At 66.7% G+C, this 57,369-nt stretch carries 49 protein-coding genes, 2 tRNA genes and 2 pseudogenes (1 of these 53 only partly in view); 25 read left to right on the top strand and 28 right to left on the bottom strand.

Annotated features, from left to right (window positions below; translation table 11 throughout):
- On the bottom strand, positions 1-482 hold the 5' end (the start) of the coding sequence (mltG, locus tag WT97_RS06040) for an endolytic transglycosylase MltG (RefSeq protein WP_034207506.1). Its footprint begins 538 nt before the window's first position; the window shows 482 of its 1,020 coding nt (coding positions 1-482); it begins with the start codon at positions 480-482; the stop codon falls past the left edge of the window.
- 77 nt (positions 483-559) lie between these two features.
- Here mltG and WT97_RS06035 point away from each other — a divergent pair, with 77 nt between their 5' ends.
- Together WT97_RS06035 and WT97_RS06030 are read left to right on the top strand one after the other, a co-directional pair.
- A complete protein-coding gene (locus WT97_RS06035) occupies positions 560-1,594 on the top strand; it encodes a folate-binding protein YgfZ (protein ID WP_059790691.1) in 1,035 nt (344 codons plus the stop codon).
- A 76-nt stretch (positions 1,595-1,670) separates the two neighbouring features.
- Positions 1,671-2,513 (top strand): NRDE family protein, encoded by an 843-nt coding sequence (locus tag WT97_RS06030; protein WP_059790689.1) that lies wholly within the window; start codon positions 1,671-1,673, stop codon positions 2,511-2,513.
- A 16-nt stretch (positions 2,514-2,529) separates the two neighbouring features.
- Here WT97_RS06030 and WT97_RS06025 read toward each other — a convergent pair whose 3' ends face one another.
- The 4 genes from WT97_RS06025 to WT97_RS06010 all read right to left on the bottom strand — a co-directional run bounded on the left by WT97_RS06025 (position 2,530) and on the right by WT97_RS06010 (position 4,927).
- The gene (locus WT97_RS06025; RefSeq protein WP_059506060.1) at positions 2,530-2,976 is read right to left on the bottom strand and encodes a GNAT family N-acetyltransferase; all 447 of its coding nucleotides are present in this window, start codon (positions 2,974-2,976) and stop codon (positions 2,530-2,532) included.
- A 41-nt stretch (positions 2,977-3,017) separates the two neighbouring features.
- On the bottom strand, positions 3,018-3,977 hold the full coding sequence (locus tag WT97_RS06020) for an alpha/beta hydrolase (RefSeq protein WP_059790794.1): 960 nt from the start codon (positions 3,975-3,977) through the stop codon (positions 3,018-3,020).
- A 159-nt stretch (positions 3,978-4,136) separates the two neighbouring features.
- Complete coding sequence (locus WT97_RS06015) at positions 4,137-4,616, bottom strand: PaaI family thioesterase (protein WP_006483907.1); 480 nt, start codon at positions 4,614-4,616, stop codon at positions 4,137-4,139.
- Positions 4,613-4,927: a Dabb family protein gene (locus WT97_RS06010; RefSeq protein WP_006483902.1), complete on the bottom strand. Its 315-nt coding sequence runs from the start codon at positions 4,925-4,927 to the stop codon at positions 4,613-4,615. Before WT97_RS06010 ends, WT97_RS06015 begins: the two co-directional genes overlap by 4 nt.
- Here WT97_RS06010 and WT97_RS35165 point away from each other — a divergent pair.
- Both WT97_RS35165 and WT97_RS06005 read left to right on the top strand, forming a co-directional pair.
- Positions 4,908-5,294: pseudogene (locus WT97_RS35165) on the top strand (Arm DNA-binding domain-containing protein); the annotation flags it as partial. The gene WT97_RS06010 and the pseudogene WT97_RS35165 sit on opposite strands and share 20 nt — an antisense overlap.
- Positions 5,295-5,353: 59 nt before the next feature.
- Entirely contained in the window at positions 5,354-6,325 is a 972-nt protein-coding gene (locus WT97_RS06005) for a site-specific integrase (protein WP_060353144.1), read from the top strand.
- 265 nt (positions 6,326-6,590) lie between these two features.
- Here the strand turns inward: WT97_RS06005 and WT97_RS06000 are convergent, their stop codons facing one another.
- A complete protein-coding gene (locus WT97_RS06000) occupies positions 6,591-7,439 on the bottom strand; it encodes a hypothetical protein (RefSeq protein WP_060353143.1) in 849 nt (282 codons plus the stop codon).
- 176 nt (positions 7,440-7,615) lie between these two features.
- On the opposite strand from WT97_RS06000, the gene WT97_RS32275 reads away from it, so the two are divergent.
- The 3 genes and pseudogenes from WT97_RS32275 to WT97_RS05990 all read left to right on the top strand — a co-directional run.
- Positions 7,616-8,071 (top strand): DUF4189 domain-containing protein, encoded by a 456-nt coding sequence (locus WT97_RS32275; protein ID WP_082751346.1) that lies wholly within the window; start codon positions 7,616-7,618, stop codon positions 8,069-8,071.
- Positions 8,072-8,524: 453 nt separating this feature from the next.
- The gene (locus tag WT97_RS33985) at positions 8,525-8,707 is read left to right on the top strand and encodes a hypothetical protein (RefSeq protein ID WP_156440213.1); all 183 of its coding nucleotides are present in this window, start codon (positions 8,525-8,527) and stop codon (positions 8,705-8,707) included.
- Positions 8,707-9,099, top strand: a pseudogene (locus WT97_RS05990) (chromosome partitioning protein ParB); the annotation flags it as partial. The gene WT97_RS33985 and the pseudogene WT97_RS05990, both read left to right, overlap by 1 nt.
- 88 nt (positions 9,100-9,187) lie before the next feature.
- On the opposite strand, the gene arsN2 reads toward WT97_RS05990, so the two are convergent.
- From arsN2 to WT97_RS05965, 5 genes are all read right to left on the bottom strand, one after another.
- A complete protein-coding gene (gene arsN2 / locus WT97_RS05985; protein WP_060353141.1) occupies positions 9,188-9,616 on the bottom strand; it encodes an arsenic resistance N-acetyltransferase ArsN2 in 429 nt (142 codons plus the stop codon).
- 21 nt (positions 9,617-9,637) lie between these two features.
- Positions 9,638-10,360, bottom strand: coding sequence for an arsenical resistance protein ArsH (gene arsH / locus WT97_RS05980; RefSeq protein WP_060353140.1), 723 nt, complete (start codon positions 10,358-10,360; stop codon positions 9,638-9,640).
- A 20-nt stretch (positions 10,361-10,380) separates the two neighbouring features.
- Entirely contained in the window at positions 10,381-11,454 is a 1,074-nt protein-coding gene (arsB, locus tag WT97_RS05975; RefSeq protein ID WP_060353139.1) for an ACR3 family arsenite efflux transporter, read from the bottom strand.
- A gap of 64 nt (positions 11,455-11,518) precedes the next feature.
- Positions 11,519-12,013, bottom strand: a complete 495-nt coding sequence (locus WT97_RS05970) for an arsenate reductase ArsC (protein WP_060033872.1) — start codon at positions 12,011-12,013, stop codon at positions 11,519-11,521.
- 30 nt (positions 12,014-12,043) lie between these two features.
- The gene (locus tag WT97_RS05965) at positions 12,044-12,379 is read right to left on the bottom strand and encodes a helix-turn-helix transcriptional regulator (protein WP_059506051.1); all 336 of its coding nucleotides are present in this window, start codon (positions 12,377-12,379) and stop codon (positions 12,044-12,046) included.
- A 703-nt stretch (positions 12,380-13,082) separates the two neighbouring features.
- Here WT97_RS05965 and WT97_RS05960 point away from each other — a divergent pair.
- The gene (locus tag WT97_RS05960) at positions 13,083-15,224 is read left to right on the top strand and encodes a hypothetical protein (protein ID WP_060353138.1); all 2,142 of its coding nucleotides are present in this window, start codon (positions 13,083-13,085) and stop codon (positions 15,222-15,224) included.
- Between the two features lie 100 nt (positions 15,225-15,324).
- Here WT97_RS05960 and WT97_RS05955 read toward each other — a convergent pair whose 3' ends face one another.
- The 5 genes from WT97_RS05955 to WT97_RS05935 form a co-directional block, all read right to left on the bottom strand.
- Positions 15,325-16,725 carry a sensor domain-containing diguanylate cyclase gene (locus WT97_RS05955; protein ID WP_060033866.1) on the bottom strand — a complete coding sequence of 467 codons (1,401 nt, stop codon included), beginning with the start codon at positions 16,723-16,725 and terminating at the stop codon, positions 15,325-15,327.
- A gap of 259 nt (positions 16,726-16,984) precedes the next feature.
- Positions 16,985-18,163 carry an acetyl-CoA C-acyltransferase gene (locus WT97_RS05950; protein WP_060353137.1) on the bottom strand — a complete coding sequence of 393 codons (1,179 nt, stop codon included), beginning with the start codon at positions 18,161-18,163 and terminating at the stop codon, positions 16,985-16,987.
- A gap of 50 nt (positions 18,164-18,213) precedes the next feature.
- Positions 18,214-18,846, bottom strand: a complete 633-nt coding sequence (pncA, locus tag WT97_RS05945) for a bifunctional nicotinamidase/pyrazinamidase (protein ID WP_023475610.1) — start codon at positions 18,844-18,846, stop codon at positions 18,214-18,216.
- 44 nt (positions 18,847-18,890) lie between these two features.
- Positions 18,891-20,975 carry a 3-hydroxyacyl-CoA dehydrogenase NAD-binding domain-containing protein gene (locus tag WT97_RS05940; protein WP_059506044.1) on the bottom strand — a complete coding sequence of 695 codons (2,085 nt, stop codon included), beginning with the start codon at positions 20,973-20,975 and terminating at the stop codon, positions 18,891-18,893.
- A 189-nt stretch (positions 20,976-21,164) separates the two neighbouring features.
- On the bottom strand, positions 21,165-22,808 hold the full coding sequence (locus WT97_RS05935; RefSeq protein ID WP_059790669.1) for a 3-(methylthio)propionyl-CoA ligase: 1,644 nt from the start codon (positions 22,806-22,808) through the stop codon (positions 21,165-21,167).
- On the opposite strand from WT97_RS05935, the gene WT97_RS05930 reads away from it, so the two are divergent.
- From WT97_RS05930 to WT97_RS05910, 5 genes are all read left to right on the top strand, one after another.
- Positions 22,720-24,555 (top strand): YdiU family protein, encoded by a 1,836-nt coding sequence (locus WT97_RS05930; RefSeq protein WP_373558476.1) that lies wholly within the window; start codon positions 22,720-22,722, stop codon positions 24,553-24,555. The genes WT97_RS05935 and WT97_RS05930 overlap by 89 nt on opposite strands.
- Positions 24,556-24,601: 46 nt before the next feature.
- The gene (gene msrB / locus WT97_RS05925; RefSeq protein WP_060353135.1) at positions 24,602-25,033 is read left to right on the top strand and encodes a peptide-methionine (R)-S-oxide reductase MsrB; all 432 of its coding nucleotides are present in this window, start codon (positions 24,602-24,604) and stop codon (positions 25,031-25,033) included.
- 130 nt (positions 25,034-25,163) lie between these two features.
- Positions 25,164-25,694, top strand: a complete 531-nt coding sequence (locus tag WT97_RS05920; RefSeq protein WP_059790662.1) for a septation protein A — start codon at positions 25,164-25,166, stop codon at positions 25,692-25,694.
- Position 25,695: 1 nt separating this feature from the next.
- The gene (locus WT97_RS05915; protein ID WP_060353134.1) at positions 25,696-26,004 is read left to right on the top strand and encodes a BolA family transcriptional regulator; all 309 of its coding nucleotides are present in this window, start codon (positions 25,696-25,698) and stop codon (positions 26,002-26,004) included.
- 18 nt (positions 26,005-26,022) lie between these two features.
- Positions 26,023-26,805: a peptidylprolyl isomerase gene (locus tag WT97_RS05910; protein ID WP_059506034.1), complete on the top strand. Its 783-nt coding sequence runs from the start codon at positions 26,023-26,025 to the stop codon at positions 26,803-26,805.
- 172 nt (positions 26,806-26,977) lie between these two features.
- Here the strand turns inward: WT97_RS05910 and WT97_RS05905 are convergent, their stop codons facing one another.
- Together WT97_RS05905 and purL are read right to left on the bottom strand one after the other, a co-directional pair.
- Positions 26,978-27,523: a GNAT family N-acetyltransferase gene (locus WT97_RS05905; protein WP_060353133.1), complete on the bottom strand. Its 546-nt coding sequence runs from the start codon at positions 27,521-27,523 to the stop codon at positions 26,978-26,980.
- Positions 27,524-27,528: 5 nt separating this feature from the next.
- The gene (gene purL, locus WT97_RS05900; RefSeq protein WP_060353132.1) at positions 27,529-31,593 is read right to left on the bottom strand and encodes a phosphoribosylformylglycinamidine synthase; all 4,065 of its coding nucleotides are present in this window, start codon (positions 31,591-31,593) and stop codon (positions 27,529-27,531) included.
- A gap of 315 nt (positions 31,594-31,908) precedes the next feature.
- On the opposite strand from purL, the gene WT97_RS05895 reads away from it, so the two are divergent.
- From WT97_RS05895 to pgi, 3 genes are all read left to right on the top strand, one after another.
- Positions 31,909-33,210, top strand: a complete 1,302-nt coding sequence (locus WT97_RS05895) for an FAD-dependent oxidoreductase (protein WP_060353131.1) — start codon at positions 31,909-31,911, stop codon at positions 33,208-33,210.
- Positions 33,211-33,265: 55 nt separating this feature from the next.
- The gene (locus tag WT97_RS05890; RefSeq protein ID WP_060353130.1) at positions 33,266-34,801 is read left to right on the top strand and encodes an NAD(P)H-hydrate dehydratase; all 1,536 of its coding nucleotides are present in this window, start codon (positions 33,266-33,268) and stop codon (positions 34,799-34,801) included.
- A 111-nt stretch (positions 34,802-34,912) separates the two neighbouring features.
- A complete protein-coding gene (gene pgi / locus WT97_RS05885) occupies positions 34,913-36,535 on the top strand; it encodes a glucose-6-phosphate isomerase (RefSeq protein WP_060353129.1) in 1,623 nt (540 codons plus the stop codon).
- 60 nt (positions 36,536-36,595) lie between these two features.
- On the opposite strand, the gene WT97_RS05880 is transcribed toward pgi, so the two are convergent.
- Positions 36,596-37,309 (bottom strand): ABC transporter ATP-binding protein, encoded by a 714-nt coding sequence (locus tag WT97_RS05880; protein ID WP_060353128.1) that lies wholly within the window; start codon positions 37,307-37,309, stop codon positions 36,596-36,598.
- On the opposite strand from WT97_RS05880, the gene WT97_RS05875 reads away from it, so the two are divergent.
- Complete coding sequence (locus WT97_RS05875) at positions 37,308-37,970, top strand: arylesterase (RefSeq protein WP_059506020.1); 663 nt, start codon at positions 37,308-37,310, stop codon at positions 37,968-37,970. The genes WT97_RS05880 and WT97_RS05875 overlap by 2 nt on opposite strands.
- Before the next feature lie 74 nt (positions 37,971-38,044).
- Here the strand turns inward: WT97_RS05875 and WT97_RS05870 are convergent, their stop codons facing one another.
- Positions 38,045-39,982 (bottom strand): SurA N-terminal domain-containing protein, encoded by a 1,938-nt coding sequence (locus WT97_RS05870; RefSeq protein ID WP_060353127.1) that lies wholly within the window; start codon positions 39,980-39,982, stop codon positions 38,045-38,047.
- Positions 39,983-40,476: 494 nt separating this feature from the next.
- On the opposite strand from WT97_RS05870, the gene WT97_RS05865 reads away from it, so the two are divergent.
- Complete coding sequence (locus WT97_RS05865) at positions 40,477-41,868, top strand: DUF1254 domain-containing protein (RefSeq protein ID WP_060353126.1); 1,392 nt, start codon at positions 40,477-40,479, stop codon at positions 41,866-41,868.
- Positions 41,869-42,094: 226 nt separating this feature from the next.
- Here WT97_RS05865 and WT97_RS05860 read toward each other — a convergent pair.
- The 6 genes from WT97_RS05860 to tig all read right to left on the bottom strand — a co-directional run bounded on the left by WT97_RS05860 (position 42,095) and on the right by tig (position 48,675).
- A tRNA-Asp gene (locus WT97_RS05860) sits at positions 42,095-42,171 on the bottom strand.
- 23 nt (positions 42,172-42,194) lie between these two features.
- A tRNA-Val gene (locus WT97_RS05855) sits at positions 42,195-42,270 on the bottom strand.
- Between the two features lie 207 nt (positions 42,271-42,477).
- A complete protein-coding gene (gene lon / locus WT97_RS05850) occupies positions 42,478-44,901 on the bottom strand; it encodes an endopeptidase La (RefSeq protein ID WP_050013282.1) in 2,424 nt (807 codons plus the stop codon).
- A gap of 197 nt (positions 44,902-45,098) precedes the next feature.
- Complete coding sequence (gene clpX, locus WT97_RS05845; protein WP_006489345.1) at positions 45,099-46,370, bottom strand: ATP-dependent Clp protease ATP-binding subunit ClpX; 1,272 nt, start codon at positions 46,368-46,370, stop codon at positions 45,099-45,101.
- A 164-nt stretch (positions 46,371-46,534) separates the two neighbouring features.
- Positions 46,535-47,188, bottom strand: coding sequence for an ATP-dependent Clp endopeptidase proteolytic subunit ClpP (gene clpP, locus WT97_RS05840; protein ID WP_006496351.1), 654 nt, complete (start codon positions 47,186-47,188; stop codon positions 46,535-46,537).
- A gap of 140 nt (positions 47,189-47,328) precedes the next feature.
- A complete protein-coding gene (tig, locus tag WT97_RS05835) occupies positions 47,329-48,675 on the bottom strand; it encodes a trigger factor (protein WP_059790645.1) in 1,347 nt (448 codons plus the stop codon).
- A 391-nt stretch (positions 48,676-49,066) separates the two neighbouring features.
- On the opposite strand from tig, the gene WT97_RS05830 reads away from it, so the two are divergent.
- Both WT97_RS05830 and WT97_RS05825 read left to right on the top strand, forming a co-directional pair.
- On the top strand, positions 49,067-50,212 hold the full coding sequence (locus WT97_RS05830; RefSeq protein ID WP_060353125.1) for a glycerate kinase: 1,146 nt from the start codon (positions 49,067-49,069) through the stop codon (positions 50,210-50,212).
- A gap of 62 nt (positions 50,213-50,274) precedes the next feature.
- Positions 50,275-50,724, top strand: a complete 450-nt coding sequence (locus tag WT97_RS05825) for a MarR family winged helix-turn-helix transcriptional regulator (RefSeq protein ID WP_059506008.1) — start codon at positions 50,275-50,277, stop codon at positions 50,722-50,724.
- Between the two features lie 264 nt (positions 50,725-50,988).
- Here WT97_RS05825 and WT97_RS05820 read toward each other — a convergent pair whose 3' ends face one another.
- Complete coding sequence (locus WT97_RS05820) at positions 50,989-51,987, bottom strand: 2-dehydropantoate 2-reductase (RefSeq protein WP_060033824.1); 999 nt, start codon at positions 51,985-51,987, stop codon at positions 50,989-50,991.
- A 105-nt stretch (positions 51,988-52,092) separates the two neighbouring features.
- Positions 52,093-53,244: a helix-turn-helix transcriptional regulator gene (locus tag WT97_RS05815; protein WP_060353124.1), complete on the bottom strand. Its 1,152-nt coding sequence runs from the start codon at positions 53,242-53,244 to the stop codon at positions 52,093-52,095.
- A 132-nt stretch (positions 53,245-53,376) separates the two neighbouring features.
- On the opposite strand from WT97_RS05815, the gene WT97_RS34495 reads away from it, so the two are divergent.
- From WT97_RS34495 to WT97_RS05795, 5 genes are all read left to right on the top strand, one after another.
- A complete protein-coding gene (locus tag WT97_RS34495) occupies positions 53,377-53,550 on the top strand; it encodes a hypothetical protein (protein WP_179949340.1) in 174 nt (57 codons plus the stop codon).
- Positions 53,547-54,593: a porin gene (locus WT97_RS05810; RefSeq protein ID WP_060353123.1), complete on the top strand. Its 1,047-nt coding sequence runs from the start codon at positions 53,547-53,549 to the stop codon at positions 54,591-54,593. Before WT97_RS34495 ends, WT97_RS05810 begins: the two co-directional genes overlap by 4 nt.
- A 21-nt stretch (positions 54,594-54,614) precedes the next feature.
- Positions 54,615-55,820: an MFS transporter gene (locus WT97_RS05805; RefSeq protein WP_060353122.1), complete on the top strand. Its 1,206-nt coding sequence runs from the start codon at positions 54,615-54,617 to the stop codon at positions 55,818-55,820.
- Between the two features lie 14 nt (positions 55,821-55,834).
- Complete coding sequence (locus tag WT97_RS05800) at positions 55,835-56,944, top strand: class II histone deacetylase (protein WP_060353121.1); 1,110 nt, start codon at positions 55,835-55,837, stop codon at positions 56,942-56,944.
- Positions 56,945-57,055: 111 nt separating this feature from the next.
- The gene (locus WT97_RS05795; protein WP_060353120.1) at positions 57,056-57,286 is read left to right on the top strand and encodes a hypothetical protein; all 231 of its coding nucleotides are present in this window, start codon (positions 57,056-57,058) and stop codon (positions 57,284-57,286) included.
- Positions 57,287-57,369: the final 83 nt, after the last annotated feature.

The following is a 57,369-nucleotide window of genomic DNA, read 5'->3' as shown; positions in this document are numbered from 1 at the left end:
CTGCCGCGCTGCACCGCGCTGTCCGATGCGCCGATCGCGCGCAACAGCTCGGCGTCGCTCATGCCGGCCGTCGAATGCGCCAGATCGGGGTTCGCGTCGAGCTCCGCGCGCATCCGCTTGAAGGTCCAGCCCTCGATGACCGTCGCGACGTACTCGTTCACGTCGCCGCGCGCGATCTTCTGCAGCACGTCGTACGGCGTGATGCCGGTCTTGAATTCGTAGTTGCCCGATTTGAGCCGGCTCGACAGCCCGAGCACGCGCGTCATCGCGACGAAGGCGAGCGGCTCGACCGGCACGCCGCCGCGCTTGAGCTGCGACGCGACGCTCTTCACGCTGCTGCGCGGCTTGATCGTGACGTCGAGCGATGCCGAACCCAGCGACAGCGGCCGGGTCGCCCAGTAATACCCGCCGCCCGCGCCGGCAGCGGCCACAACGACGGCCAGCGCCACGATCGTCGCGGCGCATTTCTTCAGTAGGGACATGGAAACGTGACTCAGGTAAGACCCATATAATACTTGCTCGCCTCCGTCAAAGTCAGGGTTGACTGTTCCCTCATTCCATGAGCACACCGTTCGCTTCACCGGCTGCCCAGGCCGCATCTGCCTCGCTCCCCGTTTTCCCCCGCCCGTCCGCCGCCGATTTCGACGCGCCGGGCGCCTGCATGCCGCTGCCGCAGTTCGGCGTGATCGACGTGGCCGGCGACGACGCCGCGACGTTCCTGCACAGCCAGCTCACCAACGACATCGAGCATCTCGATGCCGGCAGCGCGCGGCTGTCCGGGTACTGCTCGCCGAAGGGCCGCCTGCTCGCGTCGTTCCTCGCGTGGCGGGCCGGCCACGGCGTGCGCCTGCTCGTGTCGAAGGACGTGCAACCGGCCGTGCAGAAGCGGCTGTCGATGTTCGTGCTGCGTGCGAAGGCGAAGCTGACGGACGCGAGCGACACGCTCGCGGTGGCCGGCTTCGTCGGCGACGTGCGCGCCGCGCTGTCGGGCATCTTCGATGCGCTGCCCGACGGCGTGCACGTGAAGGTCGACGGCCCGGCCGGCGCGCTGATCCGCGTGCCCGATGCGGCCGGCCGCAAGCGCTATCTGTGGATCGGCCCGCGCGCCGAAGTCGACGCGCGCGTCGCCGCGCTGGCCGGCACGCTGCCCGTCGTGTCGCCCGCCGTGTGGGACTGGCTCGACGTTCGCGCGGGCGAGCCGCGCATCACGCAGCCGGCTGTCGAGCAGTTCGTCCCGCAGATGGTCAACTTCGACGTGATCGGTGCCGTTAACTTCAGGAAAGGGTGCTACCCGGGCCAGGAAGTGGTGGCGCGCAGCCAGTACCGCGGCACGATCAAGCGCCGCACCGCGCTCGCGCACGTCGCCGGCGAGACCGATACGGTGCATGCCGGCGTCGAGCTGTTCCACAGCGACGACCCGGGCCAGCCGTGCGGGATGATCGTCAATGCGGCGGCCGCGCCGGCGGGCGGCGTCGACGCGCTGGTCGAGATCAAGCTCGCCGCACTCGACAGCGGCACGGTGCACCTCGGTTCGGCCGGCGGCCCGGCGCTCGCGTTCGATGCGCTGCCGTACGCGTGGCCGACCGAAGCGTGATGCACTGACAACCCGTTCGCGGGCCGGCTCGCGAGTCGCAGCCGGCGCGCGACGTTTCCTGCGAGAGATTCGCCCGATGTGCCTGATTGCCTTCGACTGGCAGCCTGATGCCGCCGCCGGTCCCGTCTTTACCCTCGCCGCCAATCGCGACGAATTCTTTCGCCGGACCAGCGCGCCGCTCTCGTGGTGGGAGGACGTGCCGGGCGTACTGGCCGGTCGCGATCTCGAAGCGGGCGGCACGTGGCTCGGCGTATCGCGCGACGGCCGCTTCGCCGCGCTGACCAACTACCGTGCGCCGTTCGACATTCGCGCGGGCGCGCCGACCCGCGGCAAGCTGGTATCCGACTTTCTCGGCGGCTCGTCGGTCGCCCCGCTCGACTATCTCGAGCAACTTGCCGAACATGCGGCCGTGTACAACGGCTTCAACCTGCTGGTCGGCGACTGGCGCCGGCGCGAACTCGCATGGTTCTGCAACCGCGCGCCCGAGGGCGAAAGCCGTGTCGCCGCGCCCGTCGCGATCGCGCCGGGCGTGCATGCGCTGTCGAATGCGCGGCTCGACACGCCCTGGCCGAAAGTGGTGCGCAAGCGCGCGGAGCTCGGCACGCTGCTCACCGACAACCCGACCCCGTCGCTCGACGAGCTGATCGCGCTGATGCGCGACCCGCACGTCGCCGCCGACGACGCACTGCCGCACACGGGCATTCCGATCGAGCGCGAGCGCGCGCTGTCGGCCGCGTTCATCGAAACGCCCGAATACGGCACGCGCGGCACCACGGCGCTGCGCGTCACGATGAAGGAAGGCGTGCGGCTGACGGTCGAGGTCAAGGAGCGCAGCGACGACGACGGCTCGCACCGGACCGTCCGCCCGGGCGCGTTCGAGCGCGCGTTCACGTTCGATATCGACACGACGCGGCGCTGAACGCACGCGTTGCGCGCTACGGCGCGCGCGCCATCTCGACGTGCGGCACGCCGGCTTCGACGAACGGCTCGCCGACCGTCGCGAAACCGTGCCGCAGATAGAACGACACCGCCGAATCCTGGGCGTACAGCCGCACGACGGCTTCGCCGCGGCGCCGTGCGGCGTCCAGCAGCGCATTCAGCACGGCCGATCCGACACCCTGCCCGCGCATGTCGGCCAGCACCGCGACGCGGCCGATCGTGCCGGACGGCAGCAACCGCCCCGTCGCGATCGCCCGGCGCAGCCCGGTCGCCGCATCGGTCCGGTATGCGACCGCATGCAGCGACAGCGGATCGTCGTCGTCGAGTTCCCATTCCGGCGGAATCTGCTGCTCCCGCACGAACACCGCGTCTCGGATCCGCGCAGCGTCGCCGCCCAGCACCGTCCAGTCGCCCGTTTCCACCACGCCCGCGCCGTTCGTCATCGCAGCTCTCCCGCGGCCTGCACGCCGTCGCGCGCTCGCCGTCAAACTTCGTCGAATGCAGCCTTCAGCGCCGCGACCGCATCGGCATGCGCGGCCCGCACCTCCGGCACGTAGCCGCCCATCTTGAAGAATTCGTGGATCATCCCCGGATAGCGGACCAGCGTGACCGCGTTGCCGGCCGCGCGCAACTTGTCCGCGTACGCGGCGCCCTCGTCGCTCAACGGATCGAATTCAGCCGTCGCGATCCATGCCGGCGCGACACCCGCAAACGACGGCGCATCGCGCGTGCCGTCGAGCGGCGCGAAACGCCAGTCGTCGCGGTCCGCCCGATCGCGCACGTATTGCGTGAAGAACCACTGGATCGTGTCCTGCGTCAGCAGGTAGCCGTTCGCGAGCCGTGCATGCGATTCGGTGTCCTGGTAACCCGTCACGCCCGGGTAGATCAGCAGTTGCAGCGCAAGACGAATGCCCGCGTCGCGCGCGAGCACCGCGCAGACCGTCGCGAGCGTCCCGCCCGCACTGTCGCCGCCGACGGCCAGCCGCGCGGCGTCGATGCCGAACGCGGCGGCCTCGCGATGCAGCCACTGCAATGCGTCGTCCGCGTCGTTCACTGCGGTCGGAAACCGGTGTTCGGGCGCGAGCCGGTAGCCGACCGACAGCACCGCGCATTGCGCATCGTGCGCGAACATCCGGCACAGCGCATCGTGCGTGTCGACGCTGCCGACCGTGAAGCCGCCGCCGTGGTAGTACACGAGCGCGGGCAGCGGCTCCGCGAGGCTCGGCTCGACCGGCAGATACAGCCGCGCACCGATCGTGCGGCCGTCCCGCGTCGGCACGACGCATGCTTCCACCGAATGCATCGGCGCCGGCGCGACGTCGAGGATCGGCGCGCTCTTCTCGTATGCGGCGCGCGCCTGCTGCGGCGTCTGGTGGTGATACGACGGACGTTTCGCGCGCTCGATCATGTCGAGCACCTGGGCGATCTTGGGATTCAGCGGCATCGGTGTGGACGGCGCCCGCGTGGCGCCGTGAACGGACAAGCATGACATGATGCCACGCGCGCGCCCGGCGGGCGCGACGCGCGGTGCACCGGCCCGCCCGCGCGCCAAAACGAGACGGCCCTGCGTCATCGAAGAGACAGGGCCGTGCGTGATGGATGCTTACGCGTCGCTCGGGCCGGGTTGAGCGTCCGGCGCGGTGCGCGAACGTTGCCGCTTGATGTCGCGGCCGACCGCGAGCCGCCGCATGTACTTGAACGTACCGAGCGCCTTCGCGACGAAATTGCCATCGCTGTCGCGCACTTCGCCTTCGCAGTAGGCCATCGTCGTCGAACGGTGCATCACGCGCCCGTAAGCGCGCAATTCGCCGCGGCCCGGCTGCATGAAGTTCACCTTCATCTCGACCGTGACGACGCCGACGCCATCGTCGGTCAGGCTGCGCGCCGCCATCGCGAGCGCGATATCGGCGAGCGTCATCGTCACGCCGCCGTGCGCGATGCTCCACGTGTTCATGTGGCGCTCCTCGAGCGGCAGCACGATCTCGCTCGCGCCATCCTTCGCGGACACGAGCTGCACGCCGAGCAGATCGACGAACGGGCTTTCGATCGACGGGCCTTCCGTCGGGGTTGCCGCGTCGCTCATCGTGCGTTGTCGACGATGTAGTCGACGCACTCGCGCGATTCGGCCACCGCGACGACGAATTTCTTCACTTCCTGGTGAACCGGATGCACCTGGTACGCGTCGAGCGCGGCCTTGTCGGCGAAATCGGAGACGAGCACGATATCGGCGGTCGCGTCGAGGCCCGGCGTCGCCACGCCGACGTCGATCTGCAGGGTGCCCGGCACGAGGTCGCGGCAGCCTTCGAGCTTCTCCTTCAGCTTCAGCGCGTTCTGCGCACGCGTCGCGCCTTCCGCCGATTCCTTCAACTTCCACATGACGATATGTCTGATCACTTCGTTCGCTCCTGTTCGTGTTGGTTTGCGAATTTCCACAAACCCTTACCAGTTGGTCGATCTATGCCCTTCCGCTGTTCGCTTACGTTCGCCTGAAATCGTGTCCAGCCGAGGAAAAAGGGGGCATCATTTCGACCATCCAGAGGCGATACCCCCTTTTTTCACCATGCCACTCACCGACATCAAGATCCGACAAGCGAAGGCAGGCGACAAGCCTACCAAACTTACCGACGGCAATGGACTGTATCTGCTGGTGAAGCCGTCAGGCTCCAAGCTCTGGCGTTACAAGTACAAGATTGCCGGGAAGCAAAACCTATTCGCGATTGGCGAATATCCCACGGTCAGCCTTCAAGACGCGCGCGCGGCGCGTGACGCTGCGCGCAAACTCGTCAAGAAGGGACTGCACCCACCACATGCGCGGCAGGAGTGCTATCGGCGCGTATCAACGAAGGCAAAGCAACTTTTCGCGCAGTCAGCGACAAGTGGCTGGAAAAGAAGCGGAAGACTTGGACCGAGCGGCACTTTGGCGAGATTCTGCGCATGCTCGAAGTCGATGCGTATCCGTACATCGGGAACCGCCCCATGCGCTCTGTTACCGCCCATGACGTGCTTGCTTTGATGCGCCGGGTCGAAGAGCGTGACTCCCCTTCCGTAGCCATCAAACTTCGCCTGTACGTGTCCAATGTGTTCCAGTATGCGGTGATCACACTGCGAGCTGATACAGATCCCGCGTCGGTACTGCGTGGTTCGGTCCTGAAACCTCCGACAGAGAATGCTCGGGCGTTGAGCCGTGAAGAACTGAAGAGGCTCTTTCGCGAGCTTCCGACCTACAAGAGCAGACGAACCGCGATTGCGATTCGATTGCTGATGATGCTGTTTCCGCGAACGATCGAGCTTTGCCGGGCGCGATGGGAAGAAATCGACCTGGGTACCGCCGAATGGAGAGTACCCCCGGAAAAAATTAAATCGCGACGCCTGCACATCGTTCCCCTTCCGACGCAAGCGGTGAAACTGCTGCGCGAGCTGCAGGAGATGTACGGAAATCGCGGGTATATCCTGCCAATTCTGCATCGCAATCGATTGCGCCCACACATGAGTCGCGCAACAACCAATCGGGCAATCGACTACATGGTTCCGGACAATCCTGATCCGATAACAGATCATGACTTTCGGGCAGCCGCGTCGACCAACCTCCATGAAATGGGGTGGAGGGACGAAGTGGTCGAAATGCAGTTGTCGCACAAAGACAAGGACCGGACTCGCTCGACGTACAACCATGCGAAGTATTTACCGGAGCGCCGGGAGATGATGCAAACTTGGGCGAATTGGCTCGATGACGTCGAAGAAGAGGCATTCCAAGATGAGGGTACCGCGAGCATCCCCATCAGCAACCGATGATGCAGCAGTACCTGCGCCGCGCCCGACAAGGGTCGGCAAACCAAGCTACGCCAGAAGTTGCGCTCACATTTCCCGGACCAAGCGGCTACTCAGCCGATTCGCCTATCCATCGCTTCGTCAAATTCGCGTCTGCCGTGTCGCTTCCGGTCAACTACCAGTCTTAAAGATTCGGTGGCTCTGTCATTAAGAGCTCAGTGTAGGTGTCCGCGCGGACACCTAGCTGCTGGCCTTTATGAGAAAGGCGTCATGATTGATCGCGTACGTTTCAGCAAGGCACCCGGCCACCGCCCATCATGCACCATCGCTGCATCTCCTGTTGCGGAGGCGCATACGGTAGTCCGGTCCTCGGATCGATGTGGTCATACTGCCCCGTGGGGTGTCGAGCCCTCCACGCGGCTTGGTCGGCATACTGTTGCTCGATCGCGGCTTGCTCTCGTGCCAGATCAGCCTTCTGCGCATCGTCGAGTTTCTTCGTCATGGTCACGAGCCGCGCGAACTTTGGATCGCGAACATCCTGCAGGGGCGGTAACGGTGGCGCAGGCGGCATGATGAGCACAGGGCCGGTGTATTTCGGTATCGGCAACTTGGACGGTCGGCCAAACTTTGCCGCCATATTCATCTCCCACAAAGCAGCGTCCATTCCGAGCACATGTTCGTAGTCGCGATTGACGACCGCCAGCGTGACCGGCCCGGACGGCGTCGGCAATGGCTGCAGGGAAGGTGGAAGCGTCTGTCGAGCCTCGGGATAAATGGTGCGGGCATAAGCGATTGCTGCGACGGAGTACTGCTGCAGCACTGCCTCGTACGCTTCCAGTATCTGCGCTCGACCATAGCCGCCAGGATTCTCAAACATCGGCTTATATGCCAACACTTTCTGGCTATACAACGCATTCGCATTCCGCTGCTCTGCGGCAAACCGTTCTTGAGGATCCGTCGGCGCAGACGCCGATAGGGGCGCACACCCTGAAAACACGCTGGCGACAAGCAATATCCCGACTGTCGCGCGCGCAAGCAACGAGCGTTGACGCGACATATCCGCGATCACCTGGTTGACCAAGGCGAGCGGCGACGAGAGTCGTGGGTTTGACGGTGTAATCTTGTGGGCCCCTGCCATGTGCGTCCCTCGTTGTGAGATGTTAGTTCGCAGAGTTTAGCGGAAACCTAGTCAAACGAGACCGATCGGTATACATTCCCCAAAAAAATGCGCCGCTGCCTTCCCGTAGACGCGGCGCAAAGGATGGAGAAAACAAGAAACTAGTGCGTAGCCTCCTCTTTACGGCAAGCATTGGTATGGCTCCGATCAGCCACGCTCAGATCTCGTGTCCACCAGGCACGATCGCTTATGGCACCGATCAGTCGACGAGCGTCTGTGGCCCGGCTCCACGCCAAGCACGCGGCAATTCACAGCAGCAACAGGCACCTGTCCGGTGGGAATCCCGGTGGGGAGCCATTGCCACCGACGGCAAGGTCGGTGCGCTGGGGACGTCGATGGGACTCGAGACCCAGCAGGCGGCTGAACGTGCCGCGATGGCCGACTGCGCCGCCAAAGGCGGCCCGCATTGCGAGATTGAAGTGTCTTTCTCCAACGGCTGCGGAGCGATGGTCGTGGGCCAAACCACGCACAACTCCAATTACGGCACCACGTTAGACGAGGCAACAGCAAAGGCGCTGAAGACATGCAACGCAGCCGACAGAGGCTGTCGCGTGTTCTATTCCGGTTGCAGCCTGCCCAGGGCGATCCAGTAAGTACGCCCAGCGGCAGCCCGCGCGAGACGGTCTGAAGGCTTGCGCCTAGCTTCCGCCGCGCACTCCTTGGTTGAAAGCGCCAATTCCTGATGGCGGGTCGACCAATTCAATTGCGTCGATCGATGCGCGCGTCAATGTTCTGTGTTTTGTGAAAGTCGCGCTCCAGCGGATCGAGATTTCATCTTTCGTTGCCTTCTCGATCTCCTTCCACTCCCCCGCTTGAGCATGCACACCGAGCAAACCCGACAAGGTGCTGAGCGGTAGCTGGTCACTCAGTTTAGGCAATCCCTGCAAAGCCGGAGAGTTTCCGAGTGCGGCAGGCGTCGTAGCTGACGTATCCGTTCGAATGTTCGGCGTGGGTATCCACATTCGATATGCCGATCGAATCCACAAGGTTGTTTCGAAATAAACTCGCTGCGCCTCTTTTTTAGTAAGCCGTGCATTCGAAAGCTCTTGCCCCAAAAGAATGTACGTTACACCAGCCGGCGCGAACTTCAGCCGATCACCGTATTTATGCCAGACTTGCCAATGGATTTTTCCCTCAAGCGCGCAGCGGATGTCGAGGTGTCGAACGCAATCGATAAAGCGAAGAAGCGTGGCAAGCCGCGGGTGGCGATACCGCAGGAGGTTGCGTAATGGACGATCGCACGCAACAGCTCGACCTCACCGCGCCGATCCCGACCGGCAATATCAAAGCCGCCGCAGCGGCCGGCGCAACGTCAGCGGACCTGTGGATGGTCCCCTACGACCAGCTTCACTACGACCCGTCCGACAATATTCGACCGGTTGATCCCGAGTGAGTGAAGCACCTCACCGCACTGATTATGGAAAACAGGTACGACAAGGGTTCACCGCTCCATTGCTACGCGCGGAAGGTCGCGGGCAAGGATCTGCTGTTCGTATACAAGGGACAGCACCGCTACCTTGCGGCCGGCAAGGCAATCGAAGCAGGCAAGGACATCGGCAAGATCCCGGTCGTCGTTCGTGACGCCAAGACGGTCAGGAGCGCCGCGATACACGTGGACGGAGCGAAGCAAGAAGCACACGCCGGCGGCGATTTGGCGGCCTTCGAGCGTCGCGACGATGCAGTTGCGTACGCAACGACCGCCGTAACGCTCAAAGAACCCGCAGCATTGAAACGGCCGATCCCGGACACATGCCCTGGAACTGGTGCGACGCGAGCACCGAAGACGGCACGTCCCGTCGTGCAACGCACACGAAACCCAGACGGGCAAAATAGTCCTCCGCGGTCGTTGTGAGCAGCACCAACGACCGCACGTCGAGGGAACGGCATGCATCCACCAGCCGCGACACGATGGCCCGCCCGACGCCGGAACCGCGCATGTTGGCGGCGACCGCAACGGAACGCAGAAGCGCGGCGTCACCGTAATACTCGACACCGCCGCATCCGCATACCGTCGAATGCTCGATCGCAACGACGAAACGTTGCACATGACCTGCGACGCCGGCGACCGGCAGGCCGCTCTGGCGCAGCAATGCTTCAATCGACGGCAAGTCGTCGACCGTGGCGCAACGGATCTCCATCCTGGCTCCTTCCGTCGGCCGCTAGATGCTTCGCTGATTCACACGCCGTGAAAGCGCTTCGGCGCTCTCCTTCCGCTCGCTGTACCGATCGACCAGGTACGGGCCGATATCTCTCGTCAGCAACGTAAATTTCACCAATTCTTCCATCACGTCCACGACACGATCGAAATAAGCGGACGGCTTCATCCGTCCCGCTTCGTCGAATTCCATGAAAGCCTTCGCCACCGACGACTGGTTCGGGATGGTCAGCATGCGCATCCAGCGCCCGAGCACACGCATCTGGTTCACCGCGTTGAACGACTGCGACCCGCCGCTGACCTGCATCACCGCGAGCGTCTTGCCCTGCGTCGGTCGCACGGCGCCGACCGACAGCGGAATCCAGTCGACCTGCGACTTCATGATGCCCGTCATCGCGCCGTGCCGCTCCGGCGAGCACCACACCATCCCTTCCGACCACATCACGAGTTCGCGCAGCTCGACGACCTTCGGATGACTGTCGGGCGCGTCGTCCGGCAGAGGCAGTCCGCTCGGATTGAACACGCGGGCCTCGGCGCCCATCGCCGTGAGCAAGCGTGCCGCTTCCTCGACCAGCAGGCGGCTGAACGAGCGCTCGCGGAGCGAGCCATAGAGCAGCAGAATCCGGGGAGGATGCGTCGACGCCGCAGCCGGCCGCAATTGGGCGGCATCCGGCACGCGGAACAGCGCGGTGTCGAGTTGCGGTAGATCGTTCATATCGTCGGTCATCTGCGGATTCTCCGGTGTACTCAGGCCCGATGCTCATACCAGCCCTTCGACCGGTTGACGACACGCACGACCAGCAACATCGCCGGCACCTCGACCAGCACGCCGACGACGGTCGCCAGCGCGGCGCCCGAGTGAAATCCGAACAGGCTGATCGCCGCGGCGACGGCCAGCTCGAAGAAGTTGGATGCACCGATGAGCGCCGACGGACATGCAACGCTGTGCTTCTCGCCGACCGTGCGATTGAGCCAGTAGGCCAGCGCGGAATTGAAGAACACCTGAATCAGGATCGGTACCGCCAACAGCGCGATCACGAGCGGCTGCGCCAGAATCGCCTCGCCTTGAAAGGCGAACAGGAGGACGAGCGTCGCGAGAAGCGCGGCGATCGACCAGGGAGCAATCCTCGCCATCGCGGCATCGAATGCAGCCGCGCCCTTGGCGAGCAGGTGCTTGCGCCACAGCTGAGCGAAGATGACCGGAATGACGATGTACAGCACGACCGATGTGAGCAGCGTCGCCCACGGTACGGTGATCGCCGACATGCCGAGCAGCAGCCCGACCATCGGTGCGAACGCGATCACCATGATGCTGTCGTTCAGCGCGACCTGCGACAACGTGAACAGCGGGTCGCCCCCCGTGAGTCGACTCCACACGAACACCATCGCCGTACACGGCGCCGCGGCCAGCAGAATCAAGCCCGCGATGTAGCTGTCGAGCTGGTCCGTCGGCAACATCGGTGCGAACAGGTGGCGAATGAACAGCCAGCCCAGGCATGCCATCGAGAACGGCTTGACGAGCCAGTTCACGACCAGCGTGACGCCGATGCCTTTCACGTGTCGACGTACCTCGTGCAACGCGGCGAAGTCGACCTTGACGAGCATCGGAACGATCATCACCCAGATCAGCAACCCGACGGGCAGATTGACCTGCGCGTATTCGATCCGGCCGATCTGCCGGAACAAACCGGGCAGCGCCCGGCCGAGCGCGATACCCGCGACGATACACAGCGCAACCCAGAGCGTGAGGTAGCGTTCGAAGAAATTGATGGCCAGCTTGGTAGCGGCCTTGTGCGGCGGGGCGGTGTTGTACGCGGTCATTGCACGGGATTCGGTCTCGAAGGCGTCGCCCGCCGCTCACGCCGGCGGGCCATCGTACGGGCGATCAATGTCGCGCGATATCGGTCAACGCGCGTTGAAGCTCGGCATTGCTCATGCGCTCGAGCGGCAACGCCAGCAACTGCAGCATGCGATAGCCGATCGCTTGACGCGTCAGGTCGAACGCAAGTCGCCTGCCTTCGTCGCCACCGGCCGCATTCGACGGATCGGCGTAACCCCAATGGACCTTGACGGGGCTGCCGGGCCAGTACGGACACGTTTCGGCTGCCGCACTATCGCACACCGTGATGACGACACGCATCTCGGGCGCACCGTCGCCGGCGAATTCGTCCCAGCTTTTGCTGCGGTATCCGTCGACGTCGACGCCGGCGTTCCTCAACGCCTCCAGCGCGAACGGGTTGACGCGACCGCTCGGCGCGCTGCCGGCGCTGTACGCCCGGACGTCCTTGCCGAGCGTCGCGGCCCAGAAATTGAGCATGCCCTCCGCCAGCACGCTGCGGGCGGAGTTGTGGGTGCAGAGAATCAGTACGTTCGTGGTCATGGGCGATGCACGCGCATGCGCGTCAGGGCGTCAGGATTGGCAGCGATCGGGCGTCGGGCACGCCGGCACCGGCGAACATGGATTCCCGCCGCAGCAGTTCTCGGTGAGGTAGGCCAGCAAGCCGTTCATCGTCGCGAAATTTCCGCAATAGAACACGAAGCGGCCTTCTTGTCGGCTCGTCACGAGTTGCGCATACGCCAGCTCCTTCAAATGGAAGGACAGCGACGACGGCGGCACGTCCAGCAACGTGGCGATCTGCCCGGCGGACATGCCTTCCGGCCCGGCCTGGACGAGCGCGCGGAACACGGCGAGCCGGGACTCATGCGCGAGCGCTGCAAGTGCAGCGATGATCTGGTTTGCTTCCATATTTCTATAATAGTCGAAATATGGAACTTTGCGTAGCGATTCGCGTGAACCACGGTAGCCGCCATGCCTGCCCGACCTGCCGGTTCCGATGAGCGAACGCACGATTCCGGTCGAACGGCAGGAACGCGAATTGCGCGGCCTCGTGCTCATCGCCCCGGTGCGAGCCGGCTCCTTGCCCAAAAAGGCGATACGAACATGGCGATTCCTTTCCTGCCCGGCATCAATCGCCGGCGCGACACGGTATTGTCGATCAGTTTCGTCACCGGATATCCGGAGTAAATTATCCGCATCCGTTAAATCGCACATTTTACCGGCGAGGCGGGTAATAATTGCGGCCAGCTTTTCAATTCAATATTCGAAAACCAAAACATTATTGACTTCGACTTTCCCGTAAATTTAGAATCGCCTACGACGGCTTACGTATCATCTTCTTCGCCGCCCCGGATTCGCCACTCACCCGCGCGAAGGGCTTGTGCATTGCCTTTGTCGCGGAGCATCGACGCGTCGCCCCTGTCGTTTCCAGCTTGCGGCATTTATCGGCCATTCGGCTATTTGCCAACCCATTTTCTTTTCGAAGAATCGCAACATCCCGATTAACTCCCGTCATTCGCCAGAATGAATACAAACCGGGATCAAGCGGACCCGAGATCCGTCGATTAGAACATCCAGATAAAAATCGCCAGTCATCAGGAGGGACATCAACATGCATCGCCTTGCGAAGTCGCTGTGTCTCGGGCTCGTCTGTGCCGGTCTGCTGTCGGCCTGCAACGACGACGACGTCAAATCGAACAACCCGCCGTCGAACACCGCCGCGTTGTCGTTCCGCATGGACACCGGCGGCCAGATCAATGCGTTCTACCGGCAGGACAAGGTCGCCGCGCACCTGCTCGTGCGCTCGTCGACGAAACCGCGCCTGCTCGTGGTCTTCCCCGCCGGCAACAGCGGCGCCGGGCTGTGGTTCGACGACACCGCGCAGCCGGTGAACTGGAGCCTCGACACGCCGCCGTCCGCGTTGTCGGCCCCGGACGCACACGGCCGCCCGCTCTACGGCATCGGCGCCGACGTGTCGGTCGACACCGGTACGCTGACGATCCGCCAGGGCGTGCTGAGCAACGTGCGCTTCCTGCGCGACTTCAACGGCGGCGCCACGATTCCGCAACAGATCCTCACCGCGCCGACGGTTCAGGGCGGCACCGCGCAATGGCAACGCGACCGGATCGACGGCGCGCCCGGCTATGCGCTGCGCATCACGCTGCGCGACGGCGGCAGCATCGCGCCGGCAGCGGGCGGCAAGCTCGTGCTGAGCGCGCCGACGGGCTCGCACACGCTGAAGCTGCACATCGACGCGCTGTCGGGCGAGACGCCGCTGTCGCCGATCACGCACGCCGACCTGTTCGCCCCGTCCGTGAATCCCGATCCGGTCAGCCAGAACGTGCTCGAATTCCTCAGCTTCAACGACAAGCTGCTGGCCGGCTCGTGGCAGTACGACACGTACTTCGGCCGCGACACGCTGATCTCGGTGCGCATGCTGATGCCCGTGCTCGAACCGGCGGCGATCGAGGCCGGGCTGTCGTCGGTGTTGAGCCGCCTGTCGGCCGACGGCAAGGTCGCGCACGAGGAAGGCATCGGCGAGTTCGCGCTGATCGACAACCAGAAGAACGGGCGGCCGAACGATGCGACACCGACCTACGACTACAAGATGATCGACAGCGACTACCTGCTCGCGCCGATCGCGGCCGCGTGGCTGATCGACGATACGCGCGGCCAGGCGCGCGCGGCCGCGTACCTGGCGCAGCGCGGCAGCGACGGGCAGACCAACGGCAGCCGCCTCGTGGTCAATCTGCTGCACGTCGCGACGACCGCGCAGCCGTTCGCGCAGCAGCCGTCGGTCGCGAACCTGATCCATCTGCGGCCAGGCGAAATCGTCGGCAACTGGCGCGACAGCACCGACGGCCTCGGCGGCGGCGTGTACCCGTACGACGTGAACGCGGTGCTCGTGCCGGCCGCGCTGCGCGCGGCGAACGCGTTCCTCGCCCGCGGCCTGCTCGATCCGTACCTCGATGCCGGGCAGCGCGCAACGCTCGCCAACACGGCGAACGAAGCGGCCACCTGGGAAACGCAGGCGCCGCCACTGTTCCAGGTCAGCGTGCCGGCCGCGCAGGCGGCCACCGACGTGTCGGCCTATGCGCCATCCGCCGGCGTGCCGGCCGGCGCCGCGCCTGCCGCACCGCTGGCCTTCTACGCGCTGTCGCTCGACCAGCAGGGCAACCCGATTCCGGTGATGAATTCCGACGGCGGCTTCGCGCTGCTGTTCGGCACGCCGCCCGACGACCAGCTCCAGCGGATCGTCGCCGACGTCACGCGGCCGTTCCCGAGCGGGCTCGTGACCGATGTCGGGATGCTGATCGCGAACCCCGCGTATGCGAACCCGTCGCTGTGGCCGAAGTTCACGAGCTCCGCGTATCACGGCACGGTGATCTGGTCGTGGCAGCAGGCGATGTGGGTGGCCGGGCTCGATCGCCAGCTTGCGCGCCAGGACCTGTCGGCCGCGACGCGCACGCTGCTCACGCAGGCGCGGCAGACGATCTGGCAGGTGATCTCGAACGGGCGCGACATGCGCACGTCGGAAATGTGGACGTGGTCCTACGTGAACGGCAAGTACCAGACCGACGCATTCGGCACGCGCAGCGCCGACGCGACCGAAGCCAACGCGGCGCAGCTCTGGAGTACGACGTATCTCGCGATCCGCGATCCGCAGCAGCGCGCGGGCAAGTACTGGTGGCAGGCGTCGCAGCCGATACAGGACGGACAGCCGAAGCAGGCGACGGCGGTGGCGTCGCGCTAGCGCGTCGCTGCGTGTGTGCCGGGCGTGCCGGCCGGCACCGGCACCGGCCTGAAAAAGCCCCGGTGGCGCTCCCGCCGCCGGGGCGTCGGCGAGATGCGGATCATCGCGACACCACGCGATTGCGCCCTTCCCGCTTCGCCTGGTACAGCCGCTCGTCGACCACCCGCAGCAGCGCATCGACCGTACCGCCGTCGATGCCGTATTGCGCGACGCCGACGCTGACCGTCACCTGCACGCGCTTGAAGTCGAGCCCGAACGGCGCACTCGCGATCGACGAACGCATGCGCTCGGCCGTCATCCGCGCGCCTTCGAGCGGCATCTCCGGCAACAGCGCCATGAACTCCTCGCCGCCGACCCGCGCAAGCGCGCCCGCCGGCCGGATCGCCTCGAGGCATTGGCGCACGACGCCGCGCAGCACCTCGTCGCCGATCTGGTGCCCGTATGCATCGTTGATGTTCTTGAAATTGTCGAGATCGAGCGCGAGCAGGCAGAACGGCGTGCCGTCGCGCTCGGCCCGCACGATCTCGCGCTCGACCTGCGCGATGAACTGGCGGCGATTCGACGCCCCCGTCATCGGGTCGGTCGCGGCCATGTACTCGAGCTTCTGGTTCGTGCGCCGCAGCTCCTGCAGCGCGCTTTCGGTGCGCGCCATCGATTCCGACAGCCGGCTCATCAGATCTTCCTGGCTATAAATCGCCGAGAACGAGCGCGTCGTCTGCAGCGCCTGCACGACGCCGTAGCTGAGCAGGAAGAATCCGCCCGCGAAGATCGCATGCGCGAGCCACCACATGTGATTCCACGGCTTGCCGAGAATGAACGCGAGCGACGACAGCGCGAACGCCATGATCGACACGCCGTAGATCACCATCAGCGGCGAGCGGATCCGCCGCGCGAGCAGCACGCACACGTTCAGCAGCGAGAGCACCAGCGCGCCGCCTTCCATCGACAGGCGCGTGCCGAGCGCGCCCGCGATCGGCGAATACGCGATGTACGCGACCGCCACGTTGACGATCACGAAGAACACGATCCACGGCAGCCACGTCCGCACGCTCGTGCGCTTGTCGATCCGGTCGGGCGGACGCGAATACGACAGCAGGCCCGTGAGCAGCAGCGCCGACATCACGAAACGCGACGCGGGCCCGTACAGCAGGAACAGCCAGATGTTGTGGTGCGCCATCCCGGTGAATGCACCGTGCAACGCATAGATCATCGCGAAGCCGAGAAAGCCGAGCGTCAGCCAGCGCAGCAGCGGCTCGCCCGACGACCGGTAGCACACCCACGTCACGTAGGTGACGAACGCACCTTCGATCGTCGCCGCCGCGATCGCGATTTCGTGGAAGGCGTGGCTCTCGAACACGACGCTCCGGTCGCTGAAGAACCACAGATAGGCAATCAGATAGGCAGGCAGCAACGCGAATCCGACCAGCAGGCATTTCGCGTAGAGCCTCGCGGCCGCGCTGACGACGCGCGGCGGTTCCCCGGCTGCATAGGTCGTACTCATTCGGTCCCCGGTCGGTCTGCTGCGTTGATTCGAATCTTCGCGGCGCGGATCGCGCGACGCACGATCCGGCCCATCGTGCCGAAAGGCAAATGTCAGAGCAAGTATAGGTGGGGCAATTCGTTTGACAAGTCAGGGGAAACGGCATTGCCGGGTGCATGCCGTTTGCTTCCCCGCCGTCGCGAATGGCGCGTCGGCCGCGCCGATTCGCTGCGGCGGCGTGCGGCGACGCCGAAGCGTCGCCGCGGCCGCTACTCAAAGATCAGAGGATTTCGAACAGCCCGGCCGCGCCCTGCCCGCCGCCGATGCACATCGTGACGACCACGTACTTCACGCCGCGCCGCTTGCCTTCGAGCAGCGCATGGCCGGTCAGGCGCGCGCCCGACACGCCGTACGGATGGCCGACCGCGATCGCGCCGCCGTTCACGTTCAGGCGATCCTCGGGAATCCCGAGCGTGTCGCGGCAGTACAGCACCTGCACCGCGAACGCCTCGTTCAGCTCCCACAGGCCGATGTCGTCGACTGTCAGCCCGGCCTGCTTCAGCAGCTTGGGCACCGCGAACACCGGGCCGATGCCCATTTCGTCCGGTTCGCAGCCGGCCACCGCGAAGCCGCGGAACGCACCCAGCGGCTGCAGCCCGTCGCGCTGCGCGGCGGCGGCGCTCATCACGACGCAGGCCGACGCGCCGTCCGAGAACTGGCTCGCATTGCCTGCGGTGATCACGCCGCCCGGCACGGCCGAACGGATCTTCGACACGCCTTCGAGCGTCGTGTCGGGGCGGATGCCTTCGTCGGCCGACACCGTCACTTCCTGCGTGAACAGGCGGCCCGTCGCCTTGTCGGCGATGCCCGCCAGCACGGTGATCGGCACGATCTCGTCGCGGAAACGCCCGGCTTCCTGCGCGGCCGCGGCGCGCAGTTGCGACTGCACGCCGTACGCGTCCTGCCGCTCCTTCGAGATGCCGTAGCGCTTCGCGACGTTCTCGGCGGTCTGCAGCATGTTCCAGTAGATCTCGGGCTTGTGCTCGACGAGCCAGCCTTCCTGGATCATGTGCCGGTTCATCTCGTTCTGCACGCACGAGATCGATTCGACGCCGCCGGCCACATAGATTTCACCTTCGCCCGCGATGATCCGCTGCGCGGCCAGCGCGATGGTCTGCAGCCCCGACGAACAGAAGCGGTTCACCGTCATCCCCGGCACGCTCACCGGCAAGCCGGCGCGCAGCGCGATCTGCCGCGCGATGTTCGCGCCCGTCGCGCCTTCGGGGTTCGCGCAGCCCATGATCACGTCCTCGACGCGCGCCGGGTCGAGCTTCGCGCGTTCGAGCGCGGCCGCGACCACGTGGCCGCCGAGCGTCGCGCCGTGCGTCATGTTGAAGGCACCGCGCCAGGATTTCGCCAGCGGCGTGCGTGCGGTCGATACGATTACGGCTTCGGTCATGCGAGTCTCCTTCGGTCCTGCTTCATGTCCTGAATCGGATGGGGAATGCGCTACGCCGCCGGGCGCGCGCCCGCGGACGTCGCATGTACGACGCCCGCTGCCTGCATCTGCTGCCATGCGTGTGCGAGCGACCCGTTCAGGTCGATCGCACGGCACGCATCGTTGATCACCGCGGCTTCGAAACCGGCCGCGCGCGCATCGAGCGCCGACCACGCGACGCAATAGTCGGTCGCGAGCCCGCAGCACCACACGCGCTTCGCGCCGAGTTCGCGCAGGTAGCCCGCGAGCCCCGTGCGCGTCGTGCGGTCGGCTTCGACGAACGCGGAATAGCTGTCGACCTGTGCGTCGCCGCCCTTGCGGATCACCAGCCGCGCGTGCGGGATGTCGAGGTCGCGATGCAGCGCCGCGCCGTCGGTGTCCTGCACGCAGTGCACGGGCCACAGCACCTGCTCGCCGTACGGCAGCGCGAGCGTCGAAAACGGCTCGCGGCCCGGATGGTTCGCCGCGAACGACACGTGCTCGCGCGGGTGCCAGTCCTGCGTGAGCACGACCTGGTCGAAGCGTTGCGCGAGCGCGTTGATCACGGGCACGACCGCATCGCCGTCGGGCACCGCGAGCGCGCCGCCCGGCATGAAGTCGTATTGCACGTCGATCACGAGCAGGACGTCGTCGGTGCGTTTCATTGCGTGTCTCCAGACAGGATCGGCCGCGCCGCGATGCGGCGGCGTCAGCCGTTGAACCCGCGGCCGGCCTTCGCCAGTTCCGCGATCGACGGTGCGAGCCGCCAGGCGTCGCCGTTCGGCGCCGCCGCATAGCGGCGAATCGCGCGCTCGACGTTGTAGAGGCCGACCGTGTCCGCGTACAGCATCGGGCCGCCGCGCCACAGCGGGAAGCCATAGCCGGTCAGGTAGACCATGTCGATGTCGGACGCCTTCGACGCGATCTTCTCTTCGAGAATCTTCGCGCCTTCGTTGACCAGCGCGAACACCAGCCGCTCGACGATCTCGTCGTCGCCGATCTTGCGCCGCTCGACGCCGCGCTCCTTCGAATACGCGACGACCATCTCGTCGACGAGCGACGACGGCTTCGCCTTGCGATCGCCCGGCACGTAGTCGTACCAGCCGGCGCCCGTCTTCTGGCCGAAGCGGCCCTGTTCGCACAGGCGGTCGGCGATCTTCGAATACTGCAGCTCGGGCTGCTCGACGTAGCGCCGCTTGCGGATCGCCCAGCCGATGTCGTTGCCGGCGAGGTCGCTCATCCGGAACGGCCCCATCGCGAACCCGAACTTCTCGATCGCGCGATCGACCTGCGCGGGCAGCGCGCCTTCCTCGAGCATGAACAGCGCCTGGCGGATGTACTGCTCGATCATCCGGTTGCCGATGAAGCCGTCGCACACGCCCGACACGACCGCCGTCTTGCGGATCTTCTTCGCGACCGCCATCACGGTCGCGAGCACGTCCTTCGCGGTCTGCGCGCCGCGCACGACCTCGAGCAGCTTCATCACGTTCGCCGGGCTGAAGAAGTGCATGCCGACCACGTCCTGCGGACGCTTCGTGAACGCCGCGATCTTGTCGACGTCGAGCGTCGACGTGTTCGACGCGAGGATCGCGCCCGGCTTCGCGACTTCGTCCAGCTTGCGGAACACCTGCTCCTTCACGCCGAGTTCCTCGAACACGGCCTCGACGATCAGGTCGGCGTCCTTCAGGTCGTCGTAAGACAGCGTCGGCGCGATCAGCGCCATGCGCGCGTCGAGCTTTTCCTGCGTGAGCTTGCCCTTCTTCACCTGCGCGTCGTAATTCTTGCGGATCGTCGCGAGGCCGCGCTCGAGCGCCTCCTGCTTCGTTTCGAGCAGCGTGACGGGCAGCCCCGCGTTGACGAAGTTCATCGCGATCCCGCCGCCCATCGTGCCGGCGCCGATCACGCCGACCCGGCGGATCTCGCGCAGCGGCGTATCGGCCGGCACGTCGGGAATCTTGCTCGCCGCGCGCTCGCCGAAGAACGCATGGCGCAGCGCGCGGCTTTCCGGCGTCATCATCAGCGCGACGAAACCTTCGCGCTCGGCGATGCTGCCCTTGTCGAAACCGTTCAGCACGCCGGCCTCGATCGCGTCGATGCACTTGTGCGGCGCGGGGAAATTCGGCGCGGCGGCACGCGCGGAATTGCGCGCGAACTGGATGAAGCCCGCCGCGTTCTCGTGGACGATCTTGCGATCGCGCACGCGCGGATGCGGCCCCTTCTGCGCGCCGACCTTGCGTGCGAACGCGACGGCCGCGTCGAGCAGGTCGCCGTCGGCCATTTCGTCGAACAGCCCGCTCTTCGCGAGTTGCTCCGACGGCACCGGCGCGCCCGACACGATCATGTTCAGCGCGGTTTCGAGCCCGACCGCGCGCGGCAGGCGTTGCGTGCCGCCCGCGCCCGGCAGCAGCCCGAGCTTCACTTCGGGCAGCGCGACCTGCGCGCCGGGCGCCGCGACGCGGTAATGCGCGCCGAGCGCGAGCTCCAGGCCACCGCCCATCACGACGCTGTGCAGCGCCGCGACGACCGGCTTCGCGCTCGCCTCCACCGCACGGATCACGGTGTGCAGCGTCGGCTCCTGCAGGGCCTTCGGCGTATTGAATTCGGTGATGTCGGCGCCGCCCGAAAACGCGCGGCCCGCGCCGGTCAGCACGATGGCCGTGACCGACGGATCCTGCGCGGCGCGATCGAGCGCGTCCATGACGCCCTGGCGGGTCGACAGGCCGAGCCCGTTGACGGGCGGGTTGTTGAGCGTGACGACGGCCACGCCGTCGCGAGTCGAGTAGTCCACTGCCATCTGCCTGCCTCCATGCATCGCGCGCCGGATTGGCTGCGCTTCATTGTGCGCGGTCGAACGGCCGCATGTCCGGATGAACGCAGGCAGCATACAACGAAAAAGCACGGTCGTTCAATTTGAATTTCGTTCCCGATCCGGGGACGGATCGGGCGACCGGTTCGCAGGCAGGAAACGGCCCGGGCGTCGGGCTTACGGCTCGCACACCGCCGTCGGCAACACGTAATCGCGGAACGTCTCGCGCAGCTTCAGCTTCTGCAGCTTGCCGGTCGCGGTGTGCGGCAGCGATTCGACGAACACGACGTCGTCGGGAATCCACCATTTCGCGACCTTGCCCTCGTAGAACGCGAGCAGCGTGTCGCGGCTCAGGTTCGCGCCTTCGCGCGGCACCACGACGAGCAGCGGCCGCTCGGTCCATTTCGGGTGCGCGCACGCGATGCAGGCGGCTTCGGCCACCCCCGGGTGCGCGATCGCGACGTTCTCGATGTCGATCGAGCTGATCCACTCGCCGCCCGACTTGATCACGTCCTTGCTGCGGTCGGTGATCTGCAGGAAGCCGTCGGGGTCGATCGTCGCGACGTCGCCGGTCGGAAACCAGCCGTCCGACAGCGGCGACGCGTCGCCGCGAAAATAGCGGTCGATCACCCACGGCCCACGCACCTGCAGCTCGCCGAACGCGACGCCGTCCCACGGCAGCTCGCGACCGTCCTCCCCGACGATGCGCATGTCGACGCCGCAGATCACGCGTCCCTGCTTCTCGAGCAAGCGGCGCTGCGCGTCGAGCGGCCGCTGCGACTGCGCCCAGTTGAGCTTCGCGAGCGTGCCGAGCGGCGACAGCTCGGTCATCCCCCACGCATGGATCACGCGCACGCCGTATTCGTCCTCGAACGTGCGCAGCATCGCGGGCGGGCACGCGGAGCCGCCGATCACCGTGCGGTTCAGCGTCGAGAAACGCACGCCGGCTTCGCGCATGTAGTTCAGCAGGCCGAGCCACACGGTCGGCACGCCCGCGGAAAACGTCACGCGCTCGGCCTCCATCAGCTCGTACAGCGACTTCCCGTCGAGATCCTTGCCGGGCAGCACCAGCTTGCCGCCCGTCAGCGGCACCGCGTACGGCAACCCCCATGCGTTGACGTGGAACATCGGCACGACGGGCAGCACGGCGTCCATCGCGGACAGGTTCATCGCGTCGGGCAGCGCGGCGCCGTACGCATGCAGCACGGTCGAGCGATTCGAATACAGCACGCCCTTCGGATTGCCGGTCGTGCCGGACGTGTAGCAGAGCCCCGACGCCTGCTGCTCGTCGAGACGCGGCCAGTCGTAGCGGCCGTCCTCCGCTTCGACGAGCGTTTCGTAGCAGAGGAACGGCGTGGCGCCGGACGGCAGATGCGCGGCGTCCGTCATCGCGATCCAGCCCTTCACGTGCGGGCATTGCGGCGCGATCGCGTCGACGAGCGGCGCGAAATTGATGTCGAACAGGACGTAGCGGTCTTCCGCGTGATTGACGATGTACGCGATCTGTTCGGGAAACAGGCGCGGGTTGATCGTGTGGCACACGGCGCCCATCCCGCCGATCCCGTAATACGCCTCCAGATGCCGGTAGCCGTTCCACGCCAGCGTGCCGACGCGGTCGCCGGTTTCGACGCCGAGCCGCACGAGCGCCTGCGCCAGCTGCTTCGCGCGACGTTCGCAATCGCGGTACGTGTAGCGGTGCAGGTCGCCTTCCACGCGCTTCGACACGATCTCCGTGTCGCCGGCGTGCCGCGCGGCATGCGAAATCAGCGACGACACCAGCAGCGGCACATCCATCATCTGGCCCAGCAACGGCTTACTCATCGTCTTGTTCTCCCCGAGGATGCGAATCGGTGACCGTCCTGCGGGCCGTTTCCGTCCGGAAGCAGTCCCGCTGCGCGCCCGTCGGCGGCCCCGGACGGGCGTGGCGCGCGATGCGCGGGCCGCCATGCGGGCGGCGCGGCGCCGCCTTACAATATCGGCTTACCCAGAGGCGCTCAACATGTCGTTTTCCCGAAGCGCAGCCGATGCGGCTGACACCCTGCCCGACCTCGCCGCGACGCTCGGCGCGCCCGCCGAACATGCATTCGTCACGCTCGGCGACGCGTTTCATACGCGGCTGCCGGCCGCGCCGCTTGCCGCACCGTACGTCGTCGGCTTTTCCGACGAAGTCGCGCAACTGCTCGACCTGCCGCCCGCGATCGCCGCGCAGCCCGGCTTCGCCGAGCTGTTCGCCGGCAACCCGACGCGCGACTGGCCCGCGCACGCGATGCCGTACGCGTCGGTCTATTCCGGCCATCAGTTCGGCGTGTGGGCCGGCCAGCTCGGCGACGGCCGCGCGCTGACGATCGGCGAATTGCCCGGCACCGACGGCCGGCGCTACGAACTGCAGCTCAAGGGCGGCGGCCGCACGCCGTATTCACGGATGGGTGACGGCCGTGCGGTGCTGCGCTCGTCGATTCGCGAATTCCTGTGCTCGGAAGCGATGCACCACCTCGGCATCCCGACCACGCGCGCGCTGACGGTGATCGGTTCCGACCAGCCGGTGGTGCGCGAGGAGATCGAGACGGCGGCCGTCGTCACGCGCGTGTCGGAGAGCTTCGTGCGCTTCGGCCACTTCGAGCACTTCTTCTCGAACGATCGCCCCGATCTGCTGCGCCAGCTTGCCGATCACGTGATCGACCGCTTCTATCCGGCCTGCCGCGACGCGGACGATCCGTACCTCGCGCTGCTCGAAGCCGCGACGCTGCGCACGGCCGACCTCGTCGCGCAGTGGCAGGCCGTCGGCTTCTGCCACGGCGTGATGAACACCGACAACATGTCGATCCTCGGCGTGACCATCGATTACGGTCCGTTCGGCTTCGTCGACGCATTCGACGCGAACCACATCTGCAACCATTCCGATACCGGCGGCCGCTATGCGTACCGGATGCAGCCGCGCATCGCGCACTGGAACTGCTACTGCCTCGCGCAGGCGCTGCTGCCGCTGATCGGGCTGCAGCACGGCATCGCCGACGACGATGCGCGCGCCGAGCGCGCGGTGGACGATGCACAGGCCGTGCTCGCGACGTTTCCGGAGCGCTTCGGTCCCGCACTCGAACGCGCGATGCGCGCGAAGCTCGGCCTCGAGCTCGAGCGCGAGCACGACGCCGATCTCGCGAACAAGCTGCTCGAGACGATGCATGCGAGCCACGCGGATTTCACGTTGACGTTCCGCCGGCTCGCGCAGGTCTCGAAGCACGACGCGAGCCGCGACGCGCCCGTGCGCGACCTGTTCATCGATCGCGAAGCGTTCGACGCATGGGCGAACCTCTACCGCGCGCGGCTGTCCGAGGAAACGCGCGACGACGCGGCTCGCGCGGTTGCAATGAACCGCGCGAACCCCAAATACGTGCTTCGCAACCATCTCGCCGAAGTCGCGATCCGGCGCGCGAAGGAAAAGGATTTTTCGGAAGTCGAACGGCTCGCGCGGATCCTGCGCCGCCCGTTCGACGAACAACCGGAACATGAAGCGTATGCGGCATTGCCGCCCGACTGGGCCGGGTCGCTCGAAGTGAGCTGCTCGTCGTGACCGCACGACGCGTCCGACCCGACCGACCGATCAGGAGAACCCTCACATGTCACACGATTCCGACGACAAGACCTACCCGTACCAGAAGGACGACGCCGAACTGCGCCGCCGGCTCACGCCAATGCAGTACGAGGTCACGCAGCACGCGGCGACCGAGCGCGCGTTCACCGGCGAATACACCGACACGGAGGATGCCGGCATCTACAAGTGCGTCGTCTGCAGCACGCCGCTGTTCGAATCCGGCGCCAAGTTCCACTCGGGCTGCGGCTGGCCCAGCTACTTCAAGCCGCTCAACAGCGAGGTGATCGACGAGAAGATCGACTACTCGCACGGGATGGTGCGCGTCGAGGTGCGCTGCAACCATTGCGGCGCGCATCTGGGCCACGTGTTCGAGGACGGCCCGCGCGACAAGACCGGTTTGCGGTACTGCATCAATTCGGCTGCGTTAAACTTCGAGTCCCGACCCGAAAACGAATGAGCGGCGCCGGGCGGATCTGCCGGGCGGCCAGCCGCGGGCCGGACCGCCCCGATCCGCGACGGCGATGCCTGGCGGGTCCCTACAACGATGACAGGCCGCGCCGGCGGCCCGTCACGCAGCTGCGAGCGCCATGAAATTCCTGTTCGATCTGTTTCCGATCATCCTGTTTTTTGTCGCCTTCAAGGTCTGGGGCATCTTTACCGCCACCGCCGTCGCGATCGTCGCGACGCTGGCCCAGGTCGCATGGGTCGCCTTCCGGCACCGGAAGGTCGACACGATGCTGTGGGTCAGCCTCGGCGTGATCGTCGTGTTCGGTGGCGCCACGCTCGTCCTGCATGACGAGAAATTCATTCAATGGAAACCGACCGTGCTGTACTGGCTGTTTGCGATCGGGTTGCTCGCCGCGCGTTATGCGTTCAGCAAGAACCTGATCGAGAAGATGATGGGCAAGCAGCTCACGCTGCCGTCCCCCGTGTGGGACAAATTGAATCTCGCGTGGGCGCTGTTCTTCGCGGTGCTCGGCATTGCGAACCTGTACGTGGTGCACAACTTCACCGAATCGCAATGGGTGAATTTCAAGCTGTTCGGTACGACGGGCGCGATGGTCGTATTCATCATCCTGCAGAGCCTGTGGCTCACGAAGTACCTGAAGGACGAGTGACATGAGCGACGCCTTTCTCCACGCTTCCCCCGACGAACGCATCGCGCTGATCGAAGCGCGCCTCATCGCGTCGCTCGCGCCGCTGTCGCTCACCGTGCGCGACGACAGCGCGCAGCACGCAGGCCACGCGGGCGCGGCCGCCGGCGGTCATTTCACGGTCACGATCGTATCGTCCGCGTTCGCGGGCAAGCCGCGCGTCGCGCGGCACCGGCTGGTGTATGATGCGCTCGCTGATGCGATGCAGCGCGGCATTCACGCGCTCGCGATCGTGGCTTACACGCCCGAAGAATTCAACGAATCTTCAATCTAGTCTCATTAGGAATTCCCGATGATCCTGAAATCCCCTCGCCTGTGGGTCGCGGCGGCTGCTTTTGCAGCGGCACCGGCATTTGCCCAGAACATCGCCGTCGTGAACGGCACGCCGATTCCGAAGTCGCGCGCCGACGCGATGGTCGCGCAGCTCGTCCAGCAAGGCCAGACCGACGGCCCGCAACTGCAGCAGGCCGTGCGCCAGGAACTCGTGAACCGCGAAATCCTGATGCAGGAAGCGATTCGCGAAGGCATCCCGAATCGTCCGGACGTGAAGGCGCAAGTCGCCGTCGCGCAGCAGACCGTCGTGCTGCGCTCGATGATCGAGAGCTTCCTGAAGAAGAACCAGCCGACCGACGCCGAAGTGAAGGCGCGCTACGACGAGCTCGTCAAGGGCGTGGGCGGCAACCGCGAGTACCACCTGCACCACATCCTCGTCGACAACGAGCAGCAGGCGAAGGACCTGATCGCGAAGATCAAGGGCGGCGCGAAGTTCGAGGATCTCGCGAAGCAATACTCGAAGGATCCGGGTTCGGGCAAGAACGGCGGCGATCTCGACTGGTCCGACCCGAAAGCGTACGTGCCGGAATTCGCGGCGGCCGCGCAGAAGCTGCAGAAAGGCCAGATGACCGATACGCCGGTGAAGACGCAGTTCGGCTGGCACATCATCCGCGTCGACGATGTCCGCGACATCGCACCGCCGCCGTTCGACCAGGTGAAGGCGCAGATCGCGCAGCAGCTCGTGCAGCAGAAGCTGCAGGCGTTCGAGGAAGGTCTGCGCCAGCAGGCGAAGATCCAGTAACGCCGGCGCGCGTCATACACGCATCGAAAAGCCGCTCCTCGGAGCGGCTTTTTCTTTTGGCACGCACGAACATGGGTGTCGAGACGCGGCGACGCCTGGCCGACGCGCAATAAAAAGCCGCTCCGAAGAGCGGCTTTCCCGTGCCGGGCATCGCCCCGCCCCGCCGCGTTCGCTACGCGGGATAAAACACGTCGCGATAACGCGCTTCGCCCGACGGCAGCGGAGCCGATGCGTCGAACGGCAGCGCGAGGAAATACTCGGGCGGCACACCCGGAAATACGATGTCGCCATGCGGTTCGAACCCGAAGCGCGCGTAATACGTCGGCTCGCCGAGCACCACGCAGCCGCGCGCGCCGAGCCGCCGCAACGCGTCGAGCCCCGTGCGCACGAGCCCCGCGCCGATGCTTTTGCGCTGGCAATCGGGCCGCACCGCGAGCGGCGCAAGTCCGTACCACTGCTGGCTGCCGGCCGGCTCACCGCCGATCGCCACGGGCGAAAACGCGACGTGCCCGACGATACGCCCGTCGCGCTCCGCGACGAGCGAGACGCTCAGCGCATCGTCTGCGCGCAGCGTCTCGACGATGCGCTGCTCGAACGCCCCGCCCTGCGGCTCGCCCGCGAAGGCCGCACGGATCACGCGGCCGATCGCATCGGCCTCGCCCGCACGTTCGTCGCGCAGCGTGACGACCTCGACCGGCGCGTTCGGGTCGAACATCATCCGGATCAGCCGATCCAGCGGCGCGCGTTGCGGAACACACGCATCCACGGGCTCGCTTCACCCCAGCCTTCCGGGTGCCAGCTCATCGTGACCGTGCGATGCACGCGCTCCATGTGCGGCATCAGCACCGAGAAGCGGCCGTCGGCCGTCGTGACCGACGTGATGCCGGCGGGCGACCCGTTCGGGTTGAACGGATAGCGCTCGGTCGCTTCGCCGCGGTGGTCGACGTAACGCATCGCGACCGCGACGCGATCGATGTCGCCCTGCTGCGAGAAGTCCGCATAGCCTTCGCCGTGCGCGACCGCCACCGGAATGCGCGAGCCTTCCATCCCCGCGAAGAAGATCGACGGCGACTTCTCCACTTCGACGAACGAGAAGCGCGCCTCGAACTGCTCGGACTTGTTGCGCGTGAACTTCGGCCAGGCTTGCGCGCCGGGGATCATCGACGCAAGGCTCGACAGCATCTGACAGCCGTTGCAGATACCGAGTGCAAACGTGTCGGGACGCGCGAAGAAGGCCGAGAACATGTCGGCGAGGTTCGCGTTGAAACGGATCGTCTTCGCCCAACCTTCGCCCGCGCCCAGCACGTCGCCGTACGAGAAGCCGCCGCACGCGACCGCGCCTGCGAAATCGGCCAGCGTCGCGCGGCCCGCGAGCAGGTCGCTCATGTGCACGTCGTGCGCGTCGAAGCCTGCGCGGTCGAACGCATACGCGGTTTCCAGATGCGAGTTCACGCCCTGTTCGCGCAGGATCGCGACACGCGGCCGTGCGCCGGTCGCGATGAACGGCGCGGCGATGTCGTCAGCCGGATCGAACGTCAGCACCGGCGAGAGGCCCGGATCGGCCGCGTCGAGCAGCGCGTCGTATTCGGCATCCGCACAGGCGGGGTTGTCGCGCAGGCGCGCGATGCGCCAGCTCACTTCGCTCCATGCGCGATGGAGTTCGGTACGCGGCGCGTCGAAGATCTTCTTCGCATCGCGGTACACCTCGATCACGTCGCGATCGTTGACCGAGCCGATCACGTGCGAACACGTCGACAGGCCGAACTCGCGCAGCGCACCCAGCACCACGTCGCGATCGGACGCACGCACCTGCACGACGGCGCCGAGCTCTTCGGAGAACAGCGCGCGCAGCGTGCGGTCGTCGCGAAGGCCGCTCGTCTGCTTCGCCCAATCCTTCGCATCGCCGTAGTCGGATTCGTGGTCCGGGTCGAGCGTCAGCATGTCGACGTTCAGCGACACGCCCGCATGGCCCGCGAACGCCATTTCGCACACGGTCGCCCACAGGCCGCCGTCCGAGCGGTCGTGGTACGCGAGCAGCTTGCCTTGTGCGTTGAGCGACTGAATCGCGTTGAAGAAGCGCTTCAGGTCTTCCGCGTCGTCGACGTCCGGCGTCGCATTGCCGACCTGCTGCGTGACCTGCGCGAAGATGCTGCCGCCCATCCGGTTCTTGCCGCGGCCGAGGTCGATCGCAATCAGCACGCTGTCGCCCGCGTCCGCCACGCGGCGCAGTTGCGGCGTGAGATGGCGGCGCACGTCCTCGACCGGCGCGAACGCCGAGATGATCAGCGACACCGGCGACACGACTTCCTTCGCGACGCCCTGCTCGTCCCACTTCGTCTTCATCGACAGCGAATCCTTGCCGACCGGGATGCCGATCCCGAGCGCCGGGCACAGCTCCATGCCGATCGCCTTGACCGTGTCGAACAGCGCGGCGTCCTCGCCGGCCGTGCCGCACGCGGCCATCCAGTTCGCCGACAGCTTCAGCTTGTCGAGCGACGCGATCGGTGCGCTCGCGATGTTCGTGATCGCTTCGCCGACGGCCATGCGGCCCGATGCCGGCGCGTCGATCACCGCGAGCGGCGTACGCTCGGCCATCGTCATCGCCTCGCCCTTGAAGCCCGCATAGTCGAGCGCGGTGATCGCGCAGTCGGCCACCGGCACTTGCCACGGGCCGACCATCTGGTCGCGCACCGACGTACCGCCGACCGAACGGTCGCCGATCGTGATCAGGAACGACTTGCTGCCGACCGTCGGATGCTTCAGCACGTCGAGCGCGACTGCCGACAGCGCGACGCCCGTCACGTCGACCGGCGCACGCTCGGTGCGCACGCGCGCGACGTCGCGGTGCATGCGCGGCGGCTTGCCGAGCAGCACTTCCATCGGCATGTCGACCGGGTATTGGTCGGCGCCCGTCGCTTCGTCGTCGACGAGCTTCAGTTGGCGTTCGTCGGTCGCGACGCCGACCACCGCGAACGGGCAGCGCTCGCGCGCGCAGATCGCCTCGAAGCGCGGCAGGTCGGCCGGCGCGATCGCCAGCACGTAACGCTCCTGCGCCTCGTTCGACCAGATTTCGCGCGGCGACAGGCCCGACTCCTCGAGCGCGACCTTGCGCAATTCGAAACGCGCGCCCTTGCCCGCGCCGTCGACGATCTCGGGGAACGCGTTCGACAGGCCGCCCGCGCCGACGTCGTGGATGCTCAGGATCGGGTTTTCCGCGCCGAGTTGCCAGCAGCCGTTGATCACTTCCTGCGCGCGCCGCTCGATTTCCGGGTTACCGCGCTGCACCGAGTCGAAGTCGAGCTCGGCCGTGTTCGCGCCGGTCGCCATCGAGCTGGCCGCGCCGCCGCCCATGCCGATCCGCATGCCGGGGCCGCCGATCTGGATCAGCAGCGAGCCCGCCGGCACGTCGTGCTTGTGCGTGTGCTGATCCGCGATGTTGCCGAGGCCGCCCGCGATCATGATCGGCTTGTGATAGCCGTGCACCGTGCAGCCGACGTTCTGCTCGTACACGCGGAAGTAGCCGCCGAGGTTCGGGCGGCCGAATTCGTTGTTGAACGCGGCGCCGCCGAGCGGGCCGTCGATCATGATCTGCAGCGGCGACGCGATGCGGTCCGGGCGACCGTACGGGCCGTGCTGCTCGTTCGGGTTGCGCTCGGCCATCGGCTGCGCCGCGTCGCGTGCGTTTTCCCACGACTGGCGGGCGTCGGGCAGGTCGAGGTTCGACACGGTGAAGCCCGTGAGGCCGGCCTTCGGACGCGCGCCGCGGCCCGTCGCGCCTTCGTCGCGAATCTCGCCGCCCGCGCCGGTCGCCGCACCCGGGAACGGCGAGATCGCCGTCGGGTGGTTGTGCGTCTCGACCTTCATCAGCGTGTGCGTGAGCTCGGTGTGGCGGCCGTAACGCTCGCCCGGCTCGCCGGCCGCGCCCGCCTTGCGGGGGAACCAGCGCTCGGCTTCGGCGCCGACCATGATCGACGAGTTGTCCGAATACGCGACGATCGTGCCCTGCGGGCTCAGCTTCTCGGTGTTGCGGATCATCGCGAACAGCGACATGTCCTGCGCTTCGCCGTCGATCGTCCACTGCGCGTTGAAGATCTTGTGGCGGCAGTGCTCGCTGTTCGCCTGCGCGAACATCATCAGCTCGACGTCGGTCGGGTTGCGTTCGAGCTTGCGGAACGCGTCGACCAGGTAGTCGATCTCGTCGTCGGCGAGCGCGAGGCCCAGCTCGACGTTCGCGCGCTCCAGCGCGCCGCGGCCGGCGCCCAGCACGTCGACGCTCGCGAGCGGCTTGGCCGGCAGTTCGTCGAACAGGTGCTTCGCGTCGTCGCGCGCCGCGACCACGCTTTCGGTCATCCGGTCATGCAGCGCAGCCGCGACGGCCGCGCGTGCGTCGTCCGACAGCGCCTTCTTGCCGCCGAGGAGGCCCGACTTCAGCGTGACCGTGAATTCGACGCCGCGCTCGATGCGGCGCACGTGCGTGAGGCCGCAGTGTTGCGCGATGTCGGTCGCCTTGCTCGCCCACGGCGAGACCGTGCCGAAGCGCGGCAGCACGACGAAGGTCTCGGTCGCGCCCTTCTCGCCCGCCGGCTGGAACGGCTCGCCGTAGTGCATCAGCGCATCGATGCGCGCGCTGTCGTCGGCCGACAGCGGCTCGGCCGCATTGACGAAGTGCAGGAACTGGCCGCGCACCGCGACGATGTTGGCGTCGATTTGCCTGAGCGTGTCGAGCAGACGGGTTTGACGGAAATCGGAGAGGGCCGAAGCGCCGGGAAAACACGAGAAGTGAGCCATGGGCTGGACTGACGTCGATGAGTCGCGCGAGGTGGCGACGTGGGGCGAAAGGAAGGCCGTAATTATACCCGGAAGTCGGCCGCCCAAGCCCCCCGATCGGTGGTCCGCCTGCACCGCACCGGTGCCCGGGCGCGTGGCGCGCACGACGGCGCGCCGGACCGGCCTGCGCGTGCCTGCACGCCGGCCGCCCGCGGCCCATGCTCGGCCGGCGCCGGCTCGCGCGCTTTTGGCGCTATCATTCCGGGTTCACCGGGCCCGGCCCTCAGCGAATTCTCACCGGGCGGCGTGCGCGCCGCCCGTCATCGAAGCAATCCAATGGATGTCATCGTCATCGGCGGCGGAATCAGCGGCGTCGCCACCGCCTACCAGTTGCGCGCGGCCGGCCATCGCGTGTGCGTGGTCGAACGCCATGCGACCGTCGCGCAAGGTGCGACCTACGGCGACGGCGGCGCGCTGCTGCCGAGCCCGCTCGACGTCTGGTTCGGCCCGACTTTCATGCGCCAGCGCCAGTCGCGCGACAGCGGCGTGGTCTACAAGCCGGGCTTCAACGGCGGCGTGCGCCAATTCGTCAAGCAGCTCGGCACGCTGCGCGAGCCCGACGCGTTCGCCGCGCAGTACGCGCGGCTGCGCCCGCTGATCGACGTGTCGCGCGACGCGCTCGCCGATATCGAGGCGCGCCTCGAGCTCGAATTCGAGCAGAAGCCCGGCATCCTGCACGTCGTGCGCGATCCGCGCGACTGGGACGCGCTGCAACCGGCGCTCGACCTGCTGCGCACGCTCGACCAGCCGTACCGCACGCTCACCGCCGACGAATGCGCGGCGCTCGAACCGTCGGTGCCGGCCGAGCCCGGCTTTGCCGGCGGCGTGCTGCTCGAAACCGAGCGCACCGGCAACTGCCCGCTGTTCGCGAAACTGGTCAAGCAGACGCTCGACGAGCACGGCGTGCAGTTCCGCTTCGGCGCGGATGTCGCCGCGATCCGCGTCGACAACGGCCGCGCGGCCGTCGAGCTCGTGCCGCCGGGCCACCGGAGCGCGGCGAAGGCGCGCGAGGTCGACGTGATGTCCGCCGACGCGATCGTGGTCGCCGCCGGCGCCGGCAGCCTCGCGCTGCTCGAACGGCTCGGCTGGCGCCTGCCGCTGCACCCGGTGCGCGTCCATACGCTCACCGCGCCGGTCGCGTACGAAGAACATGCTCCGCACCTGAGCGTCGTCGATTCGATCAAGCGGATCTCGATCACGCGCACCCACCAGCGGCTGCGCGTCGGCGGAGCCGCCGTGCTGCAGAGCGTGGCCGACACCGCGAAACCGCTCGCCGAGCCGCTGTCCGAAGCCGCGCTCGCGCTGCTCGGCCAGGCCGTCCACGACTGGGTGCCGGGCGCCGCGAAGATCTCGGCCGCGCTGTCGTGGCAAGGCATGCAACTGCTGTCGCCGGACGGCCTGCCCGTCGTGGGTCCGACCCCGCATCCGCGCGTGTTCGTCAATTTCGGCCATGGCCCGGCCGGCTGGGGCCTCGCGTGCGGGTCTGCTAAAGTGGTGACCGACTATCTGGGCGGCAACGTCCAGCACTGGCCCGCCGACACGCTCGCCGCGCTGAGCGCCGGCCGCTTCACGACCTGACCGCCGCTGCGGGCCGACCCGTGGCGGCATCCTTGCCAGCCGCCACGATCCCGCGATGACCGTTACCCGCCCCCTTCCCGATTCCGATCCGATCGCGCTGCTGCGCGTCGCCGACCTGCGCGCGGCCGAAGCCGATGCAACCGCCGCGCTGCCGCCGCACACGTTGATGGGCCGCGCGGGCGCCGCCGCCGCGCGCTGGCTGTCCGAGCGCGTCGCCGGCGACGATCGCCCCGTCTGGTTCGCGGTCGGCCCCGGCAACAATGGCGGCGACGCGCTGGTGGCCGCCGCGCAGCTCCAGCAGCTCGGCGTCGCGACGCATGCGTGGATGCCGGTGCCGGTCAAGCCGGATGACGCGCAATGGGCACTCGGTCTCGCACGCACGGCGGGTGTGCCGTTGTCGACCACCCCGCCCGCGTCGCTGGAAGGCTACGCGTGGGTCGTCGACGGGCTGTTCGGCATCGGTCTCGGCCGCGCGCTCGACGGCGCGTTCGCCGAGCAGGCCGCACGCATCGCCGCTCATGCGCGCGGCGGCGGCCGCGTGCTCGCGCTCGACGTGCCAAGCGGGCTCGACGGCGACACGGGCCGGATCGTCGGCGCGGGCGTCGCCGTCGCGGCCACCCACACGCTTACCTTCATCGGTGCGAAGCCCGGCCTCTACATGGGCGACGGCCGCGATCTCGCCGGCGAGATCCACGTCGCGTCGCTCGACGTCGCGCCGCCCGCCGCGCCGGCCATCGTGCTGAACGCGCCCGCGCGGTTCGCCGCGGCGCTGCCCGCGCGCGCCTTCTCGTCCCACAAGGGCACCTACGGCAGCCTCGCGGTGCTCGGCGGCGACACGGGCATGTGCGGCGCCCCGATCCTCGCCGCTCGCGCCGCGCTGTTCGCGGGCGCCGGCAAGGTGCACGTCGGCTTTCTGGGCGCGGGCGCGCCGCCGTACGATCCGCCGTTTCCAGAACTGATGCTGCATCCGGCCGACATCCTGGACCTCGGCGCGATGACCGCCATCGCGGCCGGTTGCGGGCTCGGCACGCGCGAGGCCGCGGCAACGCTCGTACGCGACGTGCTCGCGCAAGACATCCCGACGCTGCTCGATGCCGACGCGCTGAACCTCGTCGCGACGCACGCGGACCTCGCGGCCGCCGTCGCCGCGCGCGGCACGCCGTGCGTGCTGACGCCGCATCCCCTCGAAGCCGCGCGACTGCTCGGCGGCGACACGGCAGCCGTGCAGCGCGATCGCGTCGCGGCCGCGCAGGCGCTCGCCGCCCGTTACGCGGGCATCGTCGTGCTGAAAGGCGCGGGCACGGTGATTGCCGCGCCCGACGGGCGGGTGACGATCAACCCGACCGGCAACGCGGCGCTCGCCACCGGCGGCACCGGCGACGTACTCGGCGGCCTGATCGGCGCGCTGCTCGCGCAGCGGGTCGCGCCGTACGAAGCCGCGCTGGCCGGCGTCTATCTGCACGGCCTCGCGGCCGATACGCTGACCGCGCACGGCACCGGCCCGGCCGGGCTGACCGCGGGCGAGCTCGCGCCGATGGTGCGCACGCTGATCAATCGCCTTTTTTATCCGTCGCCGCGCGCCGACACGTAACGCCGCTATACTGACTGCCCCGCCGCACGGCGGGCCTTCTCGTCCGCCGGCTTTCCGATCACGATGAGCCGGCGCGGCATTCCTCCCGATTCACGCTTCACTCGAACCGCCATGACGCTGAAATCGCTCCCCGCCTGGACTGCCCTTCAATCCCACTTCGAACGGATCCGCCACGCGCGGCTGCGCGACTGGTTCGCGCCGGAAAACGACCGCGCGCCGACCCGCGCCGAACGCTTCACGATTCCGGGCGGCGGTCTCGCAGCCGATTTCTCGAAGAACCGCATCGACGACGAAACGCTGCGCCTGCTCGTGCAGCTCGCGCGTGACGCGGGCGTCGAAGCGCGCCGCGACGCGATGTTCGCGGGCGAGATCGTCAACCCGACCGAAGGCCGCGCCGCGCTGCACACGGCGCTGCGCGCGACCGACCCGCAAGCGCCATTCCACGCGCAGGTGAGCGCCGAGCGCGCGAAGATGGCGACGTTCGCGCGCGCCGTGCGCGGCGGCACGTGGACGGGCTATACGGGCAAGCGCATCCGCCACGTGATCAACATCGGCATCGGCGGCTCCGATCTCGGGCCGAAGATGGTCGTGCACGCACTGCACCACGTCGCCACGCCCGACATCTCGACCCACTTCGTGTCGAACGTCGACGGCGCCGATCTCGCACGCGTGCTCGAACAAGTCGATCCCGAGGAAACGCTCGCGATCGTCGTGTCGAAGACCTTCACGACGCTCGAGACGATGACGAACGCGCGCTCGCTGCGCGACTGGTTCGTCGCGCGCGGCTGCCCCGAGGAGGCGCTCGCGAAGCACTTCGTCGGTGTGTCGGCGAACCCGGCCGAAGTCGTGAAGTTCGGTATCGCCGCCGACAACGTGTTCGAAATGTGGGATTGGGTCGGCGGCCGCTATTCGCTGTGGTCGGCGGTCGGCCTGTCGATCATGATCGCGGTGGGCCCCGAACAGTTCGACGAGCTGCTGGCCGGCGCGAACGACATGGATCGCCACTTCCGCGAAGCGCCGCTCGAGCGCAACCTGCCGGTGCTGCTCGGCCTGATCGGCATCTGGTACCGGAATTTCTTCGGCTCGCAGAGCTACCTCGTCGCGCCGTATTCGGAAGCGCTGCACTACCTGCCGTCGTACCTGCAGCAGCTCGAAATGGAGAGCAACGGCAAATCCGCGCGCCTGGACGGCGCCTTCGTCGACTACCCGACGTCGGCCGTCACGTGGGGCGAGCCGGGCACCAACGGCCAGCATGCGTTCTTCCAGATGCTGCACCAGGGGCCAACGATCGTGCCGATCGACTTCATCGCGGTGCTGACGCCCGAGCATCCGCTTGCAAGCCACCATCCGAAGCTGCTCGCGAACTGCTTCGCGCAGAGCGAGGCGTTGATGCTCGGCCGCACGCTCGAAGAAGCGCGCAAGGTCGCCGGGCCCGGCAAGGAAGCGCTCGCGCCGCACCTGACGTTCCCCGGCAACCGCCCGACCACGACGCTGCTCGTCGATGCGCTGACGCCGCGCTCGCTCGGCGCGCTGATCGCGCTTTACGAGCACAAGGTGCTGGTGCAGGCGACGGTGTGGGACATCAATCCGTTCGACCAGTGGGGCGTCGAGCTCGGCAAGATTCTCGGCAAGGTCGTCGAAGCCGACCTGTCGGCCGAATCGGTCGATCCGGCGAAGCACGACTCGTCGACCACGGCGCTGATCGCGCGCGCCCGCGCGGCGCTCAAGCGCTGACGCGACGGCGTCATGCCCGTGCCGGCCGCGCGATCCACGCTGCGCGGCCGGCACAAACATTCACGCGTTGCGCGAAGCCGCGTGCGGCACGACGATGCGCCCCGCGTCGATCGTGACTGTCGTTGCACAGCGGCGCGCGAGTTCGGCATCGTGCGTGACGAGCACGAGCGTCGCGCCATGCGTGCGGTTCAGTTCGAACATCAGGTCGATGACCGCGTGGCCCGTTGCGGCGTCGAGGCTGCCGGTCGGCTCGTCGGCGAACAGGATCGCCGGGCGCGTGACGAACGCGCGGGCGAGTGCGACGCGCTGCTGTTCGCCGCCCGACAGCAGCTTCGGATAATGCGCGGTACGCTCGCCGAGATCGACCTGCACGAGCAGCGCCCGGGCGCGGTCGGCCGCGTCGCGCGCGCTGATGCCGCCCTGCAGTTCGAGCGGCAGCATCACGTTCTCAAGCGCCGTCAGGTGCGGCATCAACTGGAACGACTGGAATACGAATCCGACCGCGCCGTTGCGCAGCGCCGCGCGTTCGTCCTCGTCGAGTTGATCGAGCGCGCGACCGAGCAGGCGAACCGTGCCGCTCGTCGCGCTGTCCAATCCCGCAAGCAGGCCGAGCAGCGTCGATTTGCCCGAACCCGACGCGCCGACGATCGCGAGGCTGCTGCCCGGCTGCACGGCGAGCGTGATGCCGTCGAGAATCGTCAGCTCGCCCGTTGCATCGGCAACCCGCTTGCACACGTCATGGACTTCGATGATCGGATCGGTAATCTTGAACATGGACACGACATTTCGCTGGAAAAGACGCGCGGCGGCCGCCGCGCTGCTGGGCATCCTGCTGGCCGTCACCGCGCCCGCACACGCCGCGACGGCATCGAGCCCGCCCGTGATCGTCGTGCTCGGCGACAGCCTGTCGGCCGAATACGGATTGCCGCGCGACACCGGCTGGGTGTCGCTGCTGCGACAACGGCTTTCGACCGAGCGAATCGATTATAGCGTCGCGAACGCCAGCGTCAGCGGCGACACCACGAGCGGCGGCCGTGCCCGGCTGCCCGCGGTACTGCAGCGGCTCAAGCCGTCGATCGTCGTCGTCGAGCTCGGTTCGAATGATGCGCTGCGCGGCGTGCCGCTCGCGACGACCGAGCAGAACCTGCGCGACATCATCGCGAGCGCGCGGCGCGCCCAGGCGAAAGTCGTGCTGGTCGGCATGTACGTGCCGCCCAATTACGGCCCCGACTACACGCAGAAGTTCCACGCGGTCTATACGCGGCTGTCGAAAGATCTCGGCGTGCCGCTCGTGCCGTTCCTGCTGGCCGGCATCGAGGACAAGCCCGACATGTTCCAGGCCGACCAGATGCATCCCGCGCAGCAGGCCCAGCGCATTCTGCTCGACAACGTGTGGCCGACGCTGAAGCCGTTGCTCGGCAAGCCGCACGGCTGACCGCAGTCGCGCGCCGGAAAACAAAAAGCCCCGCTTCGAGCGGGGCTTCTTGTTGGTTGCGGGCGAAACGATGCTCAGTTGTCGCCGTCCTGCTGCTGGCTGGCCGTCGTGCTGCCGTACAGTTTCACCTTCGAGCGATCGCGCAGCGCCGCGAGATACGCGTCGCCTTCGCTCTGCGCGTCGACCTGCGCCATCTGCTGCTGAGCGGCCGCCAGTTGCTGCGGATCGACCGCCGAACCGGGGATCACCGCGTTCACACGGTAGATCGCGTAGCCGTCCGCGCCGAGGTCGACACCGACGTAAGCCGGCAGCGTCTTCGCATCGACCTTGTAGACGGCGCTCAGCGCAGCCGGCGTCAGGCCCTGCGATTGCGTGCGCGACACCTTCTGCGCGGCCGCGAACCCGTCGGTCGACTTCGACTTCTGCAGTTCGGCCAGCTTCGCCGCACCGTCTTTCTTCGCGAGTTCCGCGGCCTGCTCGGCGATGACCTTCTGGCGCACGGCGTCCTTGATCGCGTCGAGCGCGGGCACGGCAGCCGGCTTGTAGTCGGTCACGCGCGCCGAGATCAGCGTGTTGTTGCCGACGTCGATCGCCTGCGTGTTGTTCTGATTCTTCACGGCGTCGTTCGCGAACACGGCGGCCAGGAACTTCGGATTGTTCAACGGGCTCGTCGGCGGCAGTTGCGGATTCGGCGTCGGCGTGACGGTGGCCGTCTGGATCGTCAGTTTGTACTTGTCCGCGGCCGGCTGCAGCGTCTTCGCCTTTTCGTAGACGGTCGACGTGAAGCCTTCCGCGTTGTCCGAGAACGCCTTCGATGCGTACTGCTGCTTCAGGTCGGCCGCGATCTGGTCCTTCACTTCCGCGAACGGCTTGACGACGGCCGGCTTCACTTCGGTCGCCTTCAGGATGTGGAAACCGAGATCCGACTGCACGATCCCGCTCACGTCGCCCTGCTTGAGCGAGAACGCGGCATCGTCGAACGCCTTGCCGCCCGCGGTCGAGCCGCGCGTGATGAAGCCGAGATCGCCGCCCTTCGCTGCCGACGGCGCGTCCTGCGAGTTCTTCTGCGCGATCTGCGCGAATTGATCCGGATGTGCCTTCACGTCGGCGAGCAGTTGCTCGGCCTTCGCTTTTGCCGCCGCCTTGTCGGCCGCGCTGGCGCTGCCCGGCGCGGCGATGAAGATGTGGCTCACGCGCACCTGCGCTTCGGTCCGGAAGTGCGTCGGGTTGTCGTCGTAGAACTTCTTGATGTCCGCATCGGTCGGCTGCGCGCTTGCGGCCGCTGCGGCCGGCGAATAGACGAGGTACTGGATCGTCGCGGTTTCCGGCGTCGCGAAGCTCTGCTTGTGCGCGTCGTAGTACGCGGTGAGCTGTGCGTCGGTCGGCTGGACCTTCGCCGCGAAGTCGCTCGTCTTCAGCACGAGCGCCTGCACTTCACGCTGCTGCGCGGCGAGTTCGGACAGGTGTTGCGCGAGGCTCTTCGGCGTGAACGCGCTCGACACGATGCTCGCCGGAATCTGCTGCAGCGAGAGGCTGTAACGCACGCGCTCCTGGTACTGCTCGGGCGTCATCCCCTGGAACGACAGCAATTGCGCATAGCGTTCGACGTCGATCGAACCGTCGGGCTTCTTCAGCGCCGCGATCATCGGGTCGCTCATCAGCGCGTCGCGCACGGCGTTGTCGGATGCGGTCAGGTGCAGGCGTTGCGTCTCGTCGGCCAGCACGCGTTGCTGGATCAGGCCGTCGAGCACCTGCTTGCGATGCTCGGGCGTGTCGAACATCTTGATGTCGAACTGCCCGCCGAGCGCCTGGCGCGCCTGATCGATCTGCTGGCGGAACGCGCCGTCGAATTCGACCCGCGTGATCTTGTGCCCGTTGACTGCTGCGACGTTCGCACTGTCGTCGAAGAAGCCGCGGAAGCCTTGGATTCCGACGAAACCCAGCCCCGGCAAGACGATCAGGAGCAGGAGCGCCATCATCAGGCGCTGGTGATTACGGAAGAAATCGAGCATGCGTGACGGGAAAATTGGACAAAACGTCCGATATTACAACATACGGGGTGGGACGGGCGAAAAGCGGCCCTCGCCCGCGTGGTCGGCACTCCGACCACGGCAGCGCGCACTCCCCGCTCACGGCGATTCGTTCGCGAAGCCGGCTTGCCGCACCGACGGCCGTCGAAGCACGATGCACCGCGAGCGCATCCGTGGCCAGCGGCCGAGTGGAACGTGACGGGCAGAAAAAAGACCGGGACCGGCCGCGCTCCCGCGACCGGATCACCACCGGGATCGTGACAGCCAAGCCCGAGCTCGCCGACGGCATACCGCACGACGCCGATCGATCGACGCCTCGCCGACGCGTCATCGGACTTTGCATATCGAAAATCGTTCGTTCGTCGCGTATGCCAAGCCGTATACGCTAATCGCGCCATGCAACCCGTGCCATGCTCGTCGGCCGAGCGACGAAGGGGCACGGCCTATTCGACCATTCAACCAAACCGACCCATTCGATGAGTTTTCTTCACCAGGCGCGCATCGTCGCATTGGCCGCCTCGCTCGGCCTTCTGGCGGGCTGCAACGGCGATAGCGTCGACCGCTCGAACGTTTCACCCGTCGCTACGGAGAACGCGGCAAACGGCGCGACGATATTCACGATTCCGCTGTATCAGTTCTACGCCACGCGACAGAGCTACATCGCTCAGGGCCTTGCGCCGAATACGTTTCTTCACAGTCGCCGGCTCTCCGATGCGTCATCCACCGCGGTGACGAAGCCCAATCACGACACGCTGTATTCCATCGCCATGCTGCAATTGGACGCGGGCCCCGTTCAAATCGATACGCCCTCGAGCGGTAGCCGTTACTTCTCCCTCGCGTTGATGGACGCCTATACGAACAACTTCGCGATTCGAGGCACGAGCGCCGACAACGGCGTTGCGAAGGTCTTTTGGGTCGTCGGGCCGAACTGGCAGGGAGAAGCGCCCGCAGGGGTCATCGTGCTCCGCTCGTCGACCAACGCGGTCTGGGCCCTGGCACGGACTTACGTGAGCGATGCGAGCGATTATCCGGCCGCGTGGGCGGTTCAGAACCAATTGGTCGCGTCGCAACCCGCTGGAACCGGCGGCACGACGTGGGACAGCGTGGACAAGCAAAAGCCGCCCGGTTATACCAACTGGCCATCGTATTTCCAGTACGTGAACCAGCTGCTGAAAAAGAGCCCGCCCACGCCGCAGGACACGGCCGTGCTCGCGGCGCTCGATGCGATCGGCATCGGCCCGGCGCAGACCTTCGACCCGTCGTCTGCCGACATCGCGTCGATCAGCGCCGGCGCAACGCAGGCGTTGGCGAGCCTGACGACCGGCAGCAGAACGCAGCAAGCGTCGACCAAGGCGAGTACCGGCGTAAATGGCTGGACAGGCGGTCCGGCGAACGTCGGAAACTATGGAACCCACTATACGTTGCGGGCGAACGTTGCGCTGAACGGCCTCGGCGCGCTGCCCGGCAGTGAAGCGATCTATTACACCAGCACGGAAGCGGCGAACACGCCGGGTGCGAACTACGACGGCAACGGCGTCTATCAGATGACGTTTCCCGCCGGGCAGCTTCCGCCGGCACGCGCGTTCTGGTCATTGACGCTGTACGGCGGCACGAACCAGGCGCAGGCATTCTTCTATTCGAATCCCGATCAAGTCTACGCGCTGTCCTATCCGGCCTCGAACTTTCAGTTCGCCAGCGACGGCTCGCTCGTGCTCACCGTCAGCCATACGCGCCCCGCGGGCGTACCGGCCAGCAACTGGTTGCCCGCTCCTGCCGGCGCGTTCAACCTGACGCTGCGCACGTACTTGCCCGATACGCCGCTCCTGAGCGGAACCTACAAACTGCCACCGGTGATACGCGTTCAATGAGGTGCCGTTTGTGCACGCCGGAAACAACCAGTGCTCCCGCGGCGTGAAATTCCGGCGGAACGGACGGGACGCGTGTCCGCAGGCCGCACGTGCGTGCGCATCGCTTCGCGTCCCGCCGGAAAACCGCGCAGGCGGTTTCCTTCCCTGCGCGATCATTGCATCTACGCGGGCGGCACCGGAAGGCACAAATGAAAAAGCCCGCACGAGGCGGGCTGTTTCATTTGTTTGGCGGAGCGGACGGGACTCGAACCCGCGACCCCCGGCGTGACAGGCCGGTATTCTAACCGACTGAACTACCGCTCCTTGGTCTGGCTGAATCGTGAAACTGGTGGGTGCTGAGGGGTTCGAACCCCCGACCTACGCCTTGTAAGGGCGCCGCTCTACCAGCTGAGCTAAGCACCCGTTTCCGATTCGTTCCGACTGCGATCTGCGTTTGCGCATCAACAATCAGCGAGCCCGCAAGTTTAATTCATCCCCGATCATTTTGCCAAGCCTGCGCGTGAATTTTTTTAACGCACGCGTTCGCACGATTCCGATCCATATAAAAAAACCCGCGGACACCGCCGCGGGTTTCGTGAACAACCGTCAGCAACGACGGTGCTCGGAGCCTCAGTGCTTGACGACTTCCGTCGAGCCGGCGTCCTTCGCCGCCTCGCCGACCGGCGCCGCTGCCTTCGCTTCTTCTTCCGGCGGCAGCGGAGTCGGCGAACGCTCGAGCGCGAGTTCCAGCACCTTGTCGATCCAGCGGACCGGCACGATCTCGATCGCGTTCTTCACGTTGTCCGGAATGTCCGCGAGATCCTTCACGTTCTCTTCCGGAATCAGCACGAGCTTGATACCGCCGCGGTGAGCCGCCAGCAGTTTCTCCTTCAGCCCGCCGATCGGCAGCACTTCGCCACGCAACGTGATTTCGCCCGTCATCGCGACGTCGGCCCGCACGGGAATACCCGTCAGCACCGACACCAGCGCGGTCGTCATCGCACCGCCGGCGGACGGACCGTCCTTCGGCGTCGCGCCTTCCGGCACGTGGATATGGATGTCCTGCTTCTCGAACGCTTCGTCCTTGATACCGAGACGACGCGAACGCGAGCGCACGACCGAACGTGCGGCCTCGACCGACTCCTTCATCACGTCGCCGAGCGAACCCGTACGGATCACGTTGCCCTTGCCCGGCATCACCGCGGCTTCGATCGTCAGCAAGTCGCCGCCGACTTCCGTCCACGCGAGGCCCGTCACCTGACCGACCTGGTTTTCCTTCGCCGCGAGGCCGAAGTCGTACTTGCGCACGCCGAGGAACGTATCGAGGTTCTCGCCATCGACCTTGATCGCGCCCGATGCCTTCTTCAGCAGCAGCATCTTCACGACCTTGCGGCAGATCTTCGACACTTCCCGCTCGAGCGAACGCACACCGGCTTCGCGCGTGTAGTAGCGGATGATGTCGCGGATCGCCTGCTCGGTGACCTCGATCTCGCCTTCCTTCAGCCCGTTGTTCTTCTTCTGCTTCGGCAGCAGGTAACGCTGGGCAATGCTGACCTTCTCGTCTTCCGTGTAGCCCGACAGACGGATCACTTCCATCCGGTCGAGCAGCGGCGGCGGGATGTTCAGCGAGTTCGACGTCGCGACGAACATCACGTCCGACAGGTCGAAGTCGACCTCGATGTAGTGGTCGGCGAACGTGTGGTTCTGTTCCGGATCGAGCACTTCGAGCAGCGCCGACGACGGATCGCCGCGGAAATCCATGCCCATCTTGTCGACTTCGTCGAGCAGGAAGAGCGGATTGCGCACGCCGACCTTCGCGAGGCTTTGCAGGATCTTGCCCGGCATCGAACCGATGTACGTGCGGCGGTGGCCGCGGATCTCGGCTTCGTCACGCACGCCGCCGAGCGCCATCCGGACGAACTTGCGGTTCGTCGCACGGGCGATCGACTGGCCGAGCGAGGTCTTGCCGACGCCCGGAGGCCCGACGAGGCACAGGATCGGCGCCTTGACCTTGTCCACGCGCTGTTGCACCGCGAGATACTCGAGGATCCGTTCCTTGACCTTCTCGAGGCCGAAGTGATCCTCGTCGAGCACCTGCTCGGCGTTCGACAGGTCGTTGTTGACCTTGCTCTTCTTGCGCCACGGCAAGCCGATCAGCGTGTCGATGTAGTTGCGCACGACGGTGGCTTCCGCCGACATCGGCGACATCAGCTTCAGCTTCTTCAGCTCGGCATCGGCCTTCTTCTTGGCTTCCTTCGGCATGCGCGCGGCGTTGATGCGCTTCTCGAGTTCCTCGAGATCCGCGCCCTCCTCGCCTTCGCCCAGTTCCTTCTGGATCGCCTTGACCTGTTCGTTCAGGTAGTACTCGCGCTGGCTCTTTTCCATCTGGCGCTTCACGCGCCCGCGGATGCGCTTTTCGACCTGCAGGATGTCGATCTCGGCTTCGAGTTGCGCGAGCAGGTGCTCGAGACGCTCGATGACCGGGAACATTTCGAGAATGTGCTGCTTCTGGTCGAGCTTCAGCGGCAGGCGCTCGGCGATCATGTCGGCGAGACGGCCCGCTTCGTCGATGCCCGACAGCGACGTGAGAATCTCCGGCGGGATCTTCTTGTTCAGCTTCACGTACTGGTCGAACTGCGACACGATCGCGCGACGCAGCGCTTCCGTCTCGGCGCTGTCGGCGTGGTCGGGCTCGAGCGGCATCACTTCGCAGGAGAACTGCGTCTCCTGTTCTTCGATGGACAACGCCTTCGCACGCTGCAGGCCCTCGACGAGCACCTTCACGGTGCCGTCCGGCAGCTTCAGCATCTGCAGGATGTTGGCGATACAACCGACCTCGTACATGTCCTTTTCGGTCGGTTCGTCCTTGGCCGCGGTTTTCTGGGCGACGAGCATGATGTGCTTGCCGCCTTCCATCGCTGCTTCGAGGGCCTTGATCGATTTCGGCCGGCCCACGAAGAGCGGAATGACCATGTGCGGGAAAACGACGACGTCCCGCAGCGGCAGCAGCGGGAGCGTGATGCGTTCCGGCGGGAGAAGTTGGGTGCCTGACATTTCATTTCCCCATGAGTGGAATCAATTGTTCGGTAATTGAGGCCGCCACAACGAATTGCAAGCCTTCAAGTGCGGGAAATATTCGGTAAGAAAGTAACCACCGCGTGTCGAGTCAGAGTTACCCACAAGATAAACGAAAAAAAGCCGCCCACGGACTCATGAACGGCCTTTTTCGCTGAACATCGTCGGCAAGCCGGTCAGTTCGAACCCGCCACCTTCGGCGTGTCCTCGTAGATCAGCAAGGGCTTGCCGTCCCCATCGATGACGTTCTCGTCGATGATGACCTTGCTGACCCCTTTCATCGTCGGCAGCTCGTACATCACGTCGAGCAACGCCTGTTCGATGATCGAACGCAAACCGCGCGCGCCGGTCTTGCGGCGGATCGCCTTGCGGGCGACCGCCTGCAACGCGCCCGGCCGGATTTCCAGCTCGACGCGCTCCATTGCGAACAGCTTGTGATACTGCTTGACGAGCGCATTCTTCGGCTCGACCAGGATCTTCATCAGCGCGGCTTCGTCGAGCTTGCCGAGCGTCGCGACCACCGGCAGGCGGCCGATCAATTCGGGGATCAGACCGAATTTGATCAGGTCTTCCGGTTCCGTTTCGCGCAGCACTTCGCCCGCGTCGCGCTCCTGCTTGCTCTTGACCGTCGCGCCGAAGCCGATGCCGGTTTTTTCGGTACGATCGGTGATCACCTTTTCCAGACCGTCGAACGCGCCGCCGCAGATGAACAGGATGTTGGTCGTGTCGACCTGGATGAAGTCCTGGTTCGGGTGCTTGCGGCCGCCCTGTGGCGGCACCGATGCCATCGTGCCCTCGACGAGCTTCAAGAGCGCCTGCTGGACGCCCTCGCCCGACACGTCGCGCGTGATCGACGGGTTGTCCGACTTGCGGCTGATCTTGTCGATTTCGTCGATGTAGACGATCCCGCGCTGGGCCTTGTCGACCTCGTAGTTGCAGTTCTGCAACAGCTTCTGGATGATGTTCTCGACGTCCTCGCCGACGTAGCCGGCTTCGGTCAGCGTCGTCGCATCGGCGATCACGAACGGCACGTTGAGCAACCGCGCGAGCGTCTGTGCGAGCAGCGTCTTGCCGGAGCCCGTCGGGCCGATCAGCAGGATGTTGCTCTTCGACAGCTCGACGTCGTCCTTCTTGTCGAGATGCTTCAGGCGCTTGTAGTGGTTGTACACGGCCACCGCGAGGATCTTCTTCGCGCGCTCCTGGCCGATCACGTACTGATCGAGGATGTCGCGAATTTCCTGCGGGCTCGGCAGATCCGACCGGGACAGGCTGGCCTCGACGCCGGCGGCAGCCGCCTCGTCGCGAATGATTTCGTTGCAGAGATCGATACATTCATCGCAGATGAACACCGACGGGCCCGCGATGAGTTTTTTCACCTCATGCTGGCTTTTCCCGCAAAACGAGCAATACAACAGCTTCTCGCTGTTCGAACCTTTTTTGTCCGCCATGAATGTAGAGCCTCCGGACAGGTAAATGACATGATACGCCGATTGCTCCGGACGCCGCGCCTAGGGCGCGACCGGAGCCGGCTGGATGCGCTTGCCGCAGATGCTCAGGGCACTCGGGACATTGCGGGGGCGCCGCACGAATCGGGGCGGCACCCCGTTTAAGCTCACGGGCGCTTCAACAGCACCTGATCGATCAGCCCGTACGCCTTCGCGTCCTCGCTCGACATGAAGTTATCACGGTCGGTGTCGCGCGCGATGCGCTCGACGTCCTGGCCCGTGTGCTGCGCGAGCAGGTTGTTCAACCGCTCCTTCAGGTAGAGGATTTCGCGCGCCTGGATCTCGATGTCGGACGCCTGGCCGCGCGCGCCGCCCAGCGGCTGGTGAATCATCACGCGCGAATTCGGCAGCGCGAAGCGCTTGCCCTTCGCACCCGACGCGAGCAGGAACGCACCCATGCTGGCCGCGAGACCCATGCACAGGGTCGACACGTCCGGCTTGATGAACTGCATCGTGTCGTAGATCGCCATCCCGGCCGACACCGAGCCGCCCGGGCTGTTGATGTAGAGGCTGATGTCCTTGTCGGGATTCTCGCTCTCGAGGAACAGCAATTGCGCAACCACGAGGTTGGCGGTCTGGTCGTTCACTTCGCCGACCATGAACACCAGGCGCTCCTTCAGGAGACGCGAATAGATATCGTACGAACGCTCGCCGCGGCCGCTCGTTTCGACGACGATCGGCACCAGCCCCAGCGCTTGCGCCTCGAAACCCTGCGGCGCGTTCGAAGCAAGCATGTCCAGCAATTCAGCGCGAGTGATCATTCAATGAACCTTGTTCGAATGGAAAATTGAACGGAAGGAAGCCGCCCGCTCAATCGCCATATTAATGGCAACCGTGCGCTTGACGTAAAAACGGCGTGCGGGCCGTCGCTCCGACAGCCGGCACGCCGCTAGAGCGACACTTACGCTTGCGCCGATGCGCTCGCGAGTGCCTCGAAGCTCACTTCCTTGTCCGTCACCTTTGCCTTGCCCAGCACGAAGTCGACGACGTTGCTTTCAACGACGAACGCTTCCATCTCGGCGAGGCGCTGCTGGTTGGAATAATACCAGCGGACCACTTCCTTCGGGTCTTCGTAGCTCTTCGCGAACTCGTCGACTTCCGCGCGGATCTGTTCCGGCTTCGCTTCGAGGCCGTTCGCCTTCACGAGTTCTGCCAGCACGAGGCCCAGCTTCACGCGACGCTCGGCCTGCTCGGCGAACATCTCGGCCGGAATCGGCGCGTCCTTCGCGTTCGGCACGCCGCGCTGCGCCAGATCCTGGCGAGCCATTTCGACGAGACGTTGCTGATCCTGCTCGATCAGCGCCTTCGGCACGTCCAGCTCCGAAATCTTCAGCAGCGCGTCCATCACCTGGTTCTTGACGATCGACTGCGTGCGGCGCTTCGCTTCGCGCTCGAGGTTTTCCTTGATCTCGGCGCGCATCTTCGTGAGGTCGCCGTCTTCGATGCCGAGCGACTTCGCGAATTCGGCGTCGATTTCCGGAAGGTGCGGCCACTCGATCTTCTTCATCGTGACCGTGAACTGCGCCGTTTTGCCGGCGACGTCCTTGCCGTGGTAGTCATCCGGGAACTTGAGGTCGAACGTACGCTGTTCGCCGACCTTCAGGCCCAGCGCTGCCGTTTCGAATTCCGGCAGCATGCGGCCTTCGCCGAGCACGAACGGGAAATCTTCGGCCGTGCCGCCCTGGAACGCGACGTCGTCGATCTTGCCGACGAAGTCGACCGTCACGCGGTCGCCGTTCTTCGCCGCGGTGTCCGCGCCGCCGTCGCCATGCTCGCCGGCTTCGCCGCGTGCGTGGTAGTGCACGCGTTGCTTGCGCAGGATGTCCAGCGTGCGGTCGATTTCGGCGTCGCCGATCGACGTCGTCGAGCGCTCGACTTCAGCCGTCGCCAGATCGCCGATCTTCACTTCCGGGTAGACCTCGAACGTCGCGTCGAACGCGTACGCGTCTTCAGCCTGCTCCTGCTTCGGCTCGAAGCTCGGCTGGCCGGCCACACGCAGGTTTTCCGCGCGGCTGATCGTGAAGAATTCCTGGCCGATCTTGTCGCTCAGCACTTCCGCCTCGACCTGGCCCGAGTATTGTTGCGCGACCATCTTCACCGGCACCTTGCCCGGGCGGAAACCCGGCATGCGCACGGTCTTCGCGAGTTTCTGGATACGGGCGTCGATTTCCTTCTGCACGGTGTCTTTCGGCAGGGAAATCGTCACGCGGCGTTCAAGCTTGCCGAGGTTCTCAACAACGTTAGCCATGGCTTCAATCGTCCTAAAATTATTCGAGCGAATCGGGTTTTCCTTGCCGTGCCTGCCTGCGGCGTGGGGTGCATCGCATGCACCCGCCGCGCCGGAGCGCCACGCCATCCCTGCACGCGCCGAATGGCTAGCGCAAGCGGCTCGGAGCACGGCTTTGGCCGGAAGAATCGACTATTCTAGCAAACAATTTTCCTCATACCGCCAGATCGGCGCGACACGTGTGCGTCCCGCCCCATCGACGGCCCGCTGCACGACCATGCACGCGGATCGTCGCTATGCCGAACGGCGTATCCACCCCGGGCCCACCATCCTGTAAGCTCCGATAGCGTGTGAGCCACCTTCGCGGCCCACCCGTTCATTCTTCATACCAAACACGCCTTCCGGAGACACCATGCCGCAACACCCGTCCGCGCCTGTCGTCGTCATCGCGCCCGATTCGTTCAAAGGCTCGCTTTCCGCCGAGCAGGTCGCGAACGCGATCGCCACCGGCATTCGCCGCGCCCGGCCCGACGCGGTCGTGCGCTGCTGCCCGATGGCCGACGGCGGCGAAGGCACGCTCGACGCGATGCTGGCGGGCGGCGGCACGCGGCGCACGCTGCAGGTGGCCGGCGCGTCGCTGGCGGCGCGCGACGCGGCGGTGGGCGTGATCGATGCGCGCACCGCGATCGTCGAGACGGCCGAGATCGTCGGGATTACCGACCCGGTCGGCATGAGCGTGCCGGTCGACGCGCGCAGCACGCGCGGGATGGGCGAGGCGATCCGCGCACTGCTCGACGACGGCGTGCGCCGCTTCTTCGTCGCGCTCGGCGGCAGCAGCACCAACGACGCGGGCGCCGGGCTGCTCGCGGGCCTCGGCCTGCAGTGCTTCGACGCGGGCGGCCAGCCGGTCGAGCCCGTGCCGTCGCGGTTGGCCGACATCGCGCGCATCGACGCGTCGGGGCTCGATCCGCGCCTGAAGGAAACGGAATTCGTCGGCATGTCCGACGTCGACAACCCGCTGACGGGCGCGCATGGCGCCACCGCCGTGTTCGGTCCGCAAAAGGGCGTGACGGCGGCGCAGGTCGCGACCCTCGATACGGCCCTCGCCCACTTCGCCGACCTGCTCGAAGCCGCACTCGACCGCCGCGGCCGCGACCTGCCGGGCGCGGGCGCCGCCGGCGGCCTCGGTTTCGCGCTGCACATGCTCGGTGCACGCTTCGAGGCCGGCGCCGAAGTGGTGGCCCGCCAGGTCGGGCTCGACGCCGCCCTGGCCGGGGCCGACTGGCTGATCACCGGCGAAGGCCGCTCCGACGTGCAGACGCTGCACGGCAAGGCGCCGTTCATCGCGTGCCGGCACGCGCAGGCAGCCGGCGTGAGCGCATCGCTGCTGTCGGGCGCGGTCGACCCGGCCGCGCTGTCGCGTCTGTCCGAGTATTTCTCCGGCTGCTTTTCGCCGGCTCCCGGGCCGATCACGCTCGACGTCGCGATCCGCGACGCGGCCGACCTGCTCGCGAACGAAGCGGAACAGTTGACACGCCTGAAGTACGGTGCACACTGACCGTTGACCCGAGCGCGCGATACAGGAACAATCGGGCCCGCCCTTTTTCTTCAGGATTCGACATGAAAGGCCGCCAAGCCGGGCTCGATCAGTTTCTGACCTATCGCCTCCATGCGCTCACGAAGCGCTCCGACCGCGGGATCGGCGAGGTGTACCGGCACAAGCTCGACATCTCGCTACCCGAGGCGCGCGTGATCGCCGCCGTCGGCGCGTTCGGCCCGTTCTCGATCATGGATCTCGCGCGCCACACCAATCTCGACAAGAGCCAGGCAAGCCGCGCGGCCGAAGCGTTGCTGCGGCAGGGGCTGCTCGAGCGCAGCGCGAGCGAGGAAGACGGTCGGATCGTGCTGATCGCGCTGACCACCGACGGCCGAGCGCTGCATCGCAAGATCATGCCGATCGTGCGCAAGTGGAACGACGGCCTGCTCGCGTGCCTGTCCGACAGCGAACGTCAGACGTTCGAGCGGCTGCTCGACAAGATCGTTGCGCACGCAGTCGAGCGCGACGACTGAGTAACCGGCTTCGAATTCAAGCGCGATGAAGTGAATCGTCCCAAGGCGTGTCGGCCCCGCCGTCGCCGGTTCGCGAAGCGCAGCAGGCGGCATTGATCCGACGAATCGGACGGGCCGTCCGCGTTGCGTCATGCACGATCCGGGCGGCTTGTCTGGGCGATCCGTCCGAACGGCCCGTTTTGCACCGCGACGGCATCGCGCGAAGCGCGCGCGGTCGCGTTGCCGGCGTTGCCGACAGCCGCGAATCCGGCGGCTTCGTGCGCACTACAACCCGCTGTTCGTCGCGCGCTGACGCAACAATCCGAGCACCGCGTCGCAGTACGGCGTCGGCACGCCAAGCTTGCGACCGAGTTCCGGAAACACGCCGAGGATCGGCCCGATCTCGAGCGAGCGCCCCGCCTCGAAATCCTGCAACATCGACGTCTTGAACGCGCCGAGCTTGCGCGTGACGGCGATCCGCTCGGGGCCGCTCATCCCGGCGGACAAGCCGAGCTTCGCGCCGATCGCAGCCGCTTCCTCCATCATCCGCAGCGCGAGATCCTGCGTGAACGGATCGTCGAGCAACTGCTCGGCCGTCGACCCGGTCAACGCGCTCAGCGGGTTCATGTTCATGTTGCCCCACAGCTTCGTCCAGATCTCGGTCCGGATCGCGGGCGTCGTCTCGACGTCGAAACCGCCGGCCGCGAGCGCCGCGGCGAACCGCGCCGTAGCCCTGTCGAGCCGCGGATCGGGCGTGCCGACGATCAGCCGGTTGCCGCGCCCGCGCCGCACGACGCCCGGCGCGTCGGTACTCGACGACAGATGCACGACGCAGCCGATCGCCTGCGCGGGCGGCAACGCGGCCGACACCGCGCCGGCCGGATCGACCGCATCGAGCGGCACGCCGTCGATCGCCCCTTCGAGCCCGTGCGTGAACCACCACGGCAGCCCGTTCATCGCCGCGACGATCACCGTATCCGGTCCGACCAGCGGCGCAATACGCGCGGCCAGCGCCGGCAGCGCCTGTGCCTTCAGCGCGATCACCACGTAGTCCTGCACACCGAGCGCGGCCGCATCGTCGCTTGCGCGCACCGGCACCGACGCGATTGCGCCCGCCTCGTCGATCACGCGCACGCCGTGGGCATTCAGCGCATCGAGCGTCGCGCCGCGTGCGTACGCGCTCACGGTCATGCCGGCTCTCGACAACGCGGCCGCGAGCAATCCGCCGATCGCGCCGACCCCGACCACCGCCGCGCGCACCGACCCTGAATTCGTGTCGTTCATGATGGAATTCCGTCTCCCGGGAGCTGACGAGCATAACGCGCAATGGTTGCGGGCACAACCATTTGCGCGGCGTACCGTGCATCGGGCGGCACGCGTTCGTGCACCTCAGCGCGGTATGCCGCCCGCCTCCACCGCTTCGTCGTCGATCGCGCCGCTGGTCGCGCCGAGCACGCCGGCGATCTGGCTCTTGTCGTGCATGCCGAGCTTGCGGTACGCGCAGCGCAGGTAGTGGCGCACGGTCGTCGGCGAGATCGCCATCTGCTGCGCGACTTCCTTGTGCGAACGCCCGGCGCCGTAATAGCGGATCGCCGCGAGCTCGCGCGGGCTCAGCCGGTCGAGCAGCGAGCGCGGCCGCGCCTCGATCTGGAACAGCCCCGCGACGGGCACGCACTGGATGCGCAGCGCGTCGCCGACGAACGGCCGGCCCGGCTGGCGCCGCAGATGCGCGACAAGCGGCTCCGGTACGCGCGCACCGGCCCAGGCCGGCCATTCGGTGCGCAGCACGTCGTCGAAATCGTGATCGGCATGGTGCAGCACACCGAAGTTGTCGCACAGCGCACGCGCCGCCGGCACGACCGTGTCGGCGCGCTCGCGTTCGCGCGTGAGCTGCGCGGCACGGTTGATCGTCAATGCGGCCGCGAGATGCGGAATGACCTCCTCGAAACGATGTGCTTCGTCGTCGCTGAACGGCCGGTTCAGGCCCTGCCGGTAGATCGACACGAACGTCGTCAGGCCGAAGCGGCGATCGAGCGTACATACGAACATCAGTTGCGCGAGCCCGTACTTCACGCACCAGTCGCGAAACCGCGCATCGAGCCCCGGCTCGACGACCGACAGCCGCACCGCGCGGCCGTGCGCGCCGCGCAGCGTGCGGCGCGCGAGCGGGTCGCAATCGCGCACGCGCTTCCAGTCGATGAAGAACGCGTGCGGCAACCGGTACAAAAAGCTGTTGTGCATCACCGGGCCGGTCGGCACATGGGTCGCGACGCCCGTCCACGCGGCATCGAACGGAACGAGCGCCTGCAGCAGCGAAAAGAACCGGTATTCGAATTCGCCGATGGCGGACTGCGCGGCCACCGCGTACAGGTCGAGCAGCATCAGGCCGAGTTCGCGCTGCGCTGCGTCGCCACGCGTGACGCCATCGAAATCGGCGCGCCGGGACGGCAGCGGCGGCCACGCGAATTCGTCGAGCGCGATGGCGGCCGGCACGTCGCGCAGCGCGTCGAGGTCCTGCCCGATATCCGTCGTGATCCTCACCTTCCGCTCTCCTGTCCGGTCGGGCCGCCGATGTGCGCAACGATACCGGCCGATTATAGCGAGCGACTTTTTTGGCGGGCCACGGCGCCGAAACGCTCGCCAATCCCATCCATTTGAACGGTACACCGCACGTTGCTGCTGCGCAGCACGGCGCGCGACGGCATCGCGCGGCGTTCGCGCCGCGCACCGCGGGTTTTCCGCACCGTTCATCTGGACGACTGTTCGACGGTTTTCCCGCTGCGGACACTGCGTCGCGACCACACCAACGACGAACCGATGCAGGAAGGCATGGAGAACCCCACGTGACGACACCCCGCTTCATCCGCACGGCCACGGCCGCCGCGGCGCTTGCCGCATGCAGCGGCGCCGCGCACGCGCAGTCCGCCCTCATGCTGTACGGCGCGCTCGACGTCGGCGTGCAATATCTGACGCACGCCGACGGGCACCGTTCGGCCGTGCAGTTGCAGAACTACGGCATCCTGCCTTCGCAGTTCGGGATCAAGGGCCACGAGGATCTCGGCGGCGGCTGGCGGGCGCTGTTCAAACTCGAACAGGGCTTCAACGTCAACGACGGCACCCCGACCGTGCCCGGCTACGCGTTCTTCCGCGGAGCATACGCCGGCATCGCGGGACCGGTCGGCACCGTCACGCTCGGCCGCCAGTTCAGCGTGCTGTTCGACAAGACACTGTTCTACGACCCGCTCTGGTACGGGTCGTACAGCGGCCAGGGCGTGCTCGTGCCGATGAACGCGAACTTCATCGACCACTCGGTCAAATACCAGTCGCCGACGTTCGCCGGTTTCGACGTCGAAGCCCTCGCCGCGACCTCCGGCGTCGCGGGCAATACGCGCGCCGGACGCGTGCTCGAGCTCGGCGGCCAGTATGCGAGCAACGGCCTGTCGGTGAGCGCGGTGCTGCATCAGGCGCACGGCGACGTATCGGCGGCGGCCGACGCGTCCGCGCGGCGTCGCGAACTCGGCACGCTCGCCGCACGTTATGCGTTCGCCACGCTGCCGCTCACCGTGTATGCGGGCGTCGAACGCCTGACCGGCGACCTCGACGCGGCCCGCACGATCGTCTGGGGCGGTGCGCGCTACCTGACGTCGAACGGGATCGGCCTGAACGCGGGCGTCTACCACACCGATGCGCGCACGCCGGCGATCGGCCACCCGACGTTGTTCATCGCGAGCACCACGTATGCGCTGTCCAAACGCACCGTCGCATACGTGAACCTCGGCTATGCGCGCAACAGCGGCCAGAGCTCGCAGACCGTCTACGAATACGACCCGACGTCGCTTGCCGGCGCGTCGCAGTTCGGCGCGATGGTCGGTATGTACCACCTGTTCTGATTCCCCCAACGAGATCCTGTCATGAAGACCCTGCCCCCGGATGTCGCCCTCTCGCGCGACGGCCATGCGGCGACGTTCGCGCGCTCGACGCTCGTCGCGCTCGTCGTGTTCGCGGCCATCACGCCGCTGTTGCTGCTCGTGGCGCCCGCCGTCGCCGGTCAGCTCGCCACGCAGCTCGGCTTGTCCGCGTCGCAGATCGGCACCTACTTCTTCGTCGAACTCGGCGCGTTCAGCCTCGCGACCGTGCCGTCGTACCTGTGGCTCGGACGTGTCGACGCGCGTCGCGTCGCGGCGTTCGCCATCGCACTGTTCGGCGCGGGCAACCTGCTGACTGCGCTGTGGATGCCGGGGTTTGCCGCGCTGCTCGCGCTGCGCGCCGTCACCGCCCTCGGCGGCGGCTCGCTGATGGTGCTCTGCATGACGAGCGCGGCGACGAGCACGAACAGCGACCGCGTGTACGGCCTGTGGGTCGTTGGCCAGTTGATCGCGGGCGCGATCGGCCTGTTCGTGCTGCCGCACGTGTTCGCCGCGTTCGGGCTACGCGCGCTGTACGTCGCGCTCGCCGTGCTCGCGCTGCTCGCGGCGCCGCTGTCGCGCGGCTTTCCGACGTCGCTCGGCACGCGGGCGTCCGCGTACGCGGCGCGCGGCGACGCGCCGCCGACGCCGCGACGCTTCGTCGTACTCGCCATCGGCGCGGTGCTGACGTTCTATCTCGCGATCGGCAGCGTGTGGACGTTCGCGAGCCGTGCGGCGGCCGAGGCCGGGCTCGATCCGCAGTCGACCGGCAACGTGCTCGCGATCGCGAGCGTGATGGGGATCGCCGGCGCGGCGCTCGCGTCGTGCGCGGGCGGCCGGCTCGCGCGGCGCGCGATGCTGGCGACCGGCTATGCGCTGCTCGCGGCGTCGCTCGTCGCGCTCGCTGCGATGCGTGACACCGGCGGCTACGGCGCGGCGATCTTCGCGTTCAAGTTCGCGTGGACCTTCGTGCTGCCGTTCATTCTCGCGACGGTCGCGCAGATCGACACGTCGGGCCGCCTCGTCGCGACACTCAATTTCGTGATCGGCGCGGGGCTCGCCGCCGGCCCGCTGCTGGCCGGCCTGATGCTCGACGCCGGCGGCACGATGCGCGCGCTGTTCGCGGCCGCGACGGCCGTCGCGATCATGTCGTTCACCGCGCTGCGCCACATCGATCGCCGCGCGCGCCCCTCCGCTTCCTCCCAACCGTGACAGGTCACGCATCCATGAATCGCACTGCCTTCTTCACCGACGAACGCACTTTCTGGCATACCGGCGGCACGCACGCGCTGTTCTTTCCGGTCGGCGGCTGGGTCCAGCCACCGTCGAGCGCGGGCTACGCGGAATCGCCCGATTCGAAGCGCCGCTTCCTGTCGCTCGTGCAGGCGTCGGGCCTGGCCGCACAGCTCGACCTGCGCGGCGCCGAGCCCGCGACCACCGCCGACCTGCTGCGCATTCATCCGGCACACTATCTCGACGCATTCCGCGCGCTGAGCGACGCGAACGGCGGCGACCTCGGCGATCTCGCGCCATTCGGCAAGGGCAGCTACGAGATCGCCGCGCTGTCGGCCGGTCTCGCGATCGCGGCGGTCGATGCGGTCGTCGGCGAGCACGCGGCGAATGCGTTCTCGCTGTCGCGGCCGCCCGGCCATCATTGCCTGCGCGACCGTCCGATGGGCTTCTGCATGCTCGCGAACATCCCGATCGCGATCGAGGCTGCCCGTGCGAAGCACGGCATCGAGCGCGTCGCGGTGATCGACTGGGACGTGCATCACGGCAACGGCACACAGTCGATCTACTACGACGATCCGGATACGCTGACGATCTCGCTGCACCAGGACCGCTGCTTCCCGCCCGGCTATAGCGGCGCGGGCGATCGCGGCGAAGGCGCGGGCGTCGGCGCGAACCTGAACGTGCCGCTGCTCGCGGGCAGCGGCGACGATGCCTACCGGTATGCATTCGAGCGAATCGTGCTGCCGGCGCTGGCGCGTTTCCGCCCCGAGCTGATCGTCATCGCGAGCGGCCTCGATGCGAGCGCGGTCGATCCGCTCGCGCGCATGCAGTTGCATACCGACAGTTACCGGTTCATGACCCGCGCGGTGAAGGACGCCTCGCAACGCTATTGCGGCGGGCGGCTCGTGATCGTTCACGAAGGCGGCTATTCGGAGGCGTACGTCCCGTTCTGCGGGCTGGCGATCGTCGAGGAACTGGCCGGCGTGCGCACCGAGGTCGCCGATCCGATGCTCGACCTGGCGATCGCGCAGCAGCCGGGCGAGCGGTTCGTCGCGTTCCAGCGCGAACTGCTCGACGAACTGGCCGTGTCGTTCGGGTTGTAACGCGCGCTGACGAACGATACCGGGCCGGCATGCGCCGGCCCTTGCGCGATCGGTACGGATGGGGTTTCCTGTGTCTTTACTCCCGTTCCGGCCCGAGGCCGCACTCTTCCGATGAAATCGTCCCCGCGCGATAACGACGACACCACCAAAACGCGCCGCCAGCCATCGAAGCTGGCCCTGAACATCGCCGCCGTGACGGTCGGCCTCATCACGTTCGCGATCGGCGCGGCGTGGGTGATCTATAGCTGGATCGTCGATCGCGAAGCGCAGTATTTCGCGATTCCGCTGGTGTTCTCGGTGCCGGTGATCGTGGCCGTCGCGATCCGCAGCTTCTGGGAATAGGCGCGCCGGAATCGGCATAGGGGACGGCCATGAGGCCGTACCCCTGCCACACCACCCGGCATGCGGGTCCGCACCGGGCGGTT

The organism is Burkholderia sp. MSMB1459WGS (genome assembly GCF_001534535.1).
Classification (GTDB): Bacteria; Pseudomonadota; Gammaproteobacteria; order Burkholderiales; family Burkholderiaceae; genus Burkholderia.
The sequence above is the reverse complement of the archived record's forward strand: the minus strand, read 5'-3'. Positions and strand labels throughout refer to the sequence as shown.

Bases quoted from the DNA above. Each gene is read 5' to 3' on its own strand.
- WT97_RS06035 (WP_059790691.1), top strand. From the start codon at position 560: ATGAGCACACCGTTCGCTTCACCGGCTGCCCAGGCCGCATCTGCCTCG.
- WT97_RS06030 (WP_059790689.1), top strand. From the start codon at position 1,671: ATGTGCCTGATTGCCTTCGACTGGCAGCCTGATGCCGCCGCCGGTCCC.
- WT97_RS06025 (WP_059506060.1), bottom strand. From the start codon at position 2,976: ATGACGAACGGCGCGGGCGTGGTGGAAACGGGCGACTGGACGGTGCTG.
- WT97_RS06020 (WP_059790794.1), bottom strand. From the start codon at position 3,977: ATGCCGCTGAATCCCAAGATCGCCCAGGTGCTCGACATGATCGAGCGC.
- WT97_RS06015 (WP_006483907.1), bottom strand. From the start codon at position 4,616: ATGAGCGACGCGGCAACCCCGACGGAAGGCCCGTCGATCGAAAGCCCG.
- WT97_RS06000 (WP_060353143.1), bottom strand. From the start codon at position 7,439: ATGGCAGGGGCCCACAAGATTACACCGTCAAACCCACGACTCTCGTCG.
- WT97_RS32275 (WP_082751346.1), top strand. From the start codon at position 7,616: ATGGCTCCGATCAGCCACGCTCAGATCTCGTGTCCACCAGGCACGATC.
- arsN2 (WP_060353141.1), bottom strand. From the start codon at position 9,616: ATGGAGATCCGTTGCGCCACGGTCGACGACTTGCCGTCGATTGAAGCA.
- arsH (WP_060353140.1), bottom strand. From the start codon at position 10,360: ATGACCGACGATATGAACGATCTACCGCAACTCGACACCGCGCTGTTC.
- arsB (WP_060353139.1), bottom strand. From the start codon at position 11,454: ATGACCGCGTACAACACCGCCCCGCCGCACAAGGCCGCTACCAAGCTG.
- WT97_RS05970 (WP_060033872.1), bottom strand. From the start codon at position 12,013: ATGACCACGAACGTACTGATTCTCTGCACCCACAACTCCGCCCGCAGC.
- WT97_RS05965 (WP_059506051.1), bottom strand. From the start codon at position 12,379: ATGGAAGCAAACCAGATCATCGCTGCACTTGCAGCGCTCGCGCATGAG.
- WT97_RS05960 (WP_060353138.1), top strand. From the start codon at position 13,083: ATGCATCGCCTTGCGAAGTCGCTGTGTCTCGGGCTCGTCTGTGCCGGT.
- WT97_RS05955 (WP_060033866.1), bottom strand. From the start codon at position 16,725: ATGAGTACGACCTATGCAGCCGGGGAACCGCCGCGCGTCGTCAGCGCG.
- WT97_RS05950 (WP_060353137.1), bottom strand. From the start codon at position 18,163: ATGACCGAAGCCGTAATCGTATCGACCGCACGCACGCCGCTGGCGAAA.
- pncA (WP_023475610.1), bottom strand. From the start codon at position 18,846: ATGAAACGCACCGACGACGTCCTGCTCGTGATCGACGTGCAATACGAC.
- WT97_RS05940 (WP_059506044.1), bottom strand. From the start codon at position 20,975: ATGGCAGTGGACTACTCGACTCGCGACGGCGTGGCCGTCGTCACGCTC.
- WT97_RS05935 (WP_059790669.1), bottom strand. From the start codon at position 22,808: ATGAGTAAGCCGTTGCTGGGCCAGATGATGGATGTGCCGCTGCTGGTG.
- msrB (WP_060353135.1), top strand. From the start codon at position 24,602: ATGTCACACGATTCCGACGACAAGACCTACCCGTACCAGAAGGACGAC.
- WT97_RS05920 (WP_059790662.1), top strand. From the start codon at position 25,164: ATGAAATTCCTGTTCGATCTGTTTCCGATCATCCTGTTTTTTGTCGCC.
- WT97_RS05915 (WP_060353134.1), top strand. From the start codon at position 25,696: ATGAGCGACGCCTTTCTCCACGCTTCCCCCGACGAACGCATCGCGCTG.
- WT97_RS05910 (WP_059506034.1), top strand. From the start codon at position 26,023: ATGATCCTGAAATCCCCTCGCCTGTGGGTCGCGGCGGCTGCTTTTGCA.
- WT97_RS05905 (WP_060353133.1), bottom strand. From the start codon at position 27,523: ATGATGTTCGACCCGAACGCGCCGGTCGAGGTCGTCACGCTGCGCGAC.
- purL (WP_060353132.1), bottom strand. From the start codon at position 31,593: ATGGCTCACTTCTCGTGTTTTCCCGGCGCTTCGGCCCTCTCCGATTTC.
- WT97_RS05895 (WP_060353131.1), top strand. From the start codon at position 31,909: ATGGATGTCATCGTCATCGGCGGCGGAATCAGCGGCGTCGCCACCGCC.
- WT97_RS05890 (WP_060353130.1), top strand. From the start codon at position 33,266: ATGACCGTTACCCGCCCCCTTCCCGATTCCGATCCGATCGCGCTGCTG.
- pgi (WP_060353129.1), top strand. From the start codon at position 34,913: ATGACGCTGAAATCGCTCCCCGCCTGGACTGCCCTTCAATCCCACTTC.
- WT97_RS05875 (WP_059506020.1), top strand. From the start codon at position 37,308: ATGGACACGACATTTCGCTGGAAAAGACGCGCGGCGGCCGCCGCGCTG.
- WT97_RS05880 (WP_060353128.1), bottom strand. From the start codon at position 37,309: ATGTTCAAGATTACCGATCCGATCATCGAAGTCCATGACGTGTGCAAG.
- WT97_RS05870 (WP_060353127.1), bottom strand. From the start codon at position 39,982: ATGCTCGATTTCTTCCGTAATCACCAGCGCCTGATGATGGCGCTCCTG.
- WT97_RS05865 (WP_060353126.1), top strand. From the start codon at position 40,477: ATGAGTTTTCTTCACCAGGCGCGCATCGTCGCATTGGCCGCCTCGCTC.
- lon (WP_050013282.1), bottom strand. From the start codon at position 44,901: ATGTCAGGCACCCAACTTCTCCCGCCGGAACGCATCACGCTCCCGCTG.
- clpX (WP_006489345.1), bottom strand. From the start codon at position 46,370: ATGGCGGACAAAAAAGGTTCGAACAGCGAGAAGCTGTTGTATTGCTCG.
- clpP (WP_006496351.1), bottom strand. From the start codon at position 47,188: ATGATCACTCGCGCTGAATTGCTGGACATGCTTGCTTCGAACGCGCCG.
- tig (WP_059790645.1), bottom strand. From the start codon at position 48,675: ATGGCTAACGTTGTTGAGAACCTCGGCAAGCTTGAACGCCGCGTGACG.
- WT97_RS05830 (WP_060353125.1), top strand. From the start codon at position 49,067: ATGCCGCAACACCCGTCCGCGCCTGTCGTCGTCATCGCGCCCGATTCG.
- WT97_RS05825 (WP_059506008.1), top strand. From the start codon at position 50,275: ATGAAAGGCCGCCAAGCCGGGCTCGATCAGTTTCTGACCTATCGCCTC.
- WT97_RS05820 (WP_060033824.1), bottom strand. From the start codon at position 51,987: ATGAACGACACGAATTCAGGGTCGGTGCGCGCGGCGGTGGTCGGGGTC.
- WT97_RS05805 (WP_060353122.1), top strand. From the start codon at position 54,615: ATGAAGACCCTGCCCCCGGATGTCGCCCTCTCGCGCGACGGCCATGCG.
- WT97_RS05800 (WP_060353121.1), top strand. From the start codon at position 55,835: ATGAATCGCACTGCCTTCTTCACCGACGAACGCACTTTCTGGCATACC.
- WT97_RS05795 (WP_060353120.1), top strand. From the start codon at position 57,056: ATGAAATCGTCCCCGCGCGATAACGACGACACCACCAAAACGCGCCGC.